Consider the following 57,671-nt stretch of genomic DNA (forward strand, 5'->3'; position numbering starts at 1 on the left):
ATGTTTACGTCAAAAACAGTTACCATAAAAAGACCAACGAAGGCACCTATCATAAAGATGCCTCCGTGTGCCATGTTGATGATATTTAAAACGCCAAACACAAGTGTTAAGCCAATAGCGAGTACAGCATATAAGCTACCGAGGGTTAACCCGTTAACTAATTGTTGTAAAAACACTATACTACCTCAACTTTTATTTTTTTAATGCGTCAAATTGACCATTTCTAATTTGCAATACTTGAACTTCCATGGAAGGGTCGCGGTGATCATTAAATTTGAATTGACCTGTTACACCGACAAAGTCAGCAATATTTTTCAATGCATCGCGGAATTTTTCTCGGTCAGTAGTAGAACCAGCTTTTTTCAATGCTGCTTCATACAAGTAAACTGCATCATAAGCTTGCGCTGCGAATTGGTCTGGTTCTTTACCATATTTATCTTTATAAGCTTTACGGAAATCTTTTACCTTTTGGTCATCTTTGTTAGGGAACCAAGGTGTACCTACGATAACGCCATCAGCTGCAGCACCTGCAATTTTAATGAATTCAGGGCTGTTAAAGCCATTGGAACCAATTACAGGTTGTTGCATACCCATTTCACGCATTTTTTTCATGATCAATGCGCCTTCTTGGTATAGAGAAGCAACAACGATTACATCAGGTTTTGCTTGTTGAATCTTAGTTAATTGTGCAGAAAAATCGGTATCTTTGTCTGCAAATGTTTCAGTATCAACGATTTGTACACCTTCAGCTTCCAATGCTTTACGAGCTGTATTATTTACAGATACCATTTGGTCATTGTTATTGGAATACATAATAGCTGCAGTTTTGAAGTCCAATGTTTTATGTGCTTCTTTGATTGCAGTATCTACTGCCAAGGATTCAGGTACAGCATTACGGAAAATGTAATCCCCAATATCAGTAATACCTTCTGCAGTTGTAGATGTACCAAGAGCTACGACTTTGCTCTTATTTGCTACAGGGCCAGCAGCCATCATTTCACCAGATAACATAGGACCAATAACGCCTACAACTTTATCTTTAGAAATAACCTTGTTCATAGCATTAATTGCTTCATTTTTATCACCTTTAGTGTCTTCAACAAGCAAATTAATTTTTACATTGTTAGCATCTGCATTAATTTGGCTAACTGCAAGTTCTGCACCAGCTTTGATGGATTCACCATACGCAGCAGCCCCACCTGTTGTCGTTGTTAACAATGCGATTTTAGCTTCATTGTTATTTGCATTACCTGCATCTTTATTGCTACCACAACCAGCAGCAACTGCCATTACACCAACAAGGCCAAAAATGGCTGCTTTTTTTAACATGGATTTATTCATGCTACACCCTTCCTTCAATCACAATAACAGTAAAATATAATAGTATAAATTATATATACTTCTATATTATGAAATATTTTTTATGTTTGTCAATCAAATCATTAGTATCATCTATAGAATTCAGATGTATACCTTATAAATTTTATTTATTCCGATAATAATTCTGAATACTGTTCCCATTTTTCATACAATACTTGTAGTGAATTATCTGTATCTGAAAGCTGCTTTGATATATTAGCCATTTCATCTAAGTCCTGTTGTACTACAGGGTTAGCTAATTGTACTTCATACATTTTCAAAGTTGCTTCTAACCTAGCAATTTCTTCTTCTATCTCAACTAATTGTTTTTCAATTATATATGTATTCGTTTTAGGCTTTGCTTCATCACGAGAAGAAACATCCTTAGTATGAATATTACTTTTATCTTTAGAAATCGCTTCTATTGGCTCTGTAAGAGCAGCAATATCATTTTGTTCTTTTAGTTTTTCCTTATAATAGGAATAATTACCCAAATATTCTGTAACACCTTTATCCTCTAATACCAAAGTTCTCGTAGATACTTGGTCTAAGAAATATCGGTCATGAGAAATGATAAAACAGGTACCACCAAATTGCTGTAATGCACGTTCCACTATTTCACGCGTAGGTACATCTAAATGATTGGTTGGTTCATCAAGAATAAGGAAATTATCACCTTGTAAGAATAATTTTAATAAAGCTAAACGGGCCCGCTCACCCCCAGATAAATCTCCTACTAGTTTAAATACATCATCGCCTTTAAATAGAAATGAGCCTAATACATTACGAGCTTTTTCTTCGGTAAAATTATAATTATTTATAATCTCATCCACCACTTGCCATTGATCATGTAATTCTTCATGTTCTTGTGAAAAGTATCCAACTTGTACACGATTACCAATATCGATATGACCATTCAACGGGACCAACTCTCCAACAATAGATTTTACCATTGTTGATTTACCTACACCATTAGGACCAATTAAAGCTACAGATTCTCCACGGCGAACCACTAAAGATATATCATCAATAATAGGTTTATTTGTGTCATACCCAATAGATACATGATCTAATACGAGTACTTTATCCGCACTCATTGCAGCAGGTGGAAATTTAAAATCTAACGAATGTGAGATTATAGGTGCCTCTAATCGTTCCAATCGATTTAATTGAGATTGACGGCCTCTTGCCATTTTAGACTTAATACCTGCCCGATATTTATCAATATACTCTTCCGTTTTCTTGATATATTCTTGCTGCTTTTCATAAGCAATTGAATCAGCTTTTAATCTTTCATCCCGTTGTAATACATATCGACTATAGTTACCACGATAAGTTGTTGCCTTATGATGATCTAATTCTACTACGCCTGTAACAATACGATCCATAAAATATCGGTCATGACTAACGATAAGAATGCCACCTCGATATGATGATAAATATCCTTCTAGCCATTCTAACATTTCCATATCCAAATGATTTGTGGGCTCATCTAAAAACAAAAAATCAGGGCTTCGCACCAAAGCCTTTGCTAAATTAATACGTGTCTTTTGTCCTCCAGAAAAGGCATTAGCTGGTTTATATAAATCTTCATCAGTAAAACCAAGTCCATACACTATTCGTTTTGTTTTTTGTTCATAATCATATCCACCTAACCACTCTAAACGATTTTGTAGATAATCAAGACGTTGTAAGTCACTTTCACTAGCTTCGTGAGTCTCTAGATACGTTGTCAACTCTTGTAGTTTGTTCTCTAATGCATGAACATCTTCCCAAGCCGTTTCTATTTCTTCAGCCAAACTAGCATCACCTAAATTAACATCTTGTTGTAAATAACCAATACTGGCAACAGGAGACATTACGACTTGTCCTTCGTCTAATTCCTCAATGCCAAGTATGCATTTCAACAATGTTGATTTCCCCGCCCCATTAGGGCCAACCAAAGCGACTCTGTCACCTTCTTTTATTTCAAAGGACACATTAGAAAACACTTGGCGCACCCCAAATGATTTTCCTAGACCGATCATTCGAATGCGTTCCATTCAATCCCTCCTTTATCATTCAATTCAGTAATTATTATACCACAGTCGCTTTTACAAAAATGACTAGCTCCACACTATCTTTGGTCTTTCGACTATGTCTAAATAATTTACCTAACAAAGGAATATCTCCAAGTAATGGAACTTTTTCCATCTGTTTTTGATCTCGATTATCCATTAATCCACCTATAACCAATACTTCACCAGGTTTTAGTATGACTCTTGTTTTTGCTTGCCTTGTGGTAATTTTATAGGATTTCAATTCTGATACCATAACAGGAGAACTTACCTCTGCCTGTATCGACGTGTCTATAAAACCATTTTTAGTAACGATTGGAGTATAATCTAACTTTATACCAACCTCTTCATAATGAATAGATTGCTTTCTCTCTCCATTAGAAATAGATTCTTCCACTACAGGAATTTTTTCACCAATCAGAATATGTGCATTTTCTCCATTTAAAGCCATGATTGACGGTGTTGCAATGACAACGGCTTTTCCTGTAGTTTCTAAAAGACTTAATTCTGGCTTTACAAAGAATTTATAGGCTTCACCATCTGGCGCCTTACCAAATGTAATGGCCCCATATGTATTTGTCTTATCATTACCATGACCAGTTAAGCTTAACCAAGACCATCTAAATCCGGTTTCCTTAGAATAAGAATGCTCCATTGCCATAATTGTTGCTTCTAATCGCACCTGTTTTATATCCCGGTCAACCGATTGAATGATAGACCGTACTCCTTTTTCCTCTTCTCGAGTTATATTTAGTACGAGTTGGTTTGTTTCCTTATGCACTGTGAACTTTTCATTAGGTACTACCGTTCTTATAGCCGATTCTAATGATGTCGATGATACTATATTAGGTTCTACTACCATAACATGACGATTTTCCTTACCACCAGAATGTCCTGTTACTGTAATTATCCCCTGATCATCTTGTATATCAAAATGATACATATCCCCTAAATGATGCAACATTTCCAATGGTGATTTGCCATGTATCGTTCCAGTTACAGTACCCTCTAATGTATTAATACCAAGTATATCTAGTTTATAGCTACGACTAATTGCCTCTACTACATCAGATAAAGGAGCCTTACTAACTGTCATACTATATGAGTTTTCAGCAGTTGAAGATTGTTGCAATTGTATTGCTTCTTTCGCCCATGAACAAGAACTTCCTAGTCCACATAAGATTAAAAATATTATTATGACTCTCCAACAGATACGCATTTTACATTTCCTCCATCATCAAGTGTTACACAATTTTCATCTACCTTAAGAACCTTTACACTATGCCAGGAATCACCTTCCATAACAACGCTAGACTCTGAACCACTACTTAAAATAACAGCTAATTTAGGGCCATGTATAACACCATTAATATAAACTGATTTTTTTTCATGATGTTTTTCTAAATCACTTTTTAAACTTATGCTGCTATCTTGATTAACTGTATTTTCTATATTTCTCCTTTTACCCCATTTTGACTTCGGAGAAATACCTTTATTTTTTAAATCCTGCTGAATATCATCTGTGGCTTCATTATCCGTCAAATTTATAGAATGCAAATTACTCTTCCCTAATGTTTCTACTAATACTTCATGCCAAGGAAGTCCCCTCAAATTATTTCCTGTACCATATAACAATTTAGTCCTATTATTCTCTTCTGCAGATTGAGATACTGCATTTGAACTAGACTCCATCTGAATATGATCATTTTCTGTTGTATGAAATACACCCCACCCAATAGCGATAAGAGCTAATAGAAATAATATACCTATACTTTTTTTGTATCGTTTATATTGAGTTATATACTGATAAAATTTGTCGTACAACAATCGATGTATATCCATTTATTAGGTCTCCTTTCTCATCTAGATTTTAAAAAACTATCTACTATCAGTATGCAACACATATAGATATAAAAGAAGGACACTAATAGTCACCCCCGTGACTATTAGTGTCCTTGACAAATTATAAAATATAAGTTATAAAATTTTATTTATCATCATATCCCATCGGATGAGATTGATGCCAATTCCATGCATCTCCTATTATTTGCGATAATTCACTATGTTGTGGACTCCAACCTAGAATACCCTTGATACACTCTGAAGATGCAATTAATATACTTGGATCTCCTGCTCGGCGTTCACCATATTCCACTGGAATATCAATATCAGTTACTTTTTTAGCCGTTTCTATGATATCTTTTACGGAAAAACCATTGCCACTACCTAAATTAAAAGCTCTTGATTCACCACCATTAATCAAGTAATTCATAGCTAATACATGAGCAGATGCCAAATCAGTAACATGAATATAATCCCGAATACATGTACCATCAATAGTATCATAATCAGTTCCAAAAACAGTAATATGTGGTCTTTTTCTTAAAGCCGCCTCTAATACTAACGGAATCAAATGAGTTTCTGGAGAATGATCTTCACCAATATCGCCACTTTCATCTGCACCTGCAGCATTAAAATAACGTAATGCTACATAAGTAGAACCATAAATAGAGCTATAGTCATGAAGCATTTCTTCAATCATCAGCTTAGTTCGACCATATACGTTAGTTGGCTGTAATTTAGCTCCTTCTACAATAGGTACTTCTTCCGGTTCACCATAAACTGCAGCCGTACTAGAAAATACAAAATGTTGTACACCCGCCTGTCTTGCTGATTCTATAAGTTGATAAGATCCTACAACATTATTCTCATAGTAAATAGAAGGGTTTATCATAGATTCCCCTACTTGAGAGTGTGCAGCAAAATGCATAATCCCCTTTATATTATTATCTTTCATGACACTAATGAGTTTTGAATCTGCAATGTCTAACTCTATGACCTTAACCCCTTTAGGAATAGAACTACGGTGACCACGTGAAAAATTGTCAACTACAATAGGTGTAAAACCAGCATGTATTAATGCTCTAACTGTATGACTACCTATATAACCAGCACCACCTGTTACTAAAATATTCATATACATACTCCCCTTTAATAACTACAACTTTTTCATAGCATGAAGTTTTGGCCCAATTAAACGTTTATAAACTTCAACACCTGGTTGATCAAAGGCATCAACGCCTGCTAAAATCGATTCAAAATACACAGCCCAACAATGCATGAACATGATTTCCCCTAAATGAAATGCATTTAATGTTGGTACAGATATGGTCATATTAAAACGATTATCACTCGATAAAGCCTCTCTATTCGCATCAAGTGCACTATTTAAAATATCGCTAATAGGAATATTTCCTATGGCATTAAGTTTATCATACTCACTATACAAATTAGGAACAACCAGCGATGTATCCCAATCTCGTACTTTAATAAATTGAACAACCTTATTAAGTCGCCCCTCTTGATGCTCTTGCACCTGAGCATGCATATCCATCGTACCAACTGCAGGAACAGGTGTACGACCATATGGAAGGCAAGTCTTACTCATTTTACCCAATGATTCTGATAGTAACTGCACATACCAATCAGATAAAGAGTGTAATGATTCACCATAAGGCATAAATACTTCTATAATACGACCATATCGTTCCGACGCAATATACTTTAACAGTGCACTAAATAAAGCTGGGTTTTTCAAAACATCCTCTTCTTGACAGGCTATATCCATTGATGCAGCACCGGCTAAGAAGCCTTCGATGTCAAATCCCACTAAAGCAGCTGTAACAAATCCTACCTCAGTAAAGACTGAGAATCTACCTCCCACACCATAGGGAACAGAGAATGTTCTCCATTGATGCTTGATAGCCATATCATGAAGAATGGTAGGATGTGCATCATTATTAGTATCTGTGACAACAGTAACTTCATAATTAATATGATGATCTTCAAGCGCTTTCTGAAGAATCATAAAATTAGCCATTGGTTCAATGGTAGAACCAGATTTAGATGTAACTACAAGCATTACCTTGTAAGCTGGACCTTTTTCATTGGCTTGTGATACCAATGTCTTAATAAGTCCCTCCAAGTATGGACCATCTACATTAAACCCAGCAAAATAAAACCGAGGATAATTATCACGTTCTTGATCCGTATAGTTGTTCCAAAACGAACCACATTGAACATCAAAAATCACCTTACTACCTAGGTAAGAACCACCGATACCAATAGACACAACTGTATCGATATTCTTGCGAGCATAAGATCGTAATTTTTGTAAACGATCCATCATCTTCGGTGTATTGATACCATTCTCTGATATATATGGTAATTGATAAAACAAAATTGGCTCAGGTTGACCATCCTTAGAAAGATGACCTTCTTCATATCCAGTAGATCGTAAAATATTGGTATGACGCCATACATTTTGAATGGCCCGCTCAAAATTTTGTATATCACGCACCTGTATGCAACTTTCATTATAGATATTACTATAATCTAATTCAAATCCAGAATCTAACTGTAGCATCAAGTATCTCCTTATGCACCTATCCAACCATAGCCATATCCAATACCAAATACGGACCACAAAATTGCGATGGGAATTAATAGCTTAAATTTCAATTTTGCTGTTTTATGATGAAATAGTACCATGCCCAATAACGCACCTAGGCCCGCAAAAGCAAATGCTAGAAATAGCAATGTAAATTCAGAAATCCGCTCATACCCTTTTATAGCAGAAAACTTATCATATCCATATATACAAAAGACAATAAAATTCCATACGGCCATAGTAATCAGAAAATACGTTTCACTCATAATCCTATATTTTATTTCCCCTTAAAATATGAGAGGGTATCACCCAATCCACATTCCAAACCAACAGTAGCTTCAAATCCAAAATCCTTTTTGGCTTTTTCATTACATAAACGAGAATGGCGAATATCGCCAACTCGTTCTGCTTCATAATTAGTTACAATTTGTTTACCACTGATAGCTGTGAAATAGTCTACCAATTCATTTACAGATGTACTCGTATTAGTAGAAATGTTATAAATTCCTGTTAAATCAGGATGATTCATGGCTTTAATATTAGCTTCAACTACATCATTTACATATATAAAATCCCTAGTTTGTTCACCATCTCCAAATACGGTGATTGGCTTATCTTCATTAACAAGGCGGTTAAAAATACTAATTACGCCACCTTCTCCACCATCACCTTGACGCGGTCCATACACATTAGAATATCTAAAGCATACTGTTTTTAATCCAAAAGCTTGTTCATAAATTCGCAAATAACCTTCTGCTGTCAATTTAGTAAGACCATAAAATGATGTTGGCTGACCCGTTAATGTTTCTCTAAGAGGTAATGTATCAAGATTACCATACACCGCAGCAGAGGATGGCATTAAAAAATGTTCTACCCCATGTGTTCTTGCTGCTTCGAGCATATTAATTAAGCCTATGAGATTCACATCACAATCCATCTTAGGATTTTCCATAGATGCAGGTACCATCGTTTGTGCCGCTTCATGAAATACTACTTGAGGTTTAAAATCTGCAAAAATAGATTCTATGTTAGCGTCTCGTACATCCATTTCTATAAATACTGCTTTTGGATTAACAAATTCTCGTACCCCTGTTGTAAGATTATCTATTACCAATACTGTATGACCTAATGCTATGAGTCGATCGACTAGATGGGACCCTATGAAACCGGCGCCCCCCGTTACACAAACGCGCATTGTTTTCCCCTTTTAGATTATTTACCTATCGCTGCCCCTGCCTTTGCGAGTTGGTCAGCCATTTCATTATATGTATCACCAGTATGAGCATATACCTTGTGAAAGTATACTTTCACCTGTTGAAATATACGTTCACAAAATGCTGCATATTCATTGGTTAATACATTATTTCGTTTCCACTTCTTCGTGGCCCACATTTCAATCCCCATATAATCATAATATAAGGAGCACTTAGAAATCCCATGAGTTAAAGCATATTCCATAACATGCTTAGCCGCTAATAACTCACCAGACACATTCCAAAATTCTGTATATTTTGCATCCCGGGTACCGAATGAAAATGTTTCTTTATTTCCATTTAGAAACATAATACCACCTGAACCTACAGACTGATTATATTTATCATAACTGCCATCGATATATGCAATTAAATGATTGGGTTCTGAGAAATCAGGAGCTATAGATTTCTTTGTATGGTTTGTTTTAGACGTTTTTGATGATGCTAGATAATCACCAATACTCATACCTTCATCACCTATAAAAGCCTGGGCTTCTGACTTAGTGGGAAACGATTTATAAATAGCCCCACCAAAGCCTTTAACCTGTTTTTCACAATCGGTCCAAGTTTCATAAATACCTGGCGTACGGCCTGCTTTTACAGCATAAAATTTCTTCGCCATACAACCTCCTAATGCTTCATGGTAAGCGGTACAAATTCAGCATTCACTACAGATTGTAAATCTTGTGGATTAACATGCATCTGCATGCCTCGTAAACCAGCACTAACATATACAGCCTCTTGAGCTTGCATCGTTTCATCAAAGTATGTAGGGAATTGCTTTTTCATTCCTACTGGGGAACAACCACCACGCAAATAACCTGTTATACCTAACAAATCCTTTACATGAATTAATTCTACAGATTTATTTCCACTGACCCGAGCGGCTTGCTTCATATCTAATTCTTCAGCTACAGGAATACAAAATACAACATATCCCGTTTTATCACCTTTGCCAACTAAAGTTTTAAATACTGTTTTTTCATCAAGACCCAACTCTTCGGCCACGTGAATACCTTGACCTCGTTCTTCAGACCATTCATATTCACTAATTGTATATGCTATATGATGAGTATCTAATATGCGTAATGCATTTGTTTTTTTATGCTTCTCTTTACTCATATAAGAGCCTCCTTTATTTTTATCGCTATATCGTTATATTACAAAAATTATCTTATAAATATCTAACGATAAATCAAAAGTATCTTACTATTTATTAACAATTTTATTTATATTCTTTAACTCTATGCGAAGCGTACCATCATCATTAGTTTTAATTTCGATAAACTCCCGATTTTGCATATATTCTACAGGGAACGAAATTTCTATGCCAGTATCGGTTTTAATCTTATGATGTTCGCCTACCTTCGTAGCAAATTCACGATTTACCGGTAAAGGTCGCATCATATCCTGTTCAGCTAACTCCTTTTTAGCAGCTTCTTGTTGAATGGGGTTAGACTTAAATACCTCTTCCACAATGCGAACAGGATTAACCGTATCAGATACTTCTGCATTTTTAGCAATCATAGACTTTGCCATCGTCATCTCTGCTACACCATCGGATTCGTGCGCTTGAGCCACCTTATCTATAATGTTTTTTACCTTTTTAACAGTATCTCTAGAGGATTGATCTGTACTAAGTTGTAGTACCTTTTCGGCTAAAATGTAACAAACTTCACCATCATATTCACCTTTTGGTTCAAAGATACGAACAGATAAATTCAATGTATTTATGGCAACAAAAGCACGCAATTTTTGTGTCGGCATCGGCAGTACTGCCTTATGTGGTACAAGTTCTGTCGATAAGGATCCATCATCTTCACTAAACAATTGATGTGTAAAGGCATCATGAGCCTGACATAATAGCATACAAATATATGATGTGTCTGTCACCACATCGCATACGATAGTATCAATGACAACACCTACCGTTGCTTGTTTCATATACTCAAAGGTTTTTTCACCTAATTCTTTTGCCAACGTAATAAAAGGGATTTCACCAACTTTATATTCACTAATTCGCTTTCCCATAGGACTCTGTGCAAGTAATGTCCCTGTTCTCGCACCAGGGTCTTTAAATGCTTTCGTTACATGCCCTACAATATAATCATGTATATCTTGTTCACCTATTTTTAATTCATGTTCAGAATAGACCGCTAAAGATGATGTAAAATCAAAAATCTCAAGGGCTGCTTTATTAATTTGCATGATAACTCCTAAGGGTAAAAATATTACTCTTTATTATACCATTCTTTTAGCAATTCTTTATCTATTTTTGAACAATCTGTTAAAGGTATTGCATCAATATATCGCAAATATTTTGGTTGATCTTCATGAGGAATAGATTGTCGTACATCAGCCTCCACCTCTTCCGATGTAACACCTGTGACCGGTACTATAAAGGCGACGACCTCTTCTCCACGCAATCGATCAGGTATAGATATGACTGCCACATCCTCTACCGTTGGCAACATTTGTAACTGAGATTCTAAAGCTAAAATAGCAACCTTATACCCACCTCGGTTAATAATATCCCCATTACGGCCATCAAATATAAGGTAGTTATCACACCAATGACCCTTGTCACCAACTGTTACCATTTCATCAAGTCCGCATATTCCAAACCGTGTAGACACATAAATATAATCATCTTTTATCTCAACTATAACCCCAGGAAATGGGCGCCCTACAGTACCAGGATAATCATGCCACTCCTCACCAGTGCAGTAGCTAATGTAGTTTAACTCTGATGCACCATAGTACAGAATAAATTCCATCATTGGATATAGCATGTGTAAAGACTGTAATAATTCTCGATCTACAACTTGTGAACCTGCAATTATATATCTTACACAAGAACAAATACTTCTATTCCAGCGCAATAGTAAACGCAGTTTTGTAGGCAGCATATACATATGGGTGCATCGATGAGATTGAATCAACGATTGCCATCTCTTTGGTTGCAGATAATCACTGGTGATTATCTGCCCACCTGCCCATAATACAGCCAATATCATATTCATATTGCCTGTAAAGCTAAAACTGCCATGTACAAATATACTAGTAGTATCATCGATATGAAAGATATTATTTTGTATATCAAAATAATCCGCCCATGATTTTTCAGTTCGCCACAAGGGTTTTGGTATTCCCGTTGTTCCAGATGTAAGAACACCAAACTGCGCTTCTATCGGAATATCTATGGAGCCAAGTAAATTCATTAATTGAAGTCGATATGTATTATCCATATGTGGATGCAAAACAATGGGAATATATCCACTATATAAAGCAGCTAACCACAATATAAGTTGTTCATATACAAATTCTGTATCTATAAGGATAATATGACGTTCACTATTTATAATATGTGTAATACAGTTATCATTCTCTATTCCCTGTACTCTTTCAATAACATCGTCATATAAATCTCCATAGGTATATTGCATACCATCTACAATAATTGCCGTATCTAATTTGTGCTTATGACCATGGTTAACTATAGCCTGTAATATCATACTCATCATAAAATCCTTATCTATGCACGCTCAATAATCATAGCTGTTCCTGTACCACCAGCTCCAGCAATAGCACAGAGTCCATAACGGCCATTACAGTACTCTAAAGCTGCCATGCAATGTAACAAAAGCATAGCACCAGAGCAACCGTAAGGATGCCCATAGGCCAGTGCGCCGCCTAACATATTATATCTGTCAACAAGGTCTGGATATTCTCGTCCAAACAAGACAGAGATTACAGCAAACGCTTCATTCCATTCAAACACATCAATTGTTGTTGATGAAAGTCCGGTAGCGTCTAGTATATTTTTTGTACTTAATAGTGCACCTTCAGGACTATACAAGGGATTTCCTGCCCATGGCATGGCACGAACAATCCTAAAGGGTCCTTCCTCCCTACTTAATGTAACAAAGGCAGCCCCATCATGAGTAAGACATGCATTTCCAGCCGTTGTTATAGAATTAGGTCCTAATAAGGGCTTCATACGCTGTAACAATTTTTCATTCATAGATGGACGTATTGATTCATCGATACATAGCTTTCCATCAACTTCAATGTCTAGCATATAGGGTAAAAGTATACCTTTGTCCCGTGCATATTGTGCACACTGATGACTTCTAATAATATAAGGATTTAACTCCTCTACACCTACACCATGTTTTATCATGGTACGTTCTGCCCCTTCTAACATAGATAAAGAAGATAATTCGTTGGGAGAAAACTGTGCCACTCTATAATCACCACAACGATCATCATACTCTGCATATGTTCTTAGTGGTTGTAAAGACGAACTTTCAATACCACCAGCAATTACTGTATTCATCATACCTGATGCAATATGAGCATAGGCCATCTCAATACTCATCATACCTGATGCACATTGCATATCTATCGTAACTGCTGGTATCATATTAGGTAAATTGCTATAAAGACCCATCAATCTCGCAATATTCCCACCCGTACCAACTGCATTGCCACAAAAAATGGCATCCACAGAAGATGTGTCTATAGAATCAAATAGCTGATTTAACACCTTTGCACCAAGCAATTCAGGACGTATTGATTTATATTGTCCGTTAACGACACCAATCGGCGTACGTAATCCATTATGAATGAAAACAGGCATAGTATTACTCCATATAAATAAGGAGGTGTACTAATAACACCTCCTACACATATCATCATTATATTTTAATTTTTGTAGCCAACCAAGAGGCAACTAAACATTTTATAATATCTCCTGGAATATATGGGAGCATTACAATAGGTAGAGATGCCCAAAACGGAGTGCCTGTAACAATCATAAATCCAGCTACACCAAAAATATATACAACAGGAATCGTAATAACTAATGAACGCCAGCTATAGGATAAAAAGCTTCTAGATTTACCTTTACAAATGCTTAATAGCGTATAGGCAACAGGCCAAGAGAAGATAAATCCGCCAGTAGGTCCGAATAGTTTACCAAGTCCAGCTGTACCTCCAACAAAAACAGGCAATCCTACTGTTCCTAGTAATACATATACAATAAATACAATTAATGTATCTTTAGGGGATAATAATAAGCCTGTCAATGTAGCTACTAATGTAAGTGCTGTCACCATAGCAGGGCTAAATGGTAACGGGAATGAAATCCATGCTGATACACACAATAGCGCTGTTAATAAAGCCATTTTTGTTAAACGTCTTGCTTCCATAATATACCTCTTTTACATCATAATCTTACATAATTTTATGCTCATCATATAAACGTGCTCTAAAAAGAGTTGTATCATCTAACGTACCAAGTAGGATATTTCCTTCACGTTGACGCTCTATGCACACACAATCCTCAGCAATCATAGGTGATAAAAAACGAACCTCTATGCCTACTTTAGATTTATCTTGTACTACATACTTCCACAAATTCTCTAATATAAGCAATCCCGGTACTATATAGGGTGACACACGATGTATTTGATTGCGATCATTTACAGCTTCAACAAAATGAATAATATTTTCTTTCGTAAAAGTTAGTGTTTTAACACCCTCATCAACTTTTGGTATTTGCCTAAGTTGTAAAGGTTTTGTTAACTGCAATAAATCAATCCATAATGTACCAATTGTATTAGACATACAAACGGATATATGATTGCCTTTATACTCTGCATCATGAAACACAATTTTATCGGTGCCTTGCGTATCAAAATAGGCCTTCGTAATTACACAATTCGTAGGCAAATTTAAGGTTTTTATATCTGTTAATAAAGCTAATAATCTCCGCATATTAATTCACCATATCAATAGTTTTACAAGATGTCTCTATAAATTATAATTAATCCCGATTATATTGTCAACTTATCACTCGTTTAATTAGTTAACAAGAAAAGCCACCACTGATTATATCAATAGTGACTTTTCTCAACACATATGTCTATAAATTATAGATTCTACATTATAAGTTTAAGTCTTTCAAATAGTCTTTGAATGCAGGTCCTAACTCCTCATTACGAAGCGCATATTCTACGGTAGCTTTTAAATAGCCTAATTTATCACCCGTATCATAACGAATACCTTCATAAGCTAATGCATATTTTGTAGTCTTTGATGCCGCCAAAGCATCTGTTAACTGCACTTCATTACCTACCCCAGGTTTTGTATTTTCTAAAATATCAAAAATATCTGGTGTTAGGATATAACGCCCAAGGACAGCTAAATTAGAAGGTGCCTTATCTACGCTTGGCTTTTCTACTAAACCACTAACACGATATAAATTATCTGCCAATGGATCTCCAGATACAATCCCATAAGAACTTACCTTGTCATTAGGTACAAATTGAGCACCAAGTATAATACCTGGATGTTTTTCATAACAATCCATCAACTGTTGTAAGCACGGTTTATCAGGATTATAAACGATATCATCACCTAATAAAACAGCAAATGGCTCATCACCAATAAATGCTTTAGCACACAGTACAGCATCCCCTAAACCACGTGGTGCTTTTTGGCGAATAAAGTGAACCTTAATATCCGCCAAATCTTTTACCATAGCTAGCTGTTTATTTTTTCCTTGCTTTTGCAATAATTCTTCTAATTCTACACTACTATCAAAGTGGTCCTCAATAGCACGTTTACTACGACCAGTTATGATAAGAATTTCTTCAATACCAGAATCCAGTGCTTCTTTTACAATATATTGAATCGCCGGTGTATCAACGATAGGTAACATTTCTTTTGGTTGTGCTTTTGTAGCTGGCAAAAATCGTGTACCAAAACCAGCTGCAGGAATAACAGCCTTACGAATAGACTTCATATGTATACTCCTTAGAAATCTTTACCAACGAACTTAATTTTCCATTGATTATTATCCTTTTTATGGGAATCTTTATATGTTAAATACATATCAAAAGAATGTAAGTCACGATGGTATGTGTAATAAATCGAATCTACATCACCACTCATCATATTCTGTTTAACACTAACAGATATGTCATCAAGCCGTGTCAATTTAAAGGAACCACCATAAATAAGCTCCTTAGGAAGTTCTGTACTATCAAAACGATATGGAGAGTTATTATAAGTAATATTGCGTTGATTGTAAGAAACCCACGCATTAACTCTAGGGCCTACAGCTGTACGGAATTGAGCACCCCAATATGGCATGCTACGTATAGATTTATCATAACCATAATAATCGCGTTGATACCCACCAAAGAAGCGCAATGTACCATCTTTCCATAGATTAATCGGGTCATGAGATACCTCTACCTTATAATCCTTATGAGAACCTTTTATAGAGCCTTCCTTCCAATACCCGATACTGGTTTCACCACGTACCGTAAATGGAGATTTCGCAATATGATATGTATGTGTATCAATACGAAGCTCACCAATTTTTTCTACCCATACAGTTTCATCATTATATTCGTTAGATTCTTTACTATACCCAATAGATGCCGTTCCCCATGGTAAATAGTGGCGATAGCCTATTTGTGGTTTAAAACCTGCCTTTGAATACCATTTATAATCAAAATAAGCTTCACCAGATTTTCCTAATGGTATCTCAGCATTTCCACGTAAGCCAATGCCATCATCACTATTATAAATTGGTCGAGGCATAATAGAAAATGTGCTTACTTTACCTTGCTTATCACCACGTAAAGATTTCGTATACGATTTTAAACTAAACAGTTTGAAATTCTTAATATAAAAGCTTGGATGTTGAATTACAACCTTATCGCCAGGGTAGATTTTTATGTCGTTGCCTTCAATGCGATAATCAGGTGTATGCTTAAATGCCATCGCATGCTTTGATGTAATCATCCCTTTTTCAATAGATCCCGTTTGACCATCATAGGAAAGATTTTGTCCTTTTACATAATAAGGATCAGACCAACCTTGTGTTTGCCCCGCATCAAAATGTTGGTCACTCGTACGATAAGTCATAACATCACCAGTAAGATCTTTTGTCTTACCACCATCCTCTAAATAGCGATATGGACCATCAGCAGTTCGATATTCTGTAGTCTTCGTATTTCCTGTGATGCGATTAGCTAACAGGGTACGATTTCCTTGTGTAACCACAACATTCCCTATAGCATTTACATCTCCAGTACTACCAGAATACGTCATTTTATCTGCATCAACACGAGTTGGTAATTTTTCTGTTGGCGCGGCAATAGGTGAAGTACCACGACGAACAACACGAATATTGCTGCGTTCAGGGGTCGAAGGTTGTTGCAATTCACCCGGATACGATTCAGATATACTATCTAAACTATCTTGATATGTAATTGAATCTGAAGCAGCCCACGCAGGCTGTGCCAAACAAAGCAAGCATGCTGCCACGAGCCATTGTACTCTTTGTTTCCTCATGGTTACTATACTCCTCTATTAATTACGTTTTACTACAACGATTGGTTGAGATACATTTTCTGCTGTATCATTTGTATCTTCTGCTTCTTCAGTATCAGCGACATTAGTATCATTATCATCTGCATTTACAGTTGTATTGTCTACATTATCCACAGAGCTATCTACGGAATCATCATTAGTAGCTGGCACGGTAACAGCTTCTGCTAATTCATCATCACTATGCGCTAAACCATCACCGCCAATAACAAGACCTTGAATGGAAACAGAATCTTGCGGTTGAATAAATACAGTAGAGCCTACAGGGTAATCAATATTTTTCCCCTTTATAAAAGCACCACCAACTAAACCTACAGGACCAAGCAATACAGCACCCGCTACAGAAGCACCAGCAGCTTTAATTTCCCCTTTAGTTCTTTCTTTAGCTTCTTTACCTTGAACCGCAGTAAACTCTGTGCCATCAATAGCAGGGACAGAATCAAAAGTTATATCAAGAGCTCCATTTCTACCAAAGGAACGGGCCTTTTTTAGAGATGTAATTGTTGCAGAACCTACAGTGCCTGCAGGAACAAGTAAAACATTACCATCCATTACATTTTCAGCAACAGTAAATTTAATTGAATCTCCTTCATGACTTGTTTTTGTAGATACCGCATCATTGAGTGTGACTTTAAATACATGATCAGAAGATAATGTACCAACTTGATTTGTAAGTGTTACATTACTACCATATACCTTAGTTTTCAAACTAATAATACGTTTTTGTAACGAACCAGGTAAAATCCTACCATTCACACTTCGTTCCATCTTTTCAACACGATCTACCAAAGAACCATCATTAATACTGTTTTGATATGTATATTCTAATGCGTCCATTTCTTCACGCAAAGAAATATTAGTACCACTACCTTCAACAGAATCATATAAAGAATCAACACGTTTACTTAATGTAGCAGTATTACCAGAAAATCCGTTACCATACACAGTTTCATCTAATTGATTGATGCGATCTACAACAGCACCATCTTGAGGTGCACCATATACAGTGCTTTCTAATACTTGTGTTTTCTCCGTTACTGTACCAGGTGCAGCAAATGCGGTACCTGTTAATAAAGATGCCATCAAAAGTGTAAGTACTTGCTTCTTCATATAATCCTCCACAACTCATCCTCTATGGGACATATACATCAAATAGCACAATAAGCACGGGCCTAAGACCGTGCTTATTTTCTGAGCACTCTTAATAAAGTACGTCAGTGGCCATTAAATTTTTAAATCAATAAGTGCAGATACGCCAACACCTTGAACACGGGAAGCGCTCACTGGATTTGTACTATCTACTGGTACTAAACCTTTGACACGAACCATCCCATTAAAACTACCTTCAATTTGTGCAACAGCTTTAACTTGTTCAATACTAGATGCAGGACCTGTTACTTGTGCAGCACCAATATAACCTTTAGTACCAATACTAATAATAGGTACAACCTTTGTAGTATATTCAGTACTCAAATTATTTTGTTTTAGTAATTTATTTAAGAAAGAATCAATTTGTGGGCCAAATTTGCTAACTAAAATACCAACACCACCAATTTTAGCAGCGCCACCAAGAATGCTACTTAAACCGCCAGCTTGTGTAGTTAAAATTCCACCAAATGCAGTTGTAGTCAAACAAATCCCTAGAACAGCGGTCATAATTTTCTTTTTCATGATAAGCCTCCTAATAGATACTTATATTTTAACAAATTCTATACATAGTTTCTAGTGAAAGTATAAATACTTACACTGAAAGATAGTAAAATTATATAATAATACAATGAGTTTATTATGAATTTTATACAATTTAATTTTTAACTATGTTTTAAGAGCACATCATATAATTAATATAAAAAGACTTAACAGATTCGCGGTACTTGATCTTCACCTAATAAATCTACTAAACGAACACCACCAATTGATGTTTGTAGGCCTACTTTACCAATATTTTTATCCATGGTAGCACCGATATGAGTTGCTTCACGACCTTCAGGATAACTATGTAAAATATCTAGCACATCATTGGTTACAATCGGATCTACAACGAATATACATTTACCCTCATTGGCTAAATATAAAGGATCATAACCCAGAATATCACAAACAGATCGAACTTCATCATGAATGATAAGCTTAGATTCTTCCACTTTTATGCCAACTTGACTTTGTTCAGCAATTTCTTTAAGAACCGTACCTACGCCGCCGCGCGTAGGATCCCGTAATAAAGCAACTTGAGGACCGACTTTATTCAAAACAGCTTGAACCATATGGTTCAAAGGAGCACAATCAGTCTTAATTGAATCTGATAACTCTAACCCAAATCGTTGGCCCATAACAGCAATCGAATGATCTCCTATTGAACCGGATAAAATTATATCCATATTAGGTTTTACTAAATTAGGACCTATATGAATATCCTCTGGAATCATGCCAATACCTGCAGTATTGATATAAATTTTATCAACTTCACCTTTTTTAACAACCTTTGTATCACCCGTTACAATTTGCACATTAGCAAGTTTTGCCATATCAGACATAGTGCTTAAAATCGTTTCTAATTCATCAAAAGGAAGGCCTTCTTCTAAAATCAAACCACAGCTAAGATATTGTGGTACAGCACCATTCATAGCTAAATCATTAACCGTACCACATACAGCTAATTTACCAATATTACCACCGGGGAAAAAAGCAGGCTGTACAACATAGGAATCAGTCGTAAAAGCCATGCGACCAGATGACACTGAAAATTGAGCACCATCATGTAAAGGGGCCAATAAATCATTGGTAAAATACTTTAATATAAATCGTTCTGTCAACTCGTGGCTAAAGCGACCACCATTGCCATGAACTAAACGAACTCGTTCCATTTAATCCTCCCAGGCTAATCCGCCACTAGAAAAGCCATACTTATACCATGCAGCACAACTACCTTCTACAGATACCATGCAAGCACCTACAGCATGATCCGGTGTACACGATTTTCCAAACAAAGGACACTCATTAGGTTTTATCAACCCTTGTAATACGCTACCACATTGGCAACCTTTAGGATCGACAGATGGTTTTTCTAGATAAATAGGTAGCATCTTTTCTGCATCTAAAAATGAGTAATCATCATTTAGCTTTAACCCTGAATTTGGAATCTTACCAATTCCACGCCAAGTATCATCACAAATTTCATACACTTCATCCATCATTTGTATAGCAACAGGATTGCCTTCTTTCATTACAACAGAATGATAGGTATTCCCTACTTCAAAATGACCACTTCTACGTTGTTCTAAAATATTAACGATAGCCGATAATATTTCTACTCCATCAAATCCAGCAATACAAGATGGTATTTTATACTCATCCGGTAAAAATTGATATGGTTTTTCTCCAATAATAACACTTACGTGCCCAGGTAAAATAAAACCATCAATCTGTCCAGATTGTCTATCCAATAAAGCTCGAAGCGCAGGTGGTACCAATTTATGAGACACTAAAAAAAATACATTTTTTAGGCCAGCCTGTGCGACAGCTTTTACGGTAGCACCGATAACAGCGATTGTCGTTTCAAAACCTATCGCCAAAAATACAATCTGCTTATCTGGATATTTTCTACTTAATTCTAAAACTTCTAGTGGTGTATAGATAACGTGAATATGAGCTCCTTGTGTTTGAACTTCACTAAGACTACTATAACTACCTGGCACCTTCAGCATATCACCAAAAGTTGCAATGATCACATCATCACGTTTTGCATACTCGAGAGCCTTATCCATATACACCTGATCGGTTACACACACAGGACATCCAGGACCACTTACTAATTCTATCCCCGATGGCAATAATTGTCGTAACCCTTCTCTAAAAATAGATACTGTATGTGTACCACAAACTTCCATAAGTCGCACCCGTTCACCAGGTGTATGAAGTTCACTGATGCGGTGTAATAAAGCATCAGCTGTTTTTTGTTTTTCCTGCAAAGTAAGCTTCTTCAAGTTCTTCTAACTCCCGGAAGGCATCTAATGTTGCCTTCGCTTCTTCTTCATCTACAATTTGAACTGCAAAACCGGCATGTACTAACAACCAATCTCCCACCTTTGCATCTGGTACGAGAAGCAAGCTACAATCACGAGTTGCACCAGTTAATTCCACTGTACCAATAGCTTCATTAATAGCAACTAACTGTGCTGGTACTGCTAAACACATACGCCCTCCTCTAGTAAATATACTTAAACATTTATTATAACTATTAATCCAAATATTTTGTATGACTTAATTCTATCATAAATATACGGTCTTTTCTGTAACTGATGATACTTTTATATATTTTTTTGATGAGCAATCCACAATTGTCCTAGCGATAAACCACCGTCATTACATGGCACTTTCTTATTAATATATAATGTGCCATGATGCCACTTATGTTGTAAGGATGCTAATAGTCTTCGATTTTGAAAAACGCCACCACCGATACATACATCATCGATGCCATAGCGTTCACATAAATCAGATCCCACTTCACAAATAGCGATAGCTAACGTTTTATGAAAGCTCGCCGCTAATAAAGATACACTTTCACCTCGAGAATAACCATCCATAATCTGCTGTACTGCAGGTACAAGATCTAGAACTTGACCATCATAATTAAAATCTAGCAAGCGCCCTTCTTCATCTTGACACGCAGATTCCAACGCAATGGCAATTTGTGCATCAAAAGAATGTTCATTTCCTAAGCCCAACAGACAACCAATCACATCAAACAATCTACCCGCACTAGATGTCATCATCATGGACATATCTGATTGCAATGCCTTATCTAGAATTTGCCAACCTTTAGGCAATGTAGTTAACCATTTTTTGTATTTATTAGGCAACTCATCTCCATAATAATTCCGTAAATACCATAAAGCTTGACGCCATGGCTCTTTTACCGCTTTCTCACCACCAGGCAAAGGCGCTAAATGAATATGTGCAACACGCATATACTCTGCCCCATAGCACAGCATAAATTCACCGCCCCAAATCGTATCATCATCCCCATATCCAGTGCCATCAAAACAAATTCCAAGAACAGGATATTTCAAATCGTACTCAGCCATAACAGCTGCAATGTGGCTATGATGATGTTGCACTTCTATAGTTGGAAGATCAAGGGATTCGCTTAATCTTCGTCCATAATTAGATGAAAAAAATGCTGGATGCTTATCTATAACAATAACTTCTGGCTTCACATCAAACAGTTGTTCATACCGTTCAATGGTCCTCTCAAACGTTTCATGAGTTGATTCACTTGCTAAATCACCTATATGAGGTCCTAGCAATATCTCCTGCTTTTTATTAATCGCAAAGGTATTCTTTAAATCACTCCCCATAGCAAGTATCGATGGATCTTTAATCGACTCACAATGAATTGGTTCTGGAATATATCCACGACTTCGACGAATTAAAATAGGTGTATCTTCCACCACTGATACAATTGAATCATCTACAGGTGCATAAATTTGACGATTATGTGTCAAAAAATAATCGGCTATAGTACGTAATTCTGAAAACGCGTGTTCATCATCGTAAATAACGGAATCACCGCTCGCATTGCCACTTGTCATAACCCAGACTGCATTATGTGGTACTAAAACATGATGAATTGGTGCATATGGTAACATAACACCAATTAAATGATTATCAGGAGCTACTAACTCACTGATAGACGCATGGAAATTATCATTTTTTTCTAATAAAACAATGGGTCTTGCCATACTGCTTAATGCGTCTAAGTCTCCATCGCTAACGATAGCAAACTCCTCTATGATGTCGATAGAACCAGCCATAATAGCAAAAGGCTTATCCTTACGATGCTTTCGCTCTCGTAATGTTTGTATTGCCTTATCATTAGTGGCATCACACACTAAGTGATAACCACCAATACCTTTAACTGCAATTATGGCACCTTTATGAATGAGATCTCGTGTTTTTTCAAAACAATCATCCCCCGCCCAATTACGGCCATCCAAATCTAGTAACTGATAACTTGGGCCGCAATTAGCACACGCATTAGGTTCTGCATGATACCTACGACCATTCACATCAAGGTATTCATCGCGACAAGCTTCACACATGGTGAAATCAGACATAGTAGTTCGTTCTCGATCATAGGGCATGGATTTGATAATGGAATATCGAGGTCCACAATTGGTACAGTTGATAAAAGGATAATCATACCTCCTACCAGGTTCCTTCATTTCAGCCAAACAATCTTCACATGGTGATGTATCGGCACTAATAAATGTGTTTACAGTACCGTCCACAGGAGACTGAGCGATAACAAATTCCTTACCATCATTATTTATAGATGGATCAAGCTTTGTAATGCTCACATGTGTGATACGGCATAATCGCGGCTGTTCTTCTTGAATCGTATCAACAAATAATTGCAATGTATCTATATCGGATTGAGCCTCAACATATACTCCGGAATTATCATTATATACAAATCCACTAATTTCTAACTGATGGGCCCACATAGAAACAAGGGGTCGAAATCCGACCCCTTGTACAATACCTGTAAATCGAATCCCCCATCGTTCAATAGTTTGTTTTTCATCCAATCTAGTGTCCATAGCGGCTCCTATTACAAAATATATCTTATTTAAAATGTCTATCCTAATGCTACAGGAATACTACCATCAATCCCTGCTTGTTCAAGTTCAGCTTGAATCATGATAGCACATTCAATCCGTTTCTTTTGTAGACGACAACCAAACTCATAAGGCGTTTGTAAATCTCCACCCAATGTAATGTTGTTGGCATGACAGCCACCAGAGCAGAAGAATTTAGCCCAACATTCTGCACAGGTAGGTTTTGTAAACACATGTGTGTTACGAAAATTCTTTGGAATTTCCATATTTTTTAAACCTTCATATACATTACCAAGTATATAACCATCTTTGCCTACAAATTGATGACATGGATAAATATCTCCATTTGGCACGACAGCCATATATTCATGACCAGCCCCGCAGCCACGCAAACGTTTTGCCATACAAGGTCCACGGTACAAATCCATACGGAAGTGGAAGAAATTAAATTTCTCACCCCATCCGTCCTTTTGGCGTTGCAAATATATATCTGCTAATTTTTCATATTCTTTCTCAAGCGTTGGCCAATCTTCTTCGCGAAGTACATAATCGCCTTCTTCACCAACTACAGGCTCCATAGATAAGTGTTCAAATCCTAAGTCAGACATAGCCAATACATCTTTAGTAAAATCAAGATTCTTATGCGTATATGTACCGCGTACATAATATTCTAAACCATGACGTTGTTTTACTGCATTAACAAGGTTTTTAGCAATATATTCATAGGAGTTAGCACCACTACCAGCAACTGGACGCATAGCATTATGCACATCTTCTCGGCCATCAAGAGATAATACCAAACTCATTTTATGTTCATTTACATAATCGATTTTCTCTTGAGACAATAACATACCATTAGTAGTCAATGTCAATTTAAAGATTTTATTATGTTTTGGAGCCTCTTGCTCAATATATTCTACAGTTTGTTTTACAACATCCCAATTAAGAAGAGGTTCACCACCGAAGAAATCAATTTCGCAATGTTGACGAGTGCCACTCATTTGAATTAGAAAATCAACAGCACGTTTAGCTACATCAAAGCTCATTAATTCGCGTTTTACACCACCGTAATCGCCTTGACTAGCAAAGCAATATTTACATGCTAAATTACAGTCATGGGCAATATTAAGACACAATGCTTTAACAATTGGCTTTTCCCCAACTACGAGCTTGAATTCAGTACTCATAGGAGCAAATAGCTGTTCTGCAGCGATGAGCTCATCTAATTCATCCATGATTTCATTTAATTCTATAGGATCTTGAGAGCTATCTAACGCAGCATGGACTGCATCACGATTAGTGCCGTCATATATATCTAATACTTTATCAATGAGTTCATCAATAACGTGAATGATACCGCTATTTACATCTAAACAATAGTAGTTATCTTTCATCCGAAACTTATGGATCATTGGTTTTAATTCTAACATGGTACCTCCAAATTATATGTATGTGAAAGTGCTAAACTATATAGAACTTTCTAGATAATTGTACCACATTTTTTACATATCGTGCTGAAAGTCCTCATAAATATATACTATAGATACTATGTAATCTATACATACATAAAAAAAGAGAGCCATCGGCTCTCTTTTTTTATTATTTTTGTTTGCAAACTTGATTGCCTACTGTACAGCTTGTTTTACAAGCGGATTGGCAAGAAGTTTGGCATTCACCACAACCACCAGTTTTAGCAGTTTTTTGTAAAGATTCAGTGTTGATTGTACGAATACGTTTAGCCATGATTATCCTCCTCAATACTTATTGTATTACTATTATTTTATCATAGATATTCAAACTATGTAAAATATAAATTATTTTTGTACGTCCTTACGCAATACTTTACGCAACGCCAATGCAATCGGTGTTACAATGACGCCTGCAAAAATTGCTTCTGGAATACCATGCGTAACAGACAATATTAAGATTGTTCCTATAACTTGATCTGATGAAAGATGCATAGCCTGTGCAAACATATCGGCGTATAACACATAGATTAGCCCCATTACCATACATGTATGGAATATGGTCCCCATAAATGCAGAAATAATTATGCGTGGTCCTTGTGGTACCTTCCACAATGATTTATATACTAATACAGCCAATACAGGGAATATAATTCGAGGCACTACCGATACTAAAGGATTGATAAATAATGGAGATAAAATATTCGGTGCTGTAAAATTCTGCCAAAAACTATATACACCAAAAATCAGGCCCACAAAAGCACCAACTCTAGGTCCTTCAACTAATGCACCAATCAACGCTGGCACATGTAAGGTGGTTACATTCAACGGTCCTAATGCCATAATACCATAACCAGAAAGGCCTAAAATAATTGTAATAGCAGCTAACAAACCTACAACAGTCAGTTCACGTAATGTTAAACCTGATTTAGTAACAGGTGCTTTTTCCTGTTTACGATTCATTGACTCAGTTTGCTGTTCTTGGATTGATACCTGTTGGTTACCATCCTTTACATTTTCATTCATAAAAAATCCTCCTTCGCTCTCATTCTCTAAGGATATGAGTCGAAACTAGAAATAAAAGCTAGCCTTTGTTCTTTACAAAAGCTTTTATTATACCTATCTCTACTAATTTACCAATCAGTACAGATACAATAATAAACACAAGTTCTAATAATCCTGGTGTAAAAAATACAAGAGGATTCCCTTGGTATATTGGGAATACAGTAGGTGCTAATGCTTTCACAAATTCTGGAATATACCCACCATATAATATATGTCCATTCATAGCTAATAGCATAACAGCTGTAATAACTATTCGTAGCAACCTCGTAGCTTTATATTCACCATTACGAGGATACATGTAGAATGCAAAAACTAACATAGATAAAATGATAAATAAAAACTCTCCCATCAGCGCATTTAAACTAATGGTAGGTCCAAAGTAAGCTATCATTAAAGGATCAGTTAAATCAATATAAAAAATCGAACCCAAATATATAAAAGGAATTGGCAATATATATACAGCCATATCTATTGATTCATCTAATACACCCCATCTACGATTTCTTTTAAAAAAATATGTCATTAATAAAGCTACTAACTCTAGCAAAACTTGCGTAAAAAAATATATGCCTAAATAGACTATCATAATCAGAATTTGATTTTCTACGGTTACATTAAAGGGGGTTGTAAATACATTAATAACCGTAAAAATCACCCAACTATATACATGATAGCCCATATGAATCGGTAATTCACTAAATCTACCTTGTCGCATTCGCTGTAAAATAATAGGTATCAACAAAGATAATACAGGAAATGTAAGATATGGAGAACCCCAACCAGTTAGATGCAATACAGAAGTAACTACACTTACAAAAAAAGCACTAATTAAAGTAAACACAATAAACTGCTTATTCATGTGACCCTCCCAATAGTTGAGATATCCAATAAGCTATGATAAGTACAATAGTAACTTGACCATACATTCCCATAAGAAAAATGATGTCACGTCCAATGGATGGCAATCCCCAAAGCCAATTTAAATCTAAACCAAGAAACATTAGTCTATAAGTGGCAAATTGAACAACTATCCAGCCTAACACATAAATAATGCGATTTATGCGTTTATTTTCAGCTCCAAACGTGCTTGATTTAAATGATAAATATGCCCAAGGAATACATAAAGACAACAATAAATACCATACTAAAGCCACTGTTGCACTAGATCCATTATGAATTATATACGAAATGACAGGAATAGCCATGATAAATATATTCATATACAGTGATTGTTTACAAATATCCAATATAATGTTCATACACGTCTCCTAAGATAATTAATCACTTGTATTGTACACTACATATCACTAAAAAGCCACAAAAAAAGGTCTCTTATAGAGATTTTTCTATAAGAGACCTTTTAAATGCCATTCAAAGACTAAAGACATAATAATCAATTATCACGCAACAGTAGATTCCGCAGTAATATCAATTGTATCTTTATCTTCTGGTTTTTCTTCCTTCAACAACGGAGTCATACTTTCAATGCCAATTCCTAATGTAAATAGGTTATGTAACCAAGCAGTTTGACTTGGAGGCATGAAACCAAGTACGCCACCCCCTACAAGAGCACCATTGAAACCAACAATACCATTGTAGTTGGATTTGATACGTTTCATCAACGCAATAGAAATTCGACGTAAGTCTACAAGAGCTTGTAAGTTATCAGAGGAAATAGTAACGTTCGCAATTTTTTGAGCAATTGGAGCGCCTTCATTCATAGCAATCCCTACATGTGCTTCTGAAATAGCTGGAGAATCATTAATACCATCCCCGACCATCATGACAGTATAACCTTCCGCTTTTGCTTGTTTTACATAGGCAGCCTTATCTTCTGGCAATACCTCTGCATGCACCTCATCAATGCCGAGTTCATCAGCTACACGTTGTGCATTACGTTTGGAGTCACCAGTCATCATGACAACCTTTTTAATACCTAAAGCATGCAAATCAGCAATAACTTGTTTAGATTCATCACGTACAGGGTCTTTAATACAAATAACCGCTGCTAATGTACCGCCTATAGCAAGGTAAATATGTGATGATGTGTTTGGTAAGTTATTGAATTTTTCTTGTTCATCTGCAGGAATCTTTGTCTTTTCATCATCAAAGATATAATGAGCACTGCCAATACGTACACGGTAGCGACCAACCTTAGAGGCAATACCATGAGCTACAACGTATTCTACGTCAGAATGCATTTCCTTATGAGGCAAAGCATGATCCTTAGCAGCACGTACAATTGCTTTTGCCATGGAATGAGGGAAATGTTCCTCAATACATGCAGCTAATTTTAACATTTCATCTGCATCATGACCATTGAACGGAATGATTTGTTCAAACTCAGGTTCTGCTTTTGTAAGAGTACCAGTTTTATCGAATACAATCATATCCGCTTGTGCAATTTGTTCTAAGAATTTACCACCCTTAACAGTAATACCACGTTTAGAGGCTTCTTGCATTGCTGAAAGTACAGCTAATGGAATAGACAATTTTAATGCACAAGAAAAGTCAACCATTACGAAAGACAATGCTTTCATCACATTTCGAGTCAACAAATATGTTAAACTAGCCCCAATAAAGCTAATTGGAACTAATTTATCTGCCATGCGGTATGCTTGTTGTTCCATACCGGATTTCATTTGTTCAGACTCTTCAATAAGATTAACGATTTTTTCATAACGAGAAGATTTAGATGTGCTACGTACTTCTACAATAGCTTTACCATCTTCTACTACTGTACCTGCATATACAGAAGTATCTTTGTCTCGGCGAACAGCTTCTGGTTCACCAGTCATAGAGCTTTCATTAACAAGAACAACACCGTCAATAACGATGCCATCCAATGGAATCACTTCGCCTTGGCGAATAATGATTTTATCGCCTGCTACAACTTCGTTAACTGGCTTGCTTACTTCGATATCGTCAACTAAAACCCATACCTTGTCTACATTCAAAGACATACTTTGAGCAAGATTTAATACGGATTTACGGTGAGTCCATTCTTCTAAAATATCACCAATACCTAATAGGTACATAACCGCGCCAGCCGTAGGATAATCTTTTTGAAGTAAAGCTGCACCAATAGCAACACCATCAAGTACCTCAACAGTTAATTTACGTTGCCATAATGTTTTAATCGCTTTGCCAATAAATTTAATACCATCAAACCAAGCCCATGCAGCCGCAATTGGTGCTGGTAGTACTGCTTTTTTACCTAAATACAAAGCAGTTCGATTAATCATCATTTCACGATATTTTTTATTTACTAAGCGCGGAGAGTATTCGTTCAAAACAGGAGCTTCGGACAAATCTAAATTGCGTAGACCTAACACCGCATCACGTACGGCAGCAGAATCACCATTATGTTTAATAGCAATTTGAGTACTACGAGTGTAGAAGGTTACATCTACAATTGCATCATTAAGTAACAAGGTATCTTCTACATAAGCTGCTTCAGCCTCTGTAAAACGATGACCAGTTACCTTAACATGCAAGCGATTTCTAAGTTTTCGTACAACAGAAAATTGTAACATAATTGAATCCTTCTATTATTTTTTTTCTTCAAAGATTTCTTCGTTGCGAGCTTCGTTAATTTCTTGAGCTTCAGCTAATACATCAGATGCGGAAGCTTGTACTTTTTCAGCTGTTTCTAATACAGTTTCTTTAGCACGAAGGCCAGCTGCTACGATACCAGCATATACTTTTTTAGCATCTTTGGATGTTAATACTTTAAGACCTACAGTGCCCAATGCAAGACCTGCTGCGAATAAGTTAGCGTTTTTAAGATTGTTTTGATTGAAATTAAACATGATGTGTTTCCTTTCTTATTTGACATAATTAAAACTTATATGAAAAGAGGAGCTCATTATAGAGACTCCTCTTCCATTATCACATAAAATTCTTACCTATCAACACGTTTGATACCCAATGCTTTATTGGAACCATCACAACTGCAACTACATCCGCTGCCACAGCCAGATGACTTATGTGACTTAGATCCATCAGATGAACCACCGCTACCACAACCACAGCCACCTTTACCAGACACTTGTTTGCGAATTTTATTGCCTAAGTAAGCTAATGCTAAAACAACTATGAGTCCTATAATAAGATTATCCATTATTATGCCTCTTTCTCAATATCAACTAAAATACAATATAGGTAATAGTGATAATTCAAATAAAAATCAACATCTAAAGGACATTCTTCTTTTCTCATTATCATTTAACCATAAATATTGATAATTATCAAGTATTAGATTTAAGTTTCATATAACTAAATTACAACTATACAATTAGTATAAATCATAACTAGCTAAAATATAGTGACACAATAGTGATTATCTATATTTTGAGCTAGAATCCCAACGCAATACCTACATTGTAGAAAATGAAACATGCAATCCATGCAAATGCATTTTCATAACAGAACATGAATAGCATCCATTTCCAAGATCCAGTTTCACGTTTAATAACAGCAAGTGCTGCTATACATGGTGGATAACACAAGATGAATAACATGAATGTCAACGCAATCAATGCAGTAAAGTGTGGATCACTTTGTAAATATGCAGTCAATGCTTGAGGATGATCAGTATCACCACCTACTGCATAAATTGTACCCAATGTAGATACAACAACTTCTTTAGCTGCTAACCCGGCTACTAGTGCTACCCCCATTTTCCAATCAAAGCCCAATGGTTGAAGAATTGGATTAATTGCTTTACCAAACATAGCTGCATACGATTGTTCCATTTTTTCAGATGCTTGTTCTTGATCAAGTTTTTGATTTTCATCAGCTAAGTTAGCTTGGTTTTTATACATAGCCCAGGCTACTGGGAACAATTGTTCATTTTGATCTTTAATATCATTGAATAATTCAGGAGCTTCAGAATCATCTTCCGTTTCAATTTCAGGAGCACTTTCACCATTAGCTTCTGCTGCTGAAGTAGCATCATCTACAGTAGATTTCATATTATCAACGATTTCATTAACTTGATCTTTTTGTTCATCTGTAGTAATACCAAATTGTTCTAATGTTTGAGCATCTTTTACTTCATAGGTAGCGGCTACTTGATCATGTAATTCATCATAATCTTGAGAGTATTGTACATCATTAGGATACGATGTAATAAACCAAATAAGGATAGTAGCAGCCAAAATAAATGTAGCCGCTTTTTTGAAGTACATAATAGTACGTTCATACATATGCATTGCAGTCGCTTTCAAGGTAGGCATATGATATGGAGGTAATTCCATAACAAACGGTTCTGCTTCGCCAGAGAACAAGAATTTGCGGAATATTTTAGCAAATATAATGCCCAAAATAATTCCTGCGAAGTAAATACAGAATAAAACAATACCAGCCATTTCCGGACTAAAGAATGCAGCAGCAAACAAAGTATATACAGGTAAGCGTGCTGAGCAACTCATAAATGGAGTAATTAAAATCGTTACCATACGATCTTTATAGTTATCCAGAATACGAGCACCCATAACAGATGGCACAGAACAGCCAAACCCTAGTAATAAAGGGATAAACGATTTACCATGTAAACCACAAGCGCGCATGACACGGTCAATAACAAAAGCGGCACGAGCCATATAACCAGTATCTTCCAAGAAGGATATCCCTAGAAATAGTAGTAAAATTAGTGGAATAAAAGACATAACAGCCCCTACACCAGCTATGATACCATCAGATACCAAAGATTGAACTTGACCCTCAGGAATATATGTAGTCGCTAATCCTTGGAACCATGTAAATAATTTTGCTAACCAATCTTGCGGAACCGCTCCTACTATATTAACAAAATTAAATAATATAAACATAACCAACAAGAATATTGGCAAGCCCCAGATACGATGTGTCAAAATCTTATCCAATCGATCAGAACGAGTTTCAGTAGATGCTGGATATTCTACAGTAATGGCATTAAATACTTCTACTGCAAAACGGTGACGATATTCTTGGAATATTAGATCAAGATCAACTTGATCTTTAACTTCTTCACGAATGGCTTTTGCCTTTTCCAAAGCAGCCGCTGTATTTTCAAGACGCATAATCTTGCCGACCACATCAGCATCTTTTTCCAATAATTTAACAGCAACCCAACGAATTGGATATGTTACGGATCCTGCTTTTGCTAATTCTGCTTCTAATTCAGCAATTTTAGGTTCCAAAATGTCACCATAAGGAATAATAACACCCGGTTTTTTATTTTCCTTAGCACATTGAACAGTAGCTGCTAATAGCTCTTTTGTACCTATATTATTACGACCAACTGTGCGAACAACGGTAGCACCAGTCATTTTTTCCATCAACGGAATATCGTATTTAAAGCCCATTTCATCAGCAACATCAGCCATATTTAGAGCAATAACCATTGGCACTTCGAGTTCAATCAATTGTGCAGCCAAGTATAAGTTACGTTCTAGATTAGATGCATCGAGTACGTTCACGATAAGATCTGGGTTATCATTAATGATAACATTACGTGCTACTAATTCATCCAAAGAACGTGCAGTTAAGCTATATGTACCTGGTAAATCTATAAACAATAATTCTTGGCCGTCAAATTTTGTATGGCCTTCTTTTTTTTCTACAGTAACACCTGAATAGTTACCGACATGTTGCTTAGCCCCTGTGATATTGTTAAACATTGTAGTTTTACCACAGTTAGGGTTACCTGCTAGGGCTATGCGAATTTGCTCATTATCTGCCATGAGGACCTCCTATTCAACTTCTACATCAATCATACCCGCTTCACTATTCCGAAGCGCTAATTCAAAGTTTTTTACCTTGATTTCCACAGGATCACCTAATGGAGCGAACTTCATGACATGAACCTTAGTACCATGTACCAGTCCCATATCAACTAATCGATGTTTTACATTACCGCTGCCATGAAGTGTTGCAATAATGCCGGACTCGCCTTGTTTCATGTCCTTCAATTTCTTGATAGCCATATTACACCTCCTAATTATTGTACATAACAACCTCATATTAAACACATATCCAACGAATAATGCGTATTAATATCCTAAATCATTATATCATGAGAGTTTATAATTTCAACAATAATTATCATTTTATTATTCGAAATTTTAATATATATTATAAATTTAGATTATATTAGTGCGTGCAAAAACCTAACAAACCATTATAATCATTGCATTTTTAATTGTTAAAACTTTATTTATTAAATGATTTCTCAATTTACATAGTGAGAATTAGCTTTATTTCATTCTCACTTTTATATATATAATTTCTCAATTAATGTTTTATATTTTAAGAATTATTAACCATAATAAGATTCTTTATTTTCATTTTCTAACTGTATTTTCTCAACTATAATTCGTGTTTATATTTTTCTATAGTATGTAACACTCATTATTTATCATATACACTAAGTAATAACATGCATTTGCTCGAGTCTGCTAGATTAGGTATAATTAATACAATATGTATTAAAGAAAGGACGACACATGAAATCTTTTAAATCATTAGGCGTTTGTGATAAACTCATTAGCACCTTACAAAAACAAGGAATCAAAGAACCAACGCCTATTCAAGAACAATCGATTCCCATCGTCTTTAAAGGCAATGATATTATTGCAAAGGCGCAAACTGGGACAGGTAAAACACTAGCCTTTCTATTACCGATTTTGCAACGTGTTCACACAGATGTGCATCAAGAGCAAGTGCTTATCATCGCCCCAACTAGAGAGCTAATCAAGCAAATTTCCGACGAAGCAAAGGTACTCGGTTCAATATTAGGTGTTGATATTTTACCTCTCATCGGTGGCAAAACAATTGAATCTCAATTACAACAACTTGGAAGACGTCCGCAGGTTATTTTAGGCACACCAGGTCGTCTATTAGACCATGCTAAACGAGGCTCTCTACATCTCAACTCGATTCGTCGTGTCGTATTAGATGAAGCAGACCAAATGCTCCATATGGGATTCTTACCAGACATAGAAAATTTAATTGGCCAAACGGATGCCAATAGGCAATTATTACTTTTCTCTGCCACAATTCCAGATAAGATTCGAAATTTAGCCAAAGCATATATGTCTAAACCAGTATCAGTTACAGCAGAAGGTAAACACATCACACTAGATGCCATCGACCAGCGAGTATATATGATGAATACTGAGGAAAAAACTTCACGACTCATCAAGATGATTCAGGATGATAATCCCTATTTGGCAATCGTTTTCTGTAACAAACGAGAAGGTGCTATTCGTCTCTCCTATGAATTGACCGCTGCAGGACTTAATATTGCAGAAATGCATGGCGATTTAACACAAGGACGACGCACGCAAATACTTCGAGATTTTGCAAAAGCAAAAACACAAATTTTGGTAGCTACTGATATTGCGGCTCGTGGCATCGATATCGAAGGCATTACCCATGTATACAACTACGATGTACCACACGATGTAGATTACTACATCCATCGTATTGGACGCACTGGTCGCGCAGGCAACTCGGGTATCGCTGTTACCTTTGCTACGCCAGCTGACGAATCTTGGTTACGACGCATCGAACGCGCTATCCAAGCAACGCTTACTAAATACACAAAAGACGGTCAGGTTAAAACTAAAGGCAATACCAGCACGGCGCCCAAACGTACAAAAACTTCTGGGAAACCTAAGATTACCAGTTCTTATCAATCTACAAAAGCAAAAGCTCATAAAGCACGAGGCCATAAAGGTTCCAATACACGGCAACGCCGTACCTCTACAGCACAGGTAGGTCGACGTGGCAAACGGAAATAACACAAAATGCGTGTAGCATATCATAAGCTACACGCATTTTTTATGTGCCATTATTTATTTTGATTTGCATAGATACTTGGTACACCGTCTACATCCATACATTGTGTCTTACATGATGAACGATTACTACAAACCCATGTAGTACGCCCGTTCATATTCTGCTTAACAAAATATCCTTTTTTACACCGAGGACATACATATTGTTTTGATTCTTCTGGAACCTCAAGGTCAGCATTTGAATTTTGTCTAGTCCTAGAAGGCTGCGTATATCGACAGGACGGATAATTCGTACAACCTAAAAAGTCACCAAACTTACCAGTCCGCTGCTGTAAATGCCCCTTTTTACACGAAGGACAGTCTGGTAATGCTGATAAATTTGCCTGATTGGTATCTAAAGGACGCTTTGCGTTTTGATTTGAAATGATACGCACCACATTTGGCATCATTTGATCACGACTCACCTGTTTATCAAAGCCAAGCTTATCAATCAAATGTTGTAGAAATTGGATCTGATCCGTTAAAAATGAATCTAACGTATCTTCTCCTTCACTCATAAGGGCAAGACGTTCCTCCCAAACGGCTGTTTCATCAGGATATAATAATTCATCAGGTAATGCATCTACCAAAAGATACCCTGTATCGGTAGGAGATAACACCTGCTTCTTACCAGATGTCTTCATAAATCCCCGACTGATTAATTCATCAATAATATTAGCCCGCGTCGCTTCCGTACCAATACCTGATACCGCCTTTAATTGTTTCTTTAACTCTTCATTCTTAACAAACTTATGAATTTCCTTCATCGCTTGTAATAATGTAGACGGTGTAAATCGAGATGGTGGCTTCGTTTGCTTAGCCTCTATAGACGAATCAGTATATTCAACACCATCGTTCTTTTTAACGGCAGGCAAATGGTCTGCTTCTTCGATAGCCTCCTTTTTAGGCCCCGATTCGGCGCCTCGATCATCGGTTAAATCCGGTTCATCCTCTTCTGAATGTATCTTAGATTTCTGGCGCTTATACAAAGATTTCCAACCTTCTTCAATAACAACGCGACCATTAGCAACAAATTCTTCCTCACATTGACCAACTACAATCTTTGTTTGTTCATACACATGTTCCCCATAAAATTGTGCAATATAAGCCTGACTAATGAGGAAATAAATATTCCGTTCTGCTTGAGTTAGGCTCTTTACATTACAAGAAACGGTGGTAGGAATGATCGCATGATGGGCAGTAATCTTTTTTTCATTCCACGCACGACTTTTAATATTTCTATCCGCATTTTGTGCCCATTGTGAAAGTTTTTCATCCCCTGATTGCGCTAAATTACCGAGAATAGCTATGCGATCACCATATTGATTAGGTGGTAGGTATTCGCAATCAGAACGAGGATATGTGGTTAATTTTTTCTCATATAATTTCTGTGCCGTATCTAATACAGTTTGAGGGTCATAAGAATAGGCCTTTCCAGCTAATACTTGTAGAGAAGACAGAGATAGCGGTAAACGTTGAGAATCTTTTTTCTTAGACTTTGTAACAGACTTTATAATGCCACTAGGACTTGCTGACAACCGTTGAATTAAACTTTCAGCAACCCCCTTATTGATGAGACGACCGTCTGGATCTAACCCTTTTTGTTCGTCCTTTGGTTGCCACGTTGCCCAAAAGGTGCCATTCTCATGGGTATATAAAATTTTAACAGTAAAATAATCAGTCGGTTTAAAATCGGCTAATTCTCGTTCACGCCGTACTACGAGTGCTAACGTTGGCGTTTTTACACGACCTATAGGCAATGTCACCTTATTTCCCTTATATCGTTCAGACAATGTATAGGCCCGTGATAAATTCATACCAATCAACCAATCCGCACGTGCTCTAGCTAATGCAGATTGATATAAATTGTGAAAATCCTTATTATCGCGCAAATCATCTAATGCAGACTTTACAGATTTCTCATCCAATGCGTTTAATAGAATCCGTTGCACCGGTTTTGAATTTCCTACAAAATACAGGACTTCATCAACTAATAACTGACCTTCTCTATCCGGGTCACCTGCATTGACGATGATATCAGCTTTTCCAATAAGATCTTTAACCGTTTCAAACTGTTGTCGACTACTATCGGTTACGAGTAATTTCCACTCAGTAGGCACGATTGGTAAATCTTGAGGGCGCCAACGGATATATTTATCGTCATAGTCACCCGGCTCAGCTTGATGTAGTACATGCCCCACAACCCATGTAACAATATCATCCCCTTGGATAAAATAACCATTGCGTTTTTGTATATTCTTGTTTTCCGGCAAACATTTACTGATTTCTCGAGCCATGGATGGCTTTTCTGCAATAAATAACCGCATGGTCCCCTCCTTAACGTACATATGGCGACCATCCCCGCAGTCGCTCTTTGAAATCTCATTATACTACAATTTAGTGGTCATAACTACCAAAATCATGTATAATTTTAAAGATATGAATGATGTGAAAATTGTACATTACAATTAAACTTTCACAAACGAAACAACAGAGGTGAATTATGACATTTTTAGAAGAAGTACAACGTCGTCGTACGTTTGCTATCATATCTCACCCGGATGCGGGTAAAACGACATTAACAGAAAAATTACTATTATACGGTGGTGCTATTCACTTAGCAGGGTCCGTTAAGTCTCGTAAAACGGCAAAACACGCCGTATCTGACTGGATGGAAATCGAAAAGCAACGCGGTATCTCCGTAACAAGTTCTGTATTACAATTTGACTATGATGGATGTCGAGTAAACATCCTCGATACCCCTGGTCACCAGGACTTCTCTGAAGATACGTATCGTACATTAATGGCAGCCGATAGTGCAGTCATGCTCATCGACGTAGCTAAAGGCGTTGAAGCACAAACTAAAAAACTATTTGCTGTATCCAAAGAACGTGGTATTCCTATCTTTACATTTGTAAATAAAATTGACCATTTTGGTCGTAGCCCATTTGATTTGATGGAAGAAATTGAAAATGTTCTTGGCATTCGTACATGCCCTATGAACTGGCCAATTGGTATCAACGGCGAATACAAAGGCGTATACGATAGAGAACACGAAACGATTGAGCTTTTTGCAAAAGATGAAACACATGGTCAAGAAAAGTTAGCCTCTGAAAAAGGTGCTTTGACTGACCCTCATATGAAAGAATTATTAGGTGACGATGTATACCAAGCATTACTTGATGATATTGAATTATTAGATGTTGCAGGCGATCCATTTGATTTCGATAAGGTGCGTGCTGGTGAATTAACACCGATGTTCTTCGGTTCCGCCATGACAAACTTTGGGGTAAAACCATTCCTCGAAAAATTCTTGGAACTCGCCCCATCCCCTGCTCCACGACAAGCAGTAGAGGAAATGGTACAACCTACAAGCGAAGACTTCTCTGCGTTAGTCTTTAAAATTCAAGCTAATATGGATCCTAATCACCATGACCGTATTGTATTTATGCGTATTTGCTCTGGTAAATTTGAAAAAGGCATGTCCGTATTGCATCGCCAATCAAATAAGACGATTCGCTTATCACAACCACAACAATTCTTGGCTACAGAACGCACCATTGTAGAAGATGCGTACCCTGGTGATATTATCGGGGTCTTCGACGCTGGCACAATGGGTGTAGGTGATACACTTTGTGCTCAAAAACACAAGGTTACATTCGGTGACTTTCCTGTATTCCCACCTGAATTTTTTGCACGTGTATCACCTAAAGATACAATGAAACGTAAACAATTCCAAAAAGGGATGACACAATTAGCCCAAGAAGGAGCTGTTCAAATTTTTGAGCAACCAGGTGCCCTTGATTCATTCGTAGTAGGAGCTGTAGGTATGCTCCAATTTGAAGTTCTTGAGTACCGCTTAAAAAATGAATATGGTGTTGATTTATTAAATCATACTTTGCCTTATAGTGTGGCACGTTGGATTGATGGCGATGTAGATACCTCTACACTAAAAGGTCTAGATAATGCAATGATTGTAAAGGATAATCGAGATCGCACCGTTGTACTCATTGCCAACGAATGGCAAATGGGCTGGGTTCTAGAACGTAACCCAGATGTTACCTTCTTACAAACGCCAAAACTACATAATGAAATTTAACTAAATTAATAATGCTACTATGTATAAATAGCAAAATGTCTTTGCTAATTTTATAGTATTTAATTAGTCATTCATGATACAATGTAATAAATTATTTTTATTTATTAAAAGGAGTGATCTTATGCCACTGATTGACCTAAAATTAGTCAACGATGTATGGACACTGAATTTGTCCATGATTCAAACTGTGGGCCTTGCGGTAATTACCTTATTCATAGGTACTTGGATTAATAAACATTCCAAGTTTTTACAACGCATGTGTATGCCAGCACCAGCTGTGGGGGCTTTACCATTTGCATTTTTAACTGCTATTCTTTCATATTACAAAATTTTAAATATTACCTTTGAAGGTTCACTACAAAGCTTTCTAATGCTTGCCTTCTTTACCACTATTGGTTTGATGGCATCTTTAAAAGTTTTAAAAAAAGGCGGAATTTTTATTATTTTCTTCTTCCTTGCTTGTGCAGTGTGGATTGTCGTTCAAAACACTGCAGGGATTGCCATTTCTAAAGCCTTAGGCATTGAACCAATTATTGGTATCATGGCAGGTTCTGTATCCATGATTGGTGGTCTTGGTACAGCAGGTGCATTCGGCCCATACTATGAACAATTACTTGGTATTCCAGGCACTGCATCAGCAGCTGTAGCAGCAGCTACATTCGGTATGGTAGCAGGGACTATCTTAGGTGCCCCTGTTGGCGAACGCATTATCAAAATGCATAAAGTAAAAACACCTTATCAAAACCCAGAGTTAATGGATGATGACAATATCGATTATATCGAAGATCGCGTTGAAAGTGGCGGAAAGCAATTCAACTCGCAAGATTTGTTAACAATCTGTATGTGGATTGGTCTAGCGCTTGGTATTGGTACCATCGTAAGTGCTGGTTTGTCAATTATAACTCCATTACCTGCATATATCGGTTCCATGATTTGTGCCGCTATCATTCGTAACGTAGGTGATTTTTCAAAATCCTACAAGATTAATGATGCTGCTCTTGACGCTGTATCTAATGTAGCCTTATCCCTATTCGTTACAATGGCTATTAATAGTTTAAAACTTGTACAATTAATCGATCTTGCATTACCACTTATTACAATTCTAGTTGCTCAAATGGTTCTTATCTGTATTTTCGCATACATCATTTACTTCCTATTTGGTCGCAACTACGACGCAGTTATGCTCGGTGCTGGTGCTATCGGTTTCGGCTTAGGTGCTACGCCAAATGCATTGGTTAATATGTTATCATTAGCAAGTAAACACGGTCCATCCCCTCGTGCATGGCTCGTTGTATCCTTAGTAGGTGCATTCTTAATCGACTTTGCCAATGCTTTCATTATTACAACAATGGCTGGTATTCTATATTAAAACAAAAAGGTCCTAAGGATAATCCTTAGGACCTTTTAATTATACTATTTAATTAAAGCAGCCCACGCATTAGCTACATCGGCAAACTCTTGAAGAGTAAATGTCTCCCCTCTTCGTTGTCCATCAATATCGGCTTTTACTAATAGCTCATCTATTTGATTTTTGGTTAGTCCCGTCGTCTTCATCGTATTGGAAAATGTTTTACGACGTTGCGCAAAACCAGCTTTTACAACTCGAAAGAACAATTTTTCATCAATAACATCAACAGGAGGTTTATCACGCAATACACAACGAATAACTGAACTTGTTACCGCTGGAGCTGGTAAAAACGACTTTGGTGGTACATCTAATACGATATCTGGCACCGTATAATATTGCACGGCCACTGATAACGCACCATAATCCTTTGTACCTGGTTTAGCTACCATTCGCAATGCAACTTCTTTCTGTACCATTACCACAAGACGTTCAATAGGCAATCTACTTTCTAAAAGAGACATAATAATAGGTGTCGTAATATAATATGGCAAATTTGCAACAACCTTGAACGGTTCATGATGCATGATAGTTGGTACATCCAATTTCAACACATCACCATGAACAATAGTAACATTACTATATTGAGCAAGTGTCGTATCTAAAACCTCTAATAAACGTGTATCTAACTCAATGGCTGTTACATTAGCACCACTTTGTGCTAAGCCTTGTGTAAGTGTACCAATACCAGGGCCAATCTCTAAAACCGGTTCACCCTCTTTTAAATTAGCAGCTTTAACAATTTCATCAACAATACCACGTTTAATTAAAAAATTTTGTCCAAGCTTCTTGCTCATTTTAATATCAAATCGTTTACATATATAATGAACTACTTCTGGACTTGCAATGATAGATTCAATCATGAATACTCCTATTCTAACTCTTATTATGATTCTATGATTAATAATATCTCTGTTAAAAGCTTATTTCACTTCAGATACAGCCTGTTCATATTCATCACGACTAATACCATAATGATTCAATCGATACAAAAACTGTTTACCATTTCCATAACCAATGCCTAAAACAGCACCAACGCTAGCTCGTTTATTAGCGCTATTAGGAAATCCAGAAAGGCCATATTTAACAAGGTCCGCCATAATGAATTCTTCACTAGACACTAATGATTCAGTATGAAGTACAGATAAAGCCTTTAAAATGGATTCTGGAGAAGCTTGTTCTATTCCAATATCATCATTCGCATAAGCCTCATCACGAGGAACAAAGGCATGTTGTGCACGAGGGAATTTCTTCGTTAACACGCGACGTATACGTTCCCCAGCGGAGTCTGGATCGGTGAGAATAATAATTCCTCGTTTCTCATAAGCAACACGAATTTGTTCTATTACACCCCTACGCAAGGTAAATCCTTCCGTAGCAATACAATCAGCTTCTATAGCTTGATGTATTCGCTGTATATCCGATTTTCCTTCTACTACAATGACCTCTTTTAACATAGAACCTCCTTGTATTTATTATATTATTGTAACATATATAGCATTGCTTAAATAGATGTAATAGTTTAGTATAATATTATATAAATATATATAATAAGGAGATAATTGTGACATTACAACAATTACGATACGTAACAACAATTGCAAATATTGGAAGTATTAGCGAAGCTGCAAAACGTTTATTTGTATCACAACCAAGCTTAACCAAAGCCATTAAAGAATTAGAAAAAGAAATGGGGATTACCATTTTTGATCGCACTAATAAAGGAATTACCGTTTCAAAAGAGGGTGAACGTTTTTTAGGATATGCTCGCCAAGTCTTAGAACAAGCCACATTATTAGAAGAGCAATATAAGAGTAACAAAGGCGGAAAAAAAGAATTTTCTGTATCTACACAACATTACTCCTTTGCCGTAAATGCATTCATCGATCTTATTAATCAAAGTGATGTAGACTCTTATGATTTTTCGTTACGAGAAACACAAACTTATGAAATCATAGATGACGTAGCGCATATGAAAAGTGAGATTGGTCTTTTATATTATAATGACTTTAATCGTCCTGTATTAGAAAAATTGATTCATACCAATGAATTAACCTTCACGGAGCTGTTTACGGCTAGCCCTCATATTTTTATCGGTAAACAACATCCATTAGCTACTAAAAAAATGGTCTCCATGAATGAATTGGAACCTTATCCTTATGTATCATTTGAACAAGGTGATCATAATTCCTTCTATTTTTCAGAGGAAATCTTTAGTACTGTTGTGCGCCCAAAACATATACGTGTTCGCGATAGAGCTTCTCTATTTAGTCTATTAATTGGTCTTGATGGATATACCGTATCAAGTGGTGTTATCGATAAAGAATTTAATGGTGAAAGCATTATTTCTGTACCGCTTGCCGAAGAAGGTATTATGCATATTGGTTACATAACTAATAATAAAATGCAACGCAGTCGTTTAGGGCAAGGTTATATTAATGCATTAGAACAATATGTAAACAATTATGGTAAACATATTCAATTGCCCACCGAAAAATAAATCTTTCGATTCTACAAATCAAAATTAACAAACTAAATCAGTACATCCTCTATACAGAAGGATGTACTTTTTCTTTATAACTAATACCATACTATATGGTTGCCTCCATAACTCTAATCTATACCAAACATTAGCATATAGATATTTTTAAATATAGTTAGACTTAGCTATAATAAATCTATCGAAATTATCGGTTATACCGTTTATTATAGGAGGTTTTATTATGTCTAACCATTTAGCACCATTTCATTTTGATATAGGAAGTATGGGGTGATTAGATGAAAGAACGCACAATATACTTAGGTGGTGGTTGTTTCTGGGGACTGCAAGGTTATATTCGCCAAATTCCTGGCATAGTTTCAACTGAGGTAGGCTATGCCAACGGCCCTACTACCAATCCAAGTTATGAAGATGTATGTCATGACAGCGGTCATGTAGAAGCACTAAAAGTAATCTATGATGCGGATATATTATCATTAGACCATTTAATTCAATATTTTTTACGTGCCATCGATCCCTTTAGCATTAACAAGCAAGGCGGTGATGAAGGTATTCAGTATCGAACGGGTATATACTATACAGATAGTGCAGATAAAACAATTATTGATGCTACTCTGTCTCGCGCCCAATCCTTTGAAAGCAAGCCCTTTGCCATTGAAGTACTACCGCTAGACAGCTATTACTCTGCAGAGGAATATCATCAAGATTATTTAGACAAAAACCCTAACGGCTATTGTCATATTCCTCTTGGTCTATCTCAAGAGCCACTTATCGACGATAACGCGTATAATAAACCAACAGAAAAAGATTTACAAGCTTTATCACCTCAAGAATATGATGTAACGCAAAATGCGGCAACTGATGCCCCTTTTAGTCATGAATTAACCACTGAATACAAATCAGGACTTTATGTAGATATTACTACAGGAGAACCACTCTTTACATCATCTCGAAAATTTGAATCACACTGTGGTTGGCCTAGTTTTACTAAGCCGATAGCAAAGGATGTAATACGCTATTACCAGGATAACTCACACGGTATGAAACGCATTGAGGTGCGCAGTCGCATCGGTAATGCACACTTAGGTCATGTCTTTGAAGACGGACCTAACGGATCATTACGTTATTGTATTAATGGATCTGCTCTCAAATTTATTCCAAAAAATGAATTATTCGGAACAAAGTATGAATACCTAATTCCTTATATAGACTAATATCTATACAATAAAAGGACGATATCTCCCCCATATTGGGAAGTATCGTCCTTTTCTCATTAGTGTAATTATACAAAAAAGGAGATATCACTTGGATATCTCCTTTTCATATATAGATTAATCTAGTACATATACTGTTACATCACGTCGACCAAAATCCATGGCTTCGCCATAAGAATCCATAACAAGGTCAATGCGATTCCCCACAATAGCACCGCCAGTATCAGCTGCTACAGCCTCACCATAGCCAGGAATAAATAAGCGAGTACCTAATGGAATTACATCAGGGTCAACAGCAACTACACCACGTACTGCAGGAATACCTGTAGCTGTAATACCAGCTCCATCACCATCACCAGCTAAATAAGCAGATGCTTCCATAACAATGGATCGAGATGCACGACCAGATACATTACGAGATGTCGTCACCTCACGAGTACCTTCTTTAATAATCGTAGGTACCATATTGGTCATTATAGACTTAGATAATTCATTAGTTCTAATAGCATTACCATTATTGTACAATATCTCAACTTGAACACGTTCAGTACCAGGTTGACCAACTTGTACAACCTCTTCTTCGCCTAAAGCCATTGTATCATCTTTTTGACGAATAACTTGAACAGGAATCTCTTGATCCACAGTATTCACTGCTCGACTTGTTACACGCACAATATCCACGGTACTACCAGATTGAATAGCACCACTAACTGTTGTTGTATAATTTGGAGCTTTAAAACCTAATTCATTAGCTAAATCTTCTGCTGTTGTTTGTGTAGTATAAACAGTTCTAGTTTTTCCATTTACTGTAACAGATACAGGGAAGGCTCTTACTACTGTAAGTGTTGTACCATCTTGTACAGAATTAGAATCACTAACTACTTTATCTTTTGGATTTAATTTAATACCTGCGTTACGCACGATACCTTCATTCGAATTTAAATGTGTTTTAACGGTATGTGCTGCACCATCGGCCATGACTGTAACAGTTTTATCGTTATAAGAAAAACCAGTCAAGGTTATTGCAGTTACCATCAATCCAGCAACCACAGACGATATATATCGCTTGTGCGTCTTTTGAATTCTCATTACGTTATACCTCCTGTAACAACCATATTCTACTACAGTTAGATATAACCTGTCAAACAAGCTAGGTTAACAATAGTCAAAAACACTATATTTTTACTGTATTTTTACATTTTATTTTTTTGTATTTTTCTTATAATGTCCACTGTATAAAAACATATCTATAATCTTCGATAACATACTAGATAAGCAAAATTGTGGATGTATATAAGATACCACTACAATATATAGTATGCTATGTATATTTTATTTATCATAAGAATATTTATGAGTTTTACTATTGTTACCATAATATATATTAAATCTCAAAACTTTCATTTACATTTCATATTATCGCATACAAATCGATATAAATTGCTTGATAATAGGTATTTTTAATCTATATTTATACATTTACAGTTGATAGTACTATTCTTTCATCATTTTTTCATTTTAAACATTGGTGTAAATCGTTCTATAACTGTCATTTGCTCTTTATTATCTTGTGTATTAGCCGCCTCCATTAATTCTTCTTGTGCCGATAACGAACCTTCCACATTTACTACTTTATAATAAGAACCATCAGCTCTCATAATATGAGCTTTCAAAGTATCTACTAAATACAAATCCAAAATTCCTTTAATTCGAGCTTTGTGACGCTTATCTTCAATAGGAATCATTAATTCAACCCGTTCATTTAAATTACGAGGCATCCAATCTGCACTAGAGAGGAATATCTTTTCATTTCCTCCATTTTGAAAATAAAATAATCTATGATGCTCTAAAAAGCGCCCTACTATTGAACGAACTGTAATATTATCACTAATGCCGGCAATACCAGGTCTAAGAGTACAAATACCACGTACAATCAAATCGATACGAACACCATTAGCAGATGCTTCATATAATTTTGCAATAACTTTTTTATCCAATAAAGAATTCATTTTTGCAATAATATATGCTTCTTCACCACGCTTAGCACATTCAATTTCTTCGTCTATAAGGTCCATAATTCGCTCTCTCAAATTTAATGGAGCGACAATAAACTTATTCCAAATTGGTGGATCGGAATAGCCGGAAATCAAATTAAAAAATCGAGATGCATCATCGCCGTATTCATCATTACATGTAAAAATACCACAGTCAGTATATATACGAGCTGTTTTACCATTATAATTTCCTGTTGCTAAATGCACATAGCGGCGAATGCCATCTTCTTCACGACGAACCACCATCGTAATTTTAGAATGAGTTTTTAATCCCTTTAAGCCATAGATAACATGACAACCAGCCTTCTCTAGTCTACGCGCCATAGTAATATTATGCTCTTCATCAAAACGAGCCTTCACTTCCATCAAAACAGTAACTTGTTTACCATTATCTGCCGCTTTTATAAGAGAAGCAATAATTGGTGATCCTCCACTAACACGATACAAGGTTTGTTTTATAGCTAATACATTCGGATCTACCGCAGCTTGTGCCACAAATTGTTCAACCACACTAAATGATTCAAAAGGATGGTGTACAAATATATCTCTATTCCGAATTACGTCGAGTAAATTTTCTCCTTCGAATCCAATTAAATCGCTTGGTATTTTGGGCTCAAACGGTTTATAGCGCAAATGATCATACCCAGGGTAATTTGAAAAATCGAAATACATGCGACAATCTAACTGACCATCTATATGGTATACATCTTTTTCCTCAAGTTCTACACTTGCCAATACGGTTCTCAATAATTCAGGAGAGCCATCTCCAACAACCTCTAATCGAACCGCATCACCTCGGCGTCTACGCCGTAAAGAAGCCTCTACTTCTGTCAACAAATCCTTTGCGTCTTCTTCATCGATTTCTAGATCTGCATCACGAGTCAATCGGAAAATCATAGACTCTTCAATACCATAGCCTTGAAAAAATTGAGTTGCATAATATGTGATAACATCTTCCAAGTATACAAATCTATGAGATTTATTGGATAAAGATGGGACTTCAATAATTCGGTCTAACACAGATGGTATTGGTAGAATAGCAATCTTATAATCTTTTGACCCATCTGATTGTACTTGAAAAATACGTACAATTGCATTAATAGTATTATTCGCTAAAAAAGGGAATGGATGTCCCGAATCAACAGCTAAAGGGGTAACAACAGGATAAATTTGTTCCTCAAAATAATGGCGCAACCATGCTTTTGTCTTAACATCAAGATTTTCAGGATGTAAAAAATATAAGCCATTTTCCTCTAAAGCAGATAAAACTTGATGTAAATATGTGTATTGTAACGATACCAATCTTTGTACAGATTCATCTATAGCTTTAAGCTGAGCCTTAGCATCCATATGAGCTGCATCATATTTAACTATGCCATTCATAGCTTGATGACGTAGTCCCGATACACGTATCATAAAAAATTCGTCTAAATTAGAACTAGCAATAGCTATAAAGCGTAAACGCTCCATTAAGGGATTGCTCGTATCCATCGCTTCTAACACAACTCTTTGATTAAACTTCAACCAAGATAATTCACGATTAAAATAGTACTTTGGACTTGTAAACAACTTATACCCCCCCTATGGTTAAGGAAATTTCCATACCAAATATTTCGCTGAAATAGATAGAATCTCGATTAAATGTCCACCATTCAAGAGATATATTTTCTTTCGTTCTTACGTGAACAATTAATTCTTTATCCTTTTCTTCTAAGCGTATTTCATCTATTTTTTGATTACTTCCTGCATCTAACGAACATGCTACACGGACAATAGCAACAAGCTTTGTAACCTGTATTTTTTGTAATTCTGTTAGCACTCTAAAGTAATCATCGTCGTCTGAAGGCGTACCTTTGTAGTGATAATAGACTACATTAGCGACCACTTGTTTCTCTTCTTCTGAAAGTCCAAATATATCAGTTCCCATTACGATATGATATGCATGCTCGCCATGATTTCTAAGGCTTACAAATTTACCAACAGAACATAAAATTGCTGCTATACGACATAAATATCCCCAGCGTTCTGGAAGTCCTTTATGCCGTAAGGCATTACAAAAAGCTAAACTAAAACGTTCAACCTCGCTATCATGTATGGAATCAGTATGATAACGAGCTGCTATAGCACGAGCTAAATCAGCATTTTGCTCACGTAATTGATACATATATGGATGATTTTCAGCTTCCACACCGTAAAACCAACTAATACCTTGGGAAAACGAATAGCTACTAAATATTAAGGACTTTGGAAGAATAGCATTAATGATTTCAGAAAATAGAATCATTGTAGGCATTAAAATATTAGCTTTAAATTCCGGTATCTTGTACCGATTCATCAATTTAGTAGCAGTAATACCATCAAAGGAATCCACCAATTCCTTAAATTGTTGAGGATCAATCATTGTAATAGGTTCACTATTGCTATATCCCATTAATTGTAAAATCAAACGCGCTTCATCACCAGAAAAAATAATATTTTTAATATTAAATAGCTGAAGTTCTGCTCGTAATGGACTAATCATGCGATGCAAATATTCAGTTATAGCTGTGCTAAACGATATCGATGCTCGTTGATTACGATTAAAAGACTCCATAACCCGGAGAGAACCACTATGCATATTTTGTTGGAATAATAAAGATGCACCTCTCCAAGCCGTTAGCCCAACACCTCCAGAAGTGATATCTGCAAATAGACAAGCTGTATTTTCATCTGCTGCCTGATGATGATACATCATTTCATAATATACAAGGGCATACTTAAAATATACTTCTTTCGGCATATCAATTACTTCAACACGCATCCCCGTCTGTATAAAGATCTGATCTAATATAGCTCTTCTATTAGCCGCTTCCCGAATAACCGTTGTACCATACAAACGACATCTAGACACACCATAATCAGCCATCAATTGCTTATAGCCCTTAAGGATATCACAAATTTCTTCAATCGTTTTAAAACTAAGCCGCGAAGTTTGAAATAATTCTTCTCCAAAAGTGACTTCTCGTGCCGCATAGTCGATGACACGTACATCATTAATACTTTTATATTCTAATATTGTAATGCTCATGCTACTAGATCCAACATGTAAAATTGCATATCTGAGCACTTTAGCTAATGTCATAACTACCTCCTACTGAGGGTACCACTCAATTTCTAACTGACGTTTAAATTCTTTTTTAAAAGGCTTTACTAATTTTTCAACAGCCCCTTTTGTTATATCAATATCACGATGTTTTGGATACTGCACAATCAAATGAACCTTATCTGGACTAATTCGACTATCTAAATTCATAACCAACTGTTCATGACTTTCATCAAGGGCTTCAGCAATAGCTAAAATAATAGATAGCTTTTGCCCCATCATGCGTTGCTCATCATCCAATAATTTGCCATATAAAAAATTTTTATATTCTTTAGGTGTTAAACCATGAGAATTCATAACGAGAAATGCACTAAATGCTTGCTCAATATGTGTCATTCCATATAGATTACTATTAACGAGCATATAGCAGCCATGACGAGCATGACTATAATAATTTACCCGTTTACCAATATCATGCAATAGTGACGCTACTTGCAAACAACGGCGTAATGCATTATCCCCCTTATGCAATGACCACCATTGTTCAAATAATGTATCAGCTAGTCTACAAATATATTTAGCATGAACGAGCTCATGACGTGTCATACCTAACAAGACATTTTCCGCAGAGTGAATCAATATATCTGGAATAATAGGGTTACCACCTAAATAATTATGCCCATAATAATCGTAAAATAGACCTTCTCGAAGACCAGAACCACCTACGACTAGTGTTTTACCATTCACATAATTAAATAATTCATAGACGATGCTCATGCCTGCAATTATGATATCGGCTCGTTCAGATGAAAGACCATTTATTTTTTTGCGTTGCGCTAATGGTTTGGATCTGACCTCATCCAACAATTCTGTAAATCGATGATATGGAATCTCATAATTATGTAATTTAGTAATAGGATACGATAATTTACGTTGATCCATTTTAGCTATATTACGTGCGGTACCACCAATACCCAACAATGGCATTTTAGTGTTTTTAAGCCAAGGCTGTTCCTCAATGGCCTTTCTAATGGCTTTAATCATTTTATTGTATTCTTTGTCTGTAAACTCCTCTCCCTTCTGATAAGTTCCGGTTAATGTTAAAGCACCAATAGGTAAGCTAACAGACTGTTCAATCTGGCGATTTCTTACTAATGTTACTTCGGTACTAGCTCCACCTAAGTCAAAAATAACAAAATCCTTGAGACCAATCGTATTAATAACACCTAAGAAGCCTAATCGAGCCTCTTCTTCACCAGAAATACATTCTAAATCAAGGCCTGTTTCTTTTTTTACTGTACGGATAAATTCATCACCATTTTTAGCTAGTCGAACAGCTGCCGTAGCAACAGCTTTAACAGAATTTACCTCAAGAGCTTTGGCCATATGTACATAGGACTGTAATGATGCTAAAGCTCTATTCATAGCTGCATCTGTCAGTTTATGATTGCCCCACATGTTTTCGCTAAGACGAATAGAATTTTTTTCTTGATAAATTAAGCGGTAGCTACCTGTGTCTGATATTTCATAAATAACGAATCGAACAGAGTTCGATCCTAAATCAATAAATGCAATACGTTCCATCTTATCATCCTTTTTAAGCCCAAATCTATATAGACTACATATTGTTAGTATACCATAGAAAAACGCGATCCTTTCTACGAAAGAATCGCGTCCTACCAAGGATATATGTATAACTCATAATTAGTCCACATATATCCTATAACTAGCAGTATTTATTTTATTCCAAATACACGTTTGCCATTTTCATAAGCAATCGAAGCAAACTCATCTACATCCATACCGCGTAACGATGCAATTTCCTGAGCCACAAATTGTGTTTTACTCGGATCATTACGACGGCCTCTAAATGGAGGTGGTGTTAAATACGGAGAATCCGTTTCAATAAGAATACGGTCAAGTGGCACTTGTTTAGCAACCTCTTTTAAATTCGTAGACTTTGGAAATACAACAGGTCCAGCAAAGGATATATAGAATCCCAATTTAATAGCCTCTTTAGCCATCTCCCAACTACCGGAATAACAATGGAAAATCCCCCAATTATCCTTGCCTTCGTTGCGCAATATATCCATGATATCACCATGAGCATCACGGTCATGGATGATAATAGGCAAATCTACCTCTCGAGCCAACTTGAGTTGACGTATAAAGACCTTCTTTTGCGTTGGTCTATCAGAAAAATCATAATAATAGTCTAGACCAATCTCACCAATAGCACGGACCTTATCATTGTTTAATGCTAACTCTTTAAAGTATTCATAATCATCATCGGTAAAATCTTTCGCTTCATGAGGATGTGTACCTACAGCCGCATATAAACGGTCATCTGTTTCAGCCAATGCAACACCGGATTCAACAGTTTGTCTATCAACACCAGGAATCATAATGTATTCAACGCCTGCATCAAAACAAGATTGTAACATATCAGCTCTATCGTTATCAAAACGGTTATCGTTAATATGTGCATGTGTATCAAAGAGTTTCATTATTTTACAATGCTCCCTGCTGGTAATGATTCGATATTGGTAACTTCTAAATGTTCTTCCCAATCAGAAGCGGATAAAATCATACCATAAGATTCTATGCCCATCATCTTTTTAGGGCTCAAATTTGCTAAGTAAATCACCTTTTTACCAACCATGGATTCTGGCTCGTAATATTGAGATATACCACTTAACACGGTGCGTTCTTCGAGACCAATATCTAATACAAATTTCAATAGTTTTTTAGACTTAGGTACCTTTTCACAACTTACAACCTTAGCTACACGAAGATCCAATTTTTCAAAGTCATCATAGCTAATATTTTCTTTTAAAGGTGGAATATTTGACGTATCAACAGATTCTGTAGCTTTTTCTTCTACAGCAGCGATTTCTACCATTTCTGGAACCTCAAAACGTGGATAAATTGGCTCACCTTTTACGACCTTTGTACCAGTTGAAATACCACCCCATGTACGTACATCATCTAATTGTACATGATCAAAACTAGCTAAACCCAATTGGTCCCAAATCTTTGGTGCCCCTACAGGAATAACAGGACTTACGATAACAGCGATGATACGTAAACTTTCAGCAAGATGATACATAACAGATTGCAAGCGTAGTACATCCGCCTCTTCAGAGCTCTTAGCCAATACCCAAGGCATAGTTTCGTCAATATATTTATTCATACGGCTGATAAAAGCCCATACTGTTTTAAGGGCCTTATTTAATTCCATAGCTTCCATTTGAGCTTCAAAATCTGCAACCGTTTGTTCTGCCAAGGAAGAAATTTCCTTATCCAAATCATCTATATCACCAGTTTTTGTGATGATACCGTCATGATATTTTTCAATCATCGCAATAGTACGATTTAAAAGATTGCCTAAATCATTGGATAAATCCGCATTAATTTTTGTTACAAAGTTAGGCAATGTGAAGTTGCCATCATGACCTAATGTAATTTCACTCAACAAATAATAACGTAAAGAATCCGCGCCATACATATCAATCAATGGATTAGGATCGATAACATTACCTAGAGATTTACTCATCTTGGTACCATCTACGATCATCCATCCGTGTCCAAATACCTTTTTAGGCAATGGCAACTCAAGGCTCATGAGCATCATAGGCCAAATGATAGTGTGGAAACGAACAATTTCCTTACCTACCAAATGAAGATCTGCTGGCCAGAATTTCTTATATAGTTCACCATCCCCATCGAAAGGAGATAATGCGCTAATATAGTTTACTAATGCATCGAACCAAACATACACAACGTGTTTCGGGTCGAATGGAACCTTAATCCCCCAGTCAAAAGATGTACGAGAAACAGCCAAATCCTCAAGACCTTGTTTTACGAATTGAATCATTTCATTTCGACGAGATTCAGGTTGAATAAAATCAGGATTCTCTTCGATGAATTCCAACCATTGGTCTGTATATTTACCAAGTTTAAAGAAATAGCTTTCCTCTTTAACGCGCTCTACAGGACGTCCACAATCTGGACAGGTATGATTTTCACCAAGTTTTTGTTCAGTCCAGAAGGATTCGCAAGGTGTACAATACCAACCTTCATATTCTGCTTTGTAAATATCGCCTTTTTCGTAAGCTTTCGTAAATAATTCTTGGACTACCTTTTCATGACGTGCATCGGTAGTGCGAATAAAATCATCATTAGAAATATGCATTTTTTTCCATAATGCTTTAAATCCATTTACAATATTAGTGGTATATTCTAATGGTGTAATGCCTTGTGCCTCAGCAGCACGTTGAATTTTTTGGCCATGTTCATCAGAGCCAGTTAAAAATCGTACATCATAACCAGCTAAACGTTTAAAACGCGCAATTGTATCAGCAACAGATGTACAATATGTATGGCCTATATGCAATTTAGCACTAGGATAATAAATTGGAGTTGTAATATAAAATGTCTTTTTTGTATCGCCCATCATAATCTCCTTCTATTCAGCACTTGTGAAAGTGTTATCGCTCTACAATATTATAAACCTCACGGCGAGAAACGCCAAAGCGTTTCGCTACTTCACGAATAGCTTCCTTCTTTGGCATACCTGTTTCTACTAATTCAGCTACGGCCTCTTCATAGGATATTGGTTTATCTTCCTTATCATCAGTCGATTCACCCGTCTCACAACCACCTATCACTAAGACAAATTCGCCCTTATAGATAATTTGATCTAAGTCATCACAAATGGAAGCTAAATCACTGCGTAAAAAGGTTTCAAACTTTTTAGTTACCTCGCGGGCAATCGTAATTGGTCGATTGCCAAAGGCCTCATACATATCACAGAGAACATCTTGTAAACGATGAGGTGCCTCATAAAATATTAGCGTTCCCCGTTGTTTCGCCATAAGCTGAAGAGCATCATTGCGATGTTTTCCACGCTTTGGTAAAAAACCGAAGAATGTAAATTGTTTAGTATCTAAATCAGATGCAATGAGCGCTGTTAAAGCTGCATTAGCACCAGGCAAGGGTACGACGGTTATATGCTGGTCAATCGCCTTAGATGCGAGGTCTGCACCAGGATCAGAAATAGCAGGCATGCCCGCATCACTAACACAAGCAATATTCTTACCCTCTAATAACATCTCTATAATAGCATTTCCCTTTTCTTCCTTATTATGTTCATGATAAGAAATTAAAGGCTTACTAATTTCAAAATGCTTTAACAGTATGCCCGTATGACGTGTATCTTCGGCGGCAATAGCATCAACCTCACCTAGTATCCGTACAGCCCGATACGTCATATCCTCTAAATTGCCAATCGGCGTAGGCACTAAATACAAGGTGCCCTTGTTATTTTCGTTCATACCAGCGAGACACCTCCTCCGTGTACACATTAGGTTGGCTATATACGATTAATGGGGCCTCAACGATTAAACCTTGTTCACCGCCCTTTATGGCCTCAATCAAAACGATTTTAGCTGGTTTATGAATCATGCCATGAACCATACGCATTCGTTTAACTGCAAATCTGACTACTGTTAATGCCTGTATGAGCTCCGATAAACGAGGCGCACTATATACCATCCATAGGCGCCCCTTATTTTTGATTAATCGTGAAGCCGCTTTACATACATCGTCAATAGAAGTATACCTATCATGTAATGCTAAACAACGATGATTATCATTGGGCACCTCCCCTCGACGATGATTAAAATAGGGAGGATTCACCAGAACACCATCGAAAGGTTTCGCTCCAAATTGATGATAATTCATAGTACGATAATCGCCTTGTACAATAGATATAGCATCGGATTTATGATTATACACAACACTACGTTCAGCCATATGCGCCATGATTTCATTAATTTCAACACCTGTAATATGACCAGCACCTAGAGATGTACCGATTAACGGTAATACCCCTGTGCCCGTGCCTAAGTCTATATACCGATGACGCTGATTAAATCGGCAAAAATGAACTAGCGCAATAGCATCAAAGGAAAATCGAAATTGATCTTGCAGCTGATATATCTTTAAGTCATCAATAATCAAATCATCGAGTTGCTCTTGATTATTCATCTGGTAATGCCACATCAGACCATTTTAAATCGATGGTTCGACCTGCCTCCAACTGAACCTTAACGGTATGTTTATGATGATTTACCTTAAGGACCTTGCCGACACCTTCATCAGTCACAACCTCTTTACCAATACCTGGTGGCTCTACGTCACGAGGCGATGGAGTTCTCTCCTTCTTCACGTAAAGATCGCCACCCTTTTTGTATAAATCATCTTCATAGTTTAAACAACACATAAGCCGTCCACATACACCAGAAATCTTAGTTGGATTCAAACTTAGATTTTGATCTTTAGCCATGCGAATCGATACGGGTGAAAAATCGCCTAAAAAATTAGAACAACATAAAGGTCTTCCACAGGCCCCTATACCATTTAATACTTTAGCTTCATCACGTACACCAACTTGACGTAACTCAATGCGAGTTCTAAAGACCGTAGCTAAATCTTTTACAAGTTCACGGAAATCAATACGTCCATCTGCAGTAAAGAAAAACACAATTTTATTCATATCAAATGTATATTCTACATTAATCAGCTTCATAGGCAATCTACGCTTAGCAATTTTTTCTAAGCATATAGCAAAGGCCTTTTCTTCCCGTTCCTCATTTTTTTCTAATTGCTGAAAATCCTTGGAAGTTGCCTTTCTCATTACAGGTTTAACTGGCATAACTAAAGAATCTTTAGTAACTTCTTTCGGACCAATTACAACTGTACCATATTCAACGCCACGCGCTGTTTCTACAATGACGCCATCATCGATTGTTAAAGTTTCTTCACCAGGTAAAAAATAATAAATCTTACCGGCCTTTTTAAATCGTACGCCAACTATGGTTACCATCTAAACCTCCTCACAAGCATCGTGAAGGGCGATACTAAGACCGTCCATCACAAGGGCAATTTTTATATGCAACCGCAATGCCTGCTCCGCTCGCAATGTTTCATGCGCTACAGTTGCTAAGGCGGCCATCGACCAATGCGGTAATAATTCTAATAATACTGTTTTATGCATGGGAACTTGTAATTGCTCAATAGTAGCACCACATTTAAGAGCCATCATATCACGACTTAATAATCGTAACCAATGCATTAAATCCAATGAATCCTCACGTGTTAATGACTCACACCATATGGCAATCTTTGAAAACCATCGCGAATCAGATCCTAATGTTCGCATCCATTGTATCGCTAAATTCAACATGGCTATCGTTCCCTGTTGTAATAATGCTTCCACAACAGTAGGGTTACCATGGCCCATCGAAATAGCTTCATCTATGTTTCCTGTAATACCACGTTGCTGTAATGCGTAGCGAATACTTTCATCCGAAACAGATTGAAAACCCACTTTCATACACCGTGAAATAATGGTTGGTAACACAAGATTAATCTTGTTCGTAATAATAATGAAGTACACCTGTGCCGGTGGTTCTTCAATCGTTTTTAACATGGCATTTGCCATAATAGCATTGGCTATGTGAAAGTCTTCAATGATAACGACGCGATTTCCAAGACCAGCAACAGATAGATGATCTTGCAATAAAGAATACCATTGTTCTACTTTTAAGGTTGATTTCATAGGACGAATCCAAAATGCATCCCCCTTATCCATATAAATAGGCAACCCTTCCGCTTCTATTTTCTTTTCACTTTCACCATTGGCAAGACGTGCATTTTTTACCTCTTCAAGATATTCGGCTCCATTATGGCCTGAAAATACCTGCCGACCTAAAATCAACGAGGCTAACCCAATAGCCATATCAAG

At 36.5% G+C, this 57,671-nt stretch carries 51 protein-coding genes and 1 pseudogene (1 of these 52 running past the window's edge); 5 read left to right on the top strand and 47 right to left on the bottom strand.

What is annotated here, in order from left to right; all coding sequences use genetic code 11:
- The 34 genes and pseudogenes from Q0E20_RS04600 to Q0E20_RS04765 form a co-directional block, all read right to left on the bottom strand.
- Positions 1 to 176, bottom strand: a pseudogene (locus Q0E20_RS04600) (branched-chain amino acid ABC transporter permease); the annotation flags it as partial.
- 16 nt (positions 177 to 192) lie between these two features.
- Positions 193 to 1,341 (bottom strand): ABC transporter substrate-binding protein, encoded by a 1,149-nt coding sequence (locus Q0E20_RS04605; RefSeq protein ID WP_295996947.1) that lies wholly within the window; start codon positions 1,339 to 1,341, stop codon positions 193 to 195.
- A 146-nt stretch (positions 1,342 to 1,487) separates the two neighbouring features.
- Positions 1,488 to 3,401 carry an ABC-F family ATP-binding cassette domain-containing protein gene (locus tag Q0E20_RS04610; RefSeq protein WP_295996951.1) on the bottom strand — a complete coding sequence of 638 codons (1,914 nt, stop codon included), beginning with the start codon at positions 3,399 to 3,401 and terminating at the stop codon, positions 1,488 to 1,490.
- A gap of 34 nt (positions 3,402 to 3,435) precedes the next feature.
- Positions 3,436 to 4,512: a type II secretion system protein GspD gene (locus tag Q0E20_RS04615; protein WP_295996955.1), complete on the bottom strand. Its 1,077-nt coding sequence runs from the start codon at positions 4,510 to 4,512 to the stop codon at positions 3,436 to 3,438.
- A gap of 98 nt (positions 4,513 to 4,610) precedes the next feature.
- Positions 4,611 to 5,258 carry a hypothetical protein gene (locus Q0E20_RS04620; RefSeq protein ID WP_295996958.1) on the bottom strand — a complete coding sequence of 216 codons (648 nt, stop codon included), beginning with the start codon at positions 5,256 to 5,258 and terminating at the stop codon, positions 4,611 to 4,613.
- Positions 5,259 to 5,403: 145 nt separating this feature from the next.
- Positions 5,404 to 6,393 (bottom strand): UDP-glucose 4-epimerase GalE, encoded by a 990-nt coding sequence (gene galE, locus Q0E20_RS04625; protein WP_295996960.1) that lies wholly within the window; start codon positions 6,391 to 6,393, stop codon positions 5,404 to 5,406.
- A gap of 21 nt (positions 6,394 to 6,414) precedes the next feature.
- Positions 6,415 to 7,842: a glucose-6-phosphate isomerase gene (locus Q0E20_RS04630; protein WP_295996963.1), complete on the bottom strand. Its 1,428-nt coding sequence runs from the start codon at positions 7,840 to 7,842 to the stop codon at positions 6,415 to 6,417.
- An 11-nt stretch (positions 7,843 to 7,853) separates the two neighbouring features.
- The gene (locus Q0E20_RS04635; protein ID WP_295996965.1) at positions 7,854 to 8,132 is read right to left on the bottom strand and encodes a DUF1294 domain-containing protein; all 279 of its coding nucleotides are present in this window, start codon (positions 8,130 to 8,132) and stop codon (positions 7,854 to 7,856) included.
- 11 nt (positions 8,133 to 8,143) lie between these two features.
- Positions 8,144 to 9,061 (bottom strand): NAD-dependent epimerase/dehydratase family protein, encoded by a 918-nt coding sequence (locus tag Q0E20_RS04640; RefSeq protein WP_295996968.1) that lies wholly within the window; start codon positions 9,059 to 9,061, stop codon positions 8,144 to 8,146.
- A gap of 17 nt (positions 9,062 to 9,078) precedes the next feature.
- Positions 9,079 to 9,741 carry a ribonuclease H family protein gene (locus tag Q0E20_RS04645; protein WP_295996971.1) on the bottom strand — a complete coding sequence of 221 codons (663 nt, stop codon included), beginning with the start codon at positions 9,739 to 9,741 and terminating at the stop codon, positions 9,079 to 9,081.
- Between the two features lie 8 nt (positions 9,742 to 9,749).
- A complete protein-coding gene (gene ybaK / locus Q0E20_RS04650) occupies positions 9,750 to 10,241 on the bottom strand; it encodes a Cys-tRNA(Pro) deacylase (RefSeq protein ID WP_295996975.1) in 492 nt (163 codons plus the stop codon).
- Positions 10,242 to 10,328: 87 nt separating this feature from the next.
- Complete coding sequence (locus Q0E20_RS04655) at positions 10,329 to 11,327, bottom strand: nucleoid-associated protein (protein ID WP_295996978.1); 999 nt, start codon at positions 11,325 to 11,327, stop codon at positions 10,329 to 10,331.
- Positions 11,328 to 11,350: 23 nt separating this feature from the next.
- Positions 11,351 to 12,643 (bottom strand): AMP-binding protein, encoded by a 1,293-nt coding sequence (locus tag Q0E20_RS04660; RefSeq protein ID WP_295996981.1) that lies wholly within the window; start codon positions 12,641 to 12,643, stop codon positions 11,351 to 11,353.
- 11 nt (positions 12,644 to 12,654) lie between these two features.
- Complete coding sequence (locus tag Q0E20_RS04665) at positions 12,655 to 13,761, bottom strand: thiolase family protein (RefSeq protein ID WP_295996984.1); 1,107 nt, start codon at positions 13,759 to 13,761, stop codon at positions 12,655 to 12,657.
- Between the two features lie 58 nt (positions 13,762 to 13,819).
- On the bottom strand, positions 13,820 to 14,332 hold the full coding sequence (locus Q0E20_RS04670; protein ID WP_295996989.1) for a biotin transporter BioY: 513 nt from the start codon (positions 14,330 to 14,332) through the stop codon (positions 13,820 to 13,822).
- Positions 14,333 to 14,357: 25 nt separating this feature from the next.
- Positions 14,358 to 14,900 (bottom strand): hypothetical protein, encoded by a 543-nt coding sequence (locus Q0E20_RS04675; RefSeq protein ID WP_295996992.1) that lies wholly within the window; start codon positions 14,898 to 14,900, stop codon positions 14,358 to 14,360.
- 169 nt (positions 14,901 to 15,069) lie between these two features.
- Complete coding sequence (gene galU / locus Q0E20_RS04680; protein WP_295996994.1) at positions 15,070 to 15,930, bottom strand: UTP--glucose-1-phosphate uridylyltransferase GalU; 861 nt, start codon at positions 15,928 to 15,930, stop codon at positions 15,070 to 15,072.
- Between the two features lie 11 nt (positions 15,931 to 15,941).
- Positions 15,942 to 17,492: an LptA/OstA family protein gene (locus tag Q0E20_RS04685; RefSeq protein WP_295996996.1), complete on the bottom strand. Its 1,551-nt coding sequence runs from the start codon at positions 17,490 to 17,492 to the stop codon at positions 15,942 to 15,944.
- Between the two features lie 18 nt (positions 17,493 to 17,510).
- A complete protein-coding gene (locus Q0E20_RS04690; RefSeq protein WP_295997001.1) occupies positions 17,511 to 18,638 on the bottom strand; it encodes a hypothetical protein in 1,128 nt (375 codons plus the stop codon).
- Positions 18,639 to 18,752: 114 nt separating this feature from the next.
- Positions 18,753 to 19,199, bottom strand: coding sequence for a hypothetical protein (locus Q0E20_RS04695; RefSeq protein WP_295997003.1), 447 nt, complete (start codon positions 19,197 to 19,199; stop codon positions 18,753 to 18,755).
- 185 nt (positions 19,200 to 19,384) lie between these two features.
- Positions 19,385 to 20,392, bottom strand: a complete 1,008-nt coding sequence (hypE, locus tag Q0E20_RS04700; RefSeq protein ID WP_295997007.1) for a hydrogenase expression/formation protein HypE — start codon at positions 20,390 to 20,392, stop codon at positions 19,385 to 19,387.
- Entirely contained in the window at positions 20,393 to 21,511 is a 1,119-nt protein-coding gene (gene hypD, locus Q0E20_RS04705) for a hydrogenase formation protein HypD (protein ID WP_295997010.1), read from the bottom strand.
- Positions 21,471 to 21,722, bottom strand: coding sequence for a HypC/HybG/HupF family hydrogenase formation chaperone (locus Q0E20_RS04710; protein WP_295997012.1), 252 nt, complete (start codon positions 21,720 to 21,722; stop codon positions 21,471 to 21,473). Before Q0E20_RS04710 ends, hypD begins: the two co-directional genes overlap by 41 nt.
- 113 nt (positions 21,723 to 21,835) lie before the next feature.
- Positions 21,836 to 24,133 carry a carbamoyltransferase HypF gene (gene hypF, locus Q0E20_RS04715; protein ID WP_295997015.1) on the bottom strand — a complete coding sequence of 766 codons (2,298 nt, stop codon included), beginning with the start codon at positions 24,131 to 24,133 and terminating at the stop codon, positions 21,836 to 21,838.
- Positions 24,134 to 24,171: 38 nt separating this feature from the next.
- Entirely contained in the window at positions 24,172 to 25,581 is a 1,410-nt protein-coding gene (gene scfB, locus Q0E20_RS04720) for a thioether cross-link-forming SCIFF peptide maturase (RefSeq protein WP_295997018.1), read from the bottom strand.
- A 169-nt stretch (positions 25,582 to 25,750) separates the two neighbouring features.
- Positions 25,751 to 25,894: a six-cysteine ranthipeptide SCIFF gene (gene scfA / locus Q0E20_RS04725; RefSeq protein WP_004693318.1), complete on the bottom strand. Its 144-nt coding sequence runs from the start codon at positions 25,892 to 25,894 to the stop codon at positions 25,751 to 25,753.
- Between the two features lie 71 nt (positions 25,895 to 25,965).
- The gene (locus Q0E20_RS04730) at positions 25,966 to 26,643 is read right to left on the bottom strand and encodes an ECF transporter S component (RefSeq protein WP_295997021.1); all 678 of its coding nucleotides are present in this window, start codon (positions 26,641 to 26,643) and stop codon (positions 25,966 to 25,968) included.
- 58 nt (positions 26,644 to 26,701) lie between these two features.
- The gene (locus tag Q0E20_RS04735) at positions 26,702 to 27,541 is read right to left on the bottom strand and encodes a hypothetical protein (RefSeq protein ID WP_295997022.1); all 840 of its coding nucleotides are present in this window, start codon (positions 27,539 to 27,541) and stop codon (positions 26,702 to 26,704) included.
- Positions 27,534 to 27,941 carry a hypothetical protein gene (locus tag Q0E20_RS04740; protein WP_295997024.1) on the bottom strand — a complete coding sequence of 136 codons (408 nt, stop codon included), beginning with the start codon at positions 27,939 to 27,941 and terminating at the stop codon, positions 27,534 to 27,536. The genes Q0E20_RS04735 and Q0E20_RS04740 overlap by 8 nt, the downstream gene beginning before the upstream one ends.
- Before the next feature lie 141 nt (positions 27,942 to 28,082).
- A complete protein-coding gene (locus tag Q0E20_RS04745) occupies positions 28,083 to 30,218 on the bottom strand; it encodes a heavy metal translocating P-type ATPase (protein WP_295997026.1) in 2,136 nt (711 codons plus the stop codon).
- A gap of 15 nt (positions 30,219 to 30,233) precedes the next feature.
- Positions 30,234 to 30,494 (bottom strand): DUF6110 family protein, encoded by a 261-nt coding sequence (locus Q0E20_RS04750; RefSeq protein WP_295260243.1) that lies wholly within the window; start codon positions 30,492 to 30,494, stop codon positions 30,234 to 30,236.
- A gap of 92 nt (positions 30,495 to 30,586) precedes the next feature.
- A complete protein-coding gene (locus Q0E20_RS04755) occupies positions 30,587 to 30,805 on the bottom strand; it encodes a FeoB-associated Cys-rich membrane protein (protein ID WP_295260245.1) in 219 nt (72 codons plus the stop codon).
- Between the two features lie 235 nt (positions 30,806 to 31,040).
- Positions 31,041 to 33,410 (bottom strand): ferrous iron transport protein B, encoded by a 2,370-nt coding sequence (gene feoB / locus Q0E20_RS04760; RefSeq protein ID WP_295997029.1) that lies wholly within the window; start codon positions 33,408 to 33,410, stop codon positions 31,041 to 31,043.
- Between the two features lie 9 nt (positions 33,411 to 33,419).
- The gene (locus Q0E20_RS04765) at positions 33,420 to 33,653 is read right to left on the bottom strand and encodes a FeoA family protein (protein ID WP_295285603.1); all 234 of its coding nucleotides are present in this window, start codon (positions 33,651 to 33,653) and stop codon (positions 33,420 to 33,422) included.
- A 519-nt stretch (positions 33,654 to 34,172) separates the two neighbouring features.
- On the opposite strand from Q0E20_RS04765, the gene Q0E20_RS04770 reads away from it, so the two are divergent.
- Positions 34,173 to 35,471 (top strand): DEAD/DEAH box helicase, encoded by a 1,299-nt coding sequence (locus tag Q0E20_RS04770; RefSeq protein ID WP_295997032.1) that lies wholly within the window; start codon positions 34,173 to 34,175, stop codon positions 35,469 to 35,471.
- Between the two features lie 50 nt (positions 35,472 to 35,521).
- Here the strand turns inward: Q0E20_RS04770 and Q0E20_RS04775 are convergent, their stop codons facing one another.
- Positions 35,522 to 37,834 carry a DNA topoisomerase 3 gene (locus Q0E20_RS04775; RefSeq protein ID WP_295997034.1) on the bottom strand — a complete coding sequence of 771 codons (2,313 nt, stop codon included), beginning with the start codon at positions 37,832 to 37,834 and terminating at the stop codon, positions 35,522 to 35,524.
- A gap of 176 nt (positions 37,835 to 38,010) precedes the next feature.
- Here Q0E20_RS04775 and Q0E20_RS04780 point away from each other — a divergent pair, with 176 nt between their 5' ends.
- Both Q0E20_RS04780 and Q0E20_RS04785 read left to right on the top strand, forming a co-directional pair.
- On the top strand, positions 38,011 to 39,606 hold the full coding sequence (locus Q0E20_RS04780; RefSeq protein ID WP_295997037.1) for a peptide chain release factor 3: 1,596 nt from the start codon (positions 38,011 to 38,013) through the stop codon (positions 39,604 to 39,606).
- A 121-nt stretch (positions 39,607 to 39,727) separates the two neighbouring features.
- A complete protein-coding gene (locus Q0E20_RS04785; protein ID WP_295997040.1) occupies positions 39,728 to 40,975 on the top strand; it encodes a sodium/glutamate symporter in 1,248 nt (415 codons plus the stop codon).
- Positions 40,976 to 41,019: 44 nt separating this feature from the next.
- Here Q0E20_RS04785 and rsmA read toward each other — a convergent pair whose 3' ends face one another.
- Together rsmA and rnmV are read right to left on the bottom strand one after the other, a co-directional pair.
- On the bottom strand, positions 41,020 to 41,874 hold the full coding sequence (gene rsmA / locus Q0E20_RS04790) for a 16S rRNA (adenine(1518)-N(6)/adenine(1519)-N(6))-dimethyltransferase RsmA (RefSeq protein WP_295997043.1): 855 nt from the start codon (positions 41,872 to 41,874) through the stop codon (positions 41,020 to 41,022).
- A gap of 60 nt (positions 41,875 to 41,934) precedes the next feature.
- Positions 41,935 to 42,468, bottom strand: a complete 534-nt coding sequence (gene rnmV / locus Q0E20_RS04795) for a ribonuclease M5 (protein WP_295997046.1) — start codon at positions 42,466 to 42,468, stop codon at positions 41,935 to 41,937.
- Positions 42,469 to 42,575: 107 nt separating this feature from the next.
- Between rnmV and Q0E20_RS04800 the strand changes: the two genes are divergently transcribed.
- Together Q0E20_RS04800 and msrB are read left to right on the top strand one after the other, a co-directional pair.
- Positions 42,576 to 43,511, top strand: a complete 936-nt coding sequence (locus Q0E20_RS04800) for a LysR family transcriptional regulator (protein WP_295997049.1) — start codon at positions 42,576 to 42,578, stop codon at positions 43,509 to 43,511.
- 278 nt (positions 43,512 to 43,789) lie between these two features.
- Positions 43,790 to 44,725: a peptide-methionine (R)-S-oxide reductase MsrB gene (gene msrB, locus Q0E20_RS04805; RefSeq protein WP_295997050.1), complete on the top strand. Its 936-nt coding sequence runs from the start codon at positions 43,790 to 43,792 to the stop codon at positions 44,723 to 44,725.
- Positions 44,726 to 44,842: 117 nt separating this feature from the next.
- Here msrB and Q0E20_RS04810 read toward each other — a convergent pair whose 3' ends face one another.
- From Q0E20_RS04810 to Q0E20_RS04855, 10 genes are all read right to left on the bottom strand, one after another.
- Positions 44,843 to 45,814: a 3D domain-containing protein gene (locus tag Q0E20_RS04810; protein ID WP_295997053.1), complete on the bottom strand. Its 972-nt coding sequence runs from the start codon at positions 45,812 to 45,814 to the stop codon at positions 44,843 to 44,845.
- 416 nt (positions 45,815 to 46,230) lie between these two features.
- Positions 46,231 to 48,348: a polyphosphate kinase 1 gene (gene ppk1, locus Q0E20_RS04815; RefSeq protein ID WP_295997057.1), complete on the bottom strand. Its 2,118-nt coding sequence runs from the start codon at positions 48,346 to 48,348 to the stop codon at positions 46,231 to 46,233.
- Position 48,349: 1 nt separating this feature from the next.
- Positions 48,350 to 49,900 (bottom strand): phosphatase, encoded by a 1,551-nt coding sequence (locus Q0E20_RS04820; RefSeq protein ID WP_295997060.1) that lies wholly within the window; start codon positions 49,898 to 49,900, stop codon positions 48,350 to 48,352.
- Between the two features lie 9 nt (positions 49,901 to 49,909).
- Positions 49,910 to 51,445 carry a Ppx/GppA phosphatase family protein gene (locus Q0E20_RS04825; RefSeq protein ID WP_295997063.1) on the bottom strand — a complete coding sequence of 512 codons (1,536 nt, stop codon included), beginning with the start codon at positions 51,443 to 51,445 and terminating at the stop codon, positions 49,910 to 49,912.
- Positions 51,446 to 51,597: 152 nt separating this feature from the next.
- On the bottom strand, positions 51,598 to 52,368 hold the full coding sequence (locus tag Q0E20_RS04830; RefSeq protein WP_295997066.1) for a TatD family hydrolase: 771 nt from the start codon (positions 52,366 to 52,368) through the stop codon (positions 51,598 to 51,600).
- Positions 52,368 to 54,317 (bottom strand): methionine--tRNA ligase, encoded by a 1,950-nt coding sequence (gene metG, locus Q0E20_RS04835; RefSeq protein ID WP_295997116.1) that lies wholly within the window; start codon positions 54,315 to 54,317, stop codon positions 52,368 to 52,370. The genes Q0E20_RS04830 and metG overlap by 1 nt, the downstream gene beginning before the upstream one ends.
- A gap of 34 nt (positions 54,318 to 54,351) precedes the next feature.
- On the bottom strand, positions 54,352 to 55,197 hold the full coding sequence (gene rsmI / locus Q0E20_RS04840) for a 16S rRNA (cytidine(1402)-2'-O)-methyltransferase (protein WP_295997069.1): 846 nt from the start codon (positions 55,195 to 55,197) through the stop codon (positions 54,352 to 54,354).
- On the bottom strand, positions 55,184 to 55,912 hold the full coding sequence (locus Q0E20_RS04845) for a tRNA1(Val) (adenine(37)-N6)-methyltransferase (RefSeq protein WP_295997072.1): 729 nt from the start codon (positions 55,910 to 55,912) through the stop codon (positions 55,184 to 55,186). Before Q0E20_RS04845 ends, rsmI begins: the two co-directional genes overlap by 14 nt.
- Positions 55,905 to 56,750, bottom strand: a complete 846-nt coding sequence (locus tag Q0E20_RS04850) for a stage 0 sporulation family protein (RefSeq protein WP_295997075.1) — start codon at positions 56,748 to 56,750, stop codon at positions 55,905 to 55,907. The genes Q0E20_RS04845 and Q0E20_RS04850 overlap by 8 nt, the downstream gene beginning before the upstream one ends.
- Positions 56,751 to 57,671 carry the 3' portion of a hypothetical protein gene (locus Q0E20_RS04855; protein ID WP_295997078.1) on the bottom strand. The gene runs 120 nt beyond the window's last position, so 921 of the gene's 1,041 nt are visible here — the last part of the coding sequence; its start codon lies off the right edge, out of view; it ends in the stop codon at positions 56,751 to 56,753.

The organism is uncultured Veillonella sp. (assembly GCF_934230905.1).
Classification (GTDB): Bacteria; Bacillota; Negativicutes; order Veillonellales; family Veillonellaceae; genus Veillonella.

Excerpts from the sequence above, each read along its gene's own strand:
- Q0E20_RS04740 (WP_295997024.1), bottom strand. The coding sequence starts at position 27,941 with ATGAACATTATATTGGATATTTGTAAACAATCACTGTATATGAATATA.
- Q0E20_RS04820 (WP_295997060.1), bottom strand. The coding sequence starts at position 49,900 with ATGACATTAGCTAAAGTGCTCAGATATGCAATTTTACATGTTGGATCT.
- Q0E20_RS04710 (WP_295997012.1), bottom strand. The coding sequence starts at position 21,722 with ATGTGTTTAGCAGTACCAGCACAGTTAGTTGCTATTAATGAAGCTATT.
- hypE (WP_295997007.1), bottom strand. The coding sequence starts at position 20,392 with ATGGAACGAGTTCGTTTAGTTCATGGCAATGGTGGTCGCTTTAGCCAC.
- Q0E20_RS04675 (WP_295996992.1), bottom strand. The coding sequence starts at position 14,900 with ATGCGGAGATTATTAGCTTTATTAACAGATATAAAAACCTTAAATTTG.
- Q0E20_RS04770 (WP_295997032.1), top strand. The coding sequence starts at position 34,173 with ATGAAATCTTTTAAATCATTAGGCGTTTGTGATAAACTCATTAGCACC.
- Q0E20_RS04850 (WP_295997075.1), bottom strand. The coding sequence starts at position 56,750 with ATGGTAACCATAGTTGGCGTACGATTTAAAAAGGCCGGTAAGATTTAT.
- msrB (WP_295997050.1), top strand. The coding sequence starts at position 43,790 with ATGAAAGAACGCACAATATACTTAGGTGGTGGTTGTTTCTGGGGACTG.
- Q0E20_RS04775 (WP_295997034.1), bottom strand. The coding sequence starts at position 37,834 with ATGCGGTTATTTATTGCAGAAAAGCCATCCATGGCTCGAGAAATCAGT.
- Q0E20_RS04730 (WP_295997021.1), bottom strand. The coding sequence starts at position 26,643 with ATGAATGAAAATGTAAAGGATGGTAACCAACAGGTATCAATCCAAGAA.
- Q0E20_RS04605 (WP_295996947.1), bottom strand. The coding sequence starts at position 1,341 with ATGAATAAATCCATGTTAAAAAAAGCAGCCATTTTTGGCCTTGTTGGT.
- Q0E20_RS04610 (WP_295996951.1), bottom strand. The coding sequence starts at position 3,401 with ATGGAACGCATTCGAATGATCGGTCTAGGAAAATCATTTGGGGTGCGC.
- Q0E20_RS04690 (WP_295997001.1), bottom strand. The coding sequence starts at position 18,638 with ATGAAGAAGCAAGTACTTACACTTTTGATGGCATCTTTATTAACAGGT.
- Q0E20_RS04785 (WP_295997040.1), top strand. The coding sequence starts at position 39,728 with ATGCCACTGATTGACCTAAAATTAGTCAACGATGTATGGACACTGAAT.
- scfB (WP_295997018.1), bottom strand. The coding sequence starts at position 25,581 with ATGTTAGAATTAAAACCAATGATCCATAAGTTTCGGATGAAAGATAAC.
- Q0E20_RS04750 (WP_295260243.1), bottom strand. The coding sequence starts at position 30,494 with ATGTTTAATTTCAATCAAAACAATCTTAAAAACGCTAACTTATTCGCA.
- Q0E20_RS04825 (WP_295997063.1), bottom strand. The coding sequence starts at position 51,445 with ATGGAACGTATTGCATTTATTGATTTAGGATCGAACTCTGTTCGATTC.
- Q0E20_RS04645 (WP_295996971.1), bottom strand. The coding sequence starts at position 9,741 with ATGGCGAAGAAATTTTATGCTGTAAAAGCAGGCCGTACGCCAGGTATT.
- Q0E20_RS04735 (WP_295997022.1), bottom strand. The coding sequence starts at position 27,541 with ATGAATAAGCAGTTTATTGTGTTTACTTTAATTAGTGCTTTTTTTGTA.
- Q0E20_RS04630 (WP_295996963.1), bottom strand. The coding sequence starts at position 7,842 with ATGCTACAGTTAGATTCTGGATTTGAATTAGATTATAGTAATATCTAT.
- metG (WP_295997116.1), bottom strand. The coding sequence starts at position 54,317 with ATGGGCGATACAAAAAAGACATTTTATATTACAACTCCAATTTATTAT.
- Q0E20_RS04755 (WP_295260245.1), bottom strand. The coding sequence starts at position 30,805 with ATGGATAATCTTATTATAGGACTCATAGTTGTTTTAGCATTAGCTTAC.
- feoB (WP_295997029.1), bottom strand. The coding sequence starts at position 33,410 with ATGGCAGATAATGAGCAAATTCGCATAGCCCTAGCAGGTAACCCTAAC.
- rsmA (WP_295997043.1), bottom strand. The coding sequence starts at position 41,874 with ATGATTGAATCTATCATTGCAAGTCCAGAAGTAGTTCATTATATATGT.
- Q0E20_RS04765 (WP_295285603.1), bottom strand. The coding sequence starts at position 33,653 with ATGGCTATCAAGAAATTGAAGGACATGAAACAAGGCGAGTCCGGCATT.
- Q0E20_RS04685 (WP_295996996.1), bottom strand. The coding sequence starts at position 17,492 with ATGAGGAAACAAAGAGTACAATGGCTCGTGGCAGCATGCTTGCTTTGT.
- hypF (WP_295997015.1), bottom strand. The coding sequence starts at position 24,133 with ATGGACACTAGATTGGATGAAAAACAAACTATTGAACGATGGGGGATT.
- Q0E20_RS04655 (WP_295996978.1), bottom strand. The coding sequence starts at position 11,327 with ATGCAAATTAATAAAGCAGCCCTTGAGATTTTTGATTTTACATCATCT.
- rnmV (WP_295997046.1), bottom strand. The coding sequence starts at position 42,468 with ATGTTAAAAGAGGTCATTGTAGTAGAAGGAAAATCGGATATACAGCGA.
- Q0E20_RS04665 (WP_295996984.1), bottom strand. The coding sequence starts at position 13,761 with ATGCCTGTTTTCATTCATAATGGATTACGTACGCCGATTGGTGTCGTT.
- ybaK (WP_295996975.1), bottom strand. The coding sequence starts at position 10,241 with ATGAGTAAAGAGAAGCATAAAAAAACAAATGCATTACGCATATTAGAT.
- Q0E20_RS04635 (WP_295996965.1), bottom strand. The coding sequence starts at position 8,132 with ATGAGTGAAACGTATTTTCTGATTACTATGGCCGTATGGAATTTTATT.
- Q0E20_RS04845 (WP_295997072.1), bottom strand. The coding sequence starts at position 55,912 with ATGAATAATCAAGAGCAACTCGATGATTTGATTATTGATGACTTAAAG.
- Q0E20_RS04615 (WP_295996955.1), bottom strand. The coding sequence starts at position 4,512 with ATGACAGTTAGTAAGGCTCCTTTATCTGATGTAGTAGAGGCAATTAGT.
- Q0E20_RS04695 (WP_295997003.1), bottom strand. The coding sequence starts at position 19,199 with ATGAAAAAGAAAATTATGACCGCTGTTCTAGGGATTTGTTTGACTACA.
- galE (WP_295996960.1), bottom strand. The coding sequence starts at position 6,393 with ATGAATATTTTAGTAACAGGTGGTGCTGGTTATATAGGTAGTCATACA.
- Q0E20_RS04660 (WP_295996981.1), bottom strand. The coding sequence starts at position 12,643 with ATGATGAGTATGATATTACAGGCTATAGTTAACCATGGTCATAAGCAC.
- galU (WP_295996994.1), bottom strand. The coding sequence starts at position 15,930 with ATGAAGTCTATTCGTAAGGCTGTTATTCCTGCAGCTGGTTTTGGTACA.
- Q0E20_RS04780 (WP_295997037.1), top strand. The coding sequence starts at position 38,011 with ATGACATTTTTAGAAGAAGTACAACGTCGTCGTACGTTTGCTATCATA.
- Q0E20_RS04620 (WP_295996958.1), bottom strand. The coding sequence starts at position 5,258 with ATGGATATACATCGATTGTTGTACGACAAATTTTATCAGTATATAACT.
- Q0E20_RS04830 (WP_295997066.1), bottom strand. The coding sequence starts at position 52,368 with ATGAAACTCTTTGATACACATGCACATATTAACGATAACCGTTTTGAT.
- rsmI (WP_295997069.1), bottom strand. The coding sequence starts at position 55,197 with ATGAACGAAAATAACAAGGGCACCTTGTATTTAGTGCCTACGCCGATT.
- Q0E20_RS04640 (WP_295996968.1), bottom strand. The coding sequence starts at position 9,061 with ATGCGCGTTTGTGTAACGGGGGGCGCCGGTTTCATAGGGTCCCATCTA.
- scfA (WP_004693318.1), bottom strand. The coding sequence starts at position 25,894 with ATGGCTAAACGTATTCGTACAATCAACACTGAATCTTTACAAAAAACT.
- Q0E20_RS04810 (WP_295997053.1), bottom strand. The coding sequence starts at position 45,814 with ATGAGAATTCAAAAGACGCACAAGCGATATATATCGTCTGTGGTTGCT.
- Q0E20_RS04745 (WP_295997026.1), bottom strand. The coding sequence starts at position 30,218 with ATGTTACAATTTTCTGTTGTACGAAAACTTAGAAATCGCTTGCATGTT.
- Q0E20_RS04670 (WP_295996989.1), bottom strand. The coding sequence starts at position 14,332 with ATGGAAGCAAGACGTTTAACAAAAATGGCTTTATTAACAGCGCTATTG.